At 70.9% G+C, this 57,671-nt stretch carries 47 protein-coding genes (1 of these 47 only partly in view); 30 read left to right on the forward strand and 17 right to left on the reverse strand.

What is annotated here, in order from left to right; all coding sequences use genetic code 11:
• Window positions 1–198: 198 nt before the first annotated feature.
• The gene (locus HNR40_RS15175; RefSeq protein ID WP_184961510.1) at window positions 199–1,395 is read right to left on the reverse strand and encodes a M20 metallopeptidase family protein; all 1,197 of its coding nucleotides are present in this window, start codon (window positions 1,393–1,395) and stop codon (window positions 199–201) included.
• A 61-nt stretch (window positions 1,396–1,456) separates the two neighbouring features.
• Here HNR40_RS15175 and HNR40_RS15180 point away from each other — a divergent pair, with 61 nt between their 5' ends.
• The 6 genes from HNR40_RS15180 (at window position 1,457) to HNR40_RS15205 (ending at window position 8,010) form a co-directional block, all read left to right on the forward strand.
• The gene (locus HNR40_RS15180; protein WP_184961512.1) at window positions 1,457–2,236 is read left to right on the forward strand and encodes an HAD-IIA family hydrolase; all 780 of its coding nucleotides are present in this window, start codon (window positions 1,457–1,459) and stop codon (window positions 2,234–2,236) included.
• Between the two features lie 36 nt (window positions 2,237–2,272).
• Window positions 2,273–2,899, forward strand: a complete 627-nt coding sequence (locus HNR40_RS15185) for a hypothetical protein (protein ID WP_184961514.1) — start codon at window positions 2,273–2,275, stop codon at window positions 2,897–2,899.
• A gap of 85 nt (window positions 2,900–2,984) precedes the next feature.
• Window positions 2,985–3,914, forward strand: a complete 930-nt coding sequence (locus tag HNR40_RS15190; protein ID WP_184961516.1) for an acyl-ACP desaturase — start codon at window positions 2,985–2,987, stop codon at window positions 3,912–3,914.
• Window positions 3,915–3,922: 8 nt separating this feature from the next.
• Window positions 3,923–5,884, forward strand: coding sequence for an ABC1 kinase family protein (locus HNR40_RS15195; protein WP_184961518.1), 1,962 nt, complete (start codon window positions 3,923–3,925; stop codon window positions 5,882–5,884).
• A gap of 185 nt (window positions 5,885–6,069) precedes the next feature.
• The gene (locus HNR40_RS15200) at window positions 6,070–7,104 is read left to right on the forward strand and encodes a S66 family peptidase (RefSeq protein ID WP_184961520.1); all 1,035 of its coding nucleotides are present in this window, start codon (window positions 6,070–6,072) and stop codon (window positions 7,102–7,104) included.
• A 99-nt stretch (window positions 7,105–7,203) separates the two neighbouring features.
• The gene (locus tag HNR40_RS15205; protein ID WP_184961521.1) at window positions 7,204–8,010 is read left to right on the forward strand and encodes an SMP-30/gluconolactonase/LRE family protein; all 807 of its coding nucleotides are present in this window, start codon (window positions 7,204–7,206) and stop codon (window positions 8,008–8,010) included.
• A gap of 72 nt (window positions 8,011–8,082) precedes the next feature.
• On the opposite strand, the gene arfB is transcribed toward HNR40_RS15205, so the two are convergent.
• Window positions 8,083–8,490 carry an alternative ribosome rescue aminoacyl-tRNA hydrolase ArfB gene (gene arfB / locus HNR40_RS15210; RefSeq protein ID WP_184961524.1) on the reverse strand — a complete coding sequence of 136 codons (408 nt, stop codon included), beginning with the start codon at window positions 8,488–8,490 and terminating at the stop codon, window positions 8,083–8,085.
• 135 nt (window positions 8,491–8,625) lie between these two features.
• On the opposite strand from arfB, the gene HNR40_RS15215 reads away from it, so the two are divergent.
• The 3 genes from HNR40_RS15215 (at window position 8,626) to HNR40_RS15225 (ending at window position 13,281) form a co-directional block, all read left to right on the forward strand.
• Window positions 8,626–9,402, forward strand: a complete 777-nt coding sequence (locus HNR40_RS15215) for a hypothetical protein (protein WP_184961526.1) — start codon at window positions 8,626–8,628, stop codon at window positions 9,400–9,402.
• Window positions 9,403–9,467: 65 nt separating this feature from the next.
• Window positions 9,468–9,860 (forward strand): Het-E N-terminal domain-containing protein, encoded by a 393-nt coding sequence (locus HNR40_RS15220; protein WP_184961528.1) that lies wholly within the window; start codon window positions 9,468–9,470, stop codon window positions 9,858–9,860.
• A 4-nt stretch (window positions 9,861–9,864) separates the two neighbouring features.
• A complete protein-coding gene (locus tag HNR40_RS15225; RefSeq protein ID WP_184961530.1) occupies window positions 9,865–13,281 on the forward strand; it encodes an NB-ARC domain-containing protein in 3,417 nt (1,138 codons plus the stop codon).
• On the opposite strand, the gene HNR40_RS15230 is transcribed toward HNR40_RS15225, so the two are convergent.
• On the reverse strand, window positions 13,278–13,526 hold the full coding sequence (locus HNR40_RS15230) for a helix-turn-helix domain-containing protein (RefSeq protein WP_184961532.1): 249 nt from the start codon (window positions 13,524–13,526) through the stop codon (window positions 13,278–13,280). The genes HNR40_RS15225 and HNR40_RS15230 overlap by 4 nt on opposite strands.
• 138 nt (window positions 13,527–13,664) lie before the next feature.
• Between HNR40_RS15230 and HNR40_RS15235 the strand changes: the two genes are divergently transcribed.
• The 4 genes from HNR40_RS15235 (at window position 13,665) to HNR40_RS15250 (ending at window position 18,213) form a co-directional block, all read left to right on the forward strand.
• Window positions 13,665–14,480: a hypothetical protein gene (locus HNR40_RS15235; RefSeq protein WP_184961534.1), complete on the forward strand. Its 816-nt coding sequence runs from the start codon at window positions 13,665–13,667 to the stop codon at window positions 14,478–14,480.
• On the forward strand, window positions 14,477–15,067 hold the full coding sequence (locus HNR40_RS15240; protein ID WP_184961536.1) for an HAD family hydrolase: 591 nt from the start codon (window positions 14,477–14,479) through the stop codon (window positions 15,065–15,067). Before HNR40_RS15235 ends, HNR40_RS15240 begins: the two co-directional genes overlap by 4 nt.
• A gap of 71 nt (window positions 15,068–15,138) precedes the next feature.
• Window positions 15,139–16,641 (forward strand): hypothetical protein, encoded by a 1,503-nt coding sequence (locus HNR40_RS15245; protein WP_184961538.1) that lies wholly within the window; start codon window positions 15,139–15,141, stop codon window positions 16,639–16,641.
• Between the two features lie 66 nt (window positions 16,642–16,707).
• Window positions 16,708–18,213: an alkaline phosphatase D family protein gene (locus HNR40_RS15250; protein WP_312896354.1), complete on the forward strand. Its 1,506-nt coding sequence runs from the start codon at window positions 16,708–16,710 to the stop codon at window positions 18,211–18,213.
• A gap of 11 nt (window positions 18,214–18,224) precedes the next feature.
• Here HNR40_RS15250 and HNR40_RS15255 read toward each other — a convergent pair whose 3' ends face one another.
• Window positions 18,225–19,613: an FG-GAP and VCBS repeat-containing protein gene (locus HNR40_RS15255; protein WP_184961540.1), complete on the reverse strand. Its 1,389-nt coding sequence runs from the start codon at window positions 19,611–19,613 to the stop codon at window positions 18,225–18,227.
• 67 nt (window positions 19,614–19,680) lie between these two features.
• Here HNR40_RS15255 and HNR40_RS15260 point away from each other — a divergent pair, with 67 nt between their 5' ends.
• Genes HNR40_RS15260 through HNR40_RS15270 form a run of 3 tightly spaced genes read left to right on the forward strand, consistent with a single transcriptional unit; the run spans window position 19,681 to window position 25,097 of the window.
• Complete coding sequence (locus HNR40_RS15260) at window positions 19,681–20,922, forward strand: cytochrome P450 (protein WP_312896355.1); 1,242 nt, start codon at window positions 19,681–19,683, stop codon at window positions 20,920–20,922.
• A gap of 42 nt (window positions 20,923–20,964) precedes the next feature.
• Window positions 20,965–22,731: an HSP90 family protein gene (locus HNR40_RS15265; RefSeq protein WP_184961542.1), complete on the forward strand. Its 1,767-nt coding sequence runs from the start codon at window positions 20,965–20,967 to the stop codon at window positions 22,729–22,731.
• Window positions 22,728–25,097: an SIR2 family protein gene (locus HNR40_RS15270; protein WP_184961545.1), complete on the forward strand. Its 2,370-nt coding sequence runs from the start codon at window positions 22,728–22,730 to the stop codon at window positions 25,095–25,097. Before HNR40_RS15265 ends, HNR40_RS15270 begins: the two co-directional genes overlap by 4 nt.
• On the opposite strand, the gene HNR40_RS15275 is transcribed toward HNR40_RS15270, so the two are convergent.
• The 4 genes from HNR40_RS15275 to HNR40_RS15290 form a co-directional block, all read right to left on the reverse strand.
• Window positions 25,088–26,497: an MFS transporter gene (locus HNR40_RS15275; protein WP_184961547.1), complete on the reverse strand. Its 1,410-nt coding sequence runs from the start codon at window positions 26,495–26,497 to the stop codon at window positions 25,088–25,090. The genes HNR40_RS15270 and HNR40_RS15275 overlap by 10 nt on opposite strands.
• A gap of 54 nt (window positions 26,498–26,551) precedes the next feature.
• Complete coding sequence (locus HNR40_RS15280) at window positions 26,552–27,136, reverse strand: TetR/AcrR family transcriptional regulator (protein ID WP_184961549.1); 585 nt, start codon at window positions 27,134–27,136, stop codon at window positions 26,552–26,554.
• Window positions 27,137–27,163: 27 nt separating this feature from the next.
• The gene (locus HNR40_RS15285) at window positions 27,164–27,805 is read right to left on the reverse strand and encodes a biliverdin-producing heme oxygenase (protein ID WP_184961550.1); all 642 of its coding nucleotides are present in this window, start codon (window positions 27,803–27,805) and stop codon (window positions 27,164–27,166) included.
• A 1,241-nt stretch (window positions 27,806–29,046) separates the two neighbouring features.
• Entirely contained in the window at window positions 29,047–30,399 is a 1,353-nt protein-coding gene (locus HNR40_RS15290; RefSeq protein ID WP_184961742.1) for a phenylacetate--CoA ligase family protein, read from the reverse strand.
• 140 nt (window positions 30,400–30,539) lie between these two features.
• Between HNR40_RS15290 and HNR40_RS15295 the strand changes: the two genes are divergently transcribed.
• The 6 genes from HNR40_RS15295 (at window position 30,540) to HNR40_RS15320 (ending at window position 38,263) form a co-directional block, all read left to right on the forward strand.
• A complete protein-coding gene (locus HNR40_RS15295; RefSeq protein ID WP_184961552.1) occupies window positions 30,540–31,871 on the forward strand; it encodes an ABC transporter substrate-binding protein in 1,332 nt (443 codons plus the stop codon).
• Window positions 31,868–32,743, forward strand: coding sequence for a carbohydrate ABC transporter permease (locus HNR40_RS15300; RefSeq protein ID WP_312896356.1), 876 nt, complete (start codon window positions 31,868–31,870; stop codon window positions 32,741–32,743). Before HNR40_RS15295 ends, HNR40_RS15300 begins: the two co-directional genes overlap by 4 nt.
• 10 nt (window positions 32,744–32,753) lie before the next feature.
• Window positions 32,754–33,563, forward strand: coding sequence for a carbohydrate ABC transporter permease (locus HNR40_RS15305; protein WP_184961554.1), 810 nt, complete (start codon window positions 32,754–32,756; stop codon window positions 33,561–33,563).
• Window positions 33,560–35,278: a glycoside hydrolase family 36 protein gene (locus tag HNR40_RS15310; protein WP_184961556.1), complete on the forward strand. Its 1,719-nt coding sequence runs from the start codon at window positions 33,560–33,562 to the stop codon at window positions 35,276–35,278. The genes HNR40_RS15305 and HNR40_RS15310 overlap by 4 nt, the downstream gene beginning before the upstream one ends.
• Entirely contained in the window at window positions 35,275–36,267 is a 993-nt protein-coding gene (locus HNR40_RS15315) for a LacI family DNA-binding transcriptional regulator (RefSeq protein ID WP_184961558.1), read from the forward strand. The genes HNR40_RS15310 and HNR40_RS15315 overlap by 4 nt, the downstream gene beginning before the upstream one ends.
• 67 nt (window positions 36,268–36,334) lie before the next feature.
• On the forward strand, window positions 36,335–38,263 hold the full coding sequence (locus HNR40_RS15320) for a CBM35 domain-containing protein (protein WP_184961560.1): 1,929 nt from the start codon (window positions 36,335–36,337) through the stop codon (window positions 38,261–38,263).
• A 99-nt stretch (window positions 38,264–38,362) separates the two neighbouring features.
• Here HNR40_RS15320 and HNR40_RS15325 read toward each other — a convergent pair whose 3' ends face one another.
• Window positions 38,363–39,022 (reverse strand): response regulator, encoded by a 660-nt coding sequence (locus HNR40_RS15325; RefSeq protein WP_312896357.1) that lies wholly within the window; start codon window positions 39,020–39,022, stop codon window positions 38,363–38,365.
• Window positions 39,019–40,281, reverse strand: a complete 1,263-nt coding sequence (locus HNR40_RS54565; protein ID WP_184961562.1) for a sensor histidine kinase — start codon at window positions 40,279–40,281, stop codon at window positions 39,019–39,021. Before HNR40_RS54565 ends, HNR40_RS15325 begins: the two co-directional genes overlap by 4 nt.
• A gap of 153 nt (window positions 40,282–40,434) precedes the next feature.
• Between HNR40_RS54565 and lon the strand changes: the two genes are divergently transcribed.
• The 8 genes from lon to HNR40_RS15370 all read left to right on the forward strand — a co-directional run bounded on the left by lon (window position 40,435) and on the right by HNR40_RS15370 (window position 50,840).
• Window positions 40,435–42,795, forward strand: coding sequence for an endopeptidase La (lon, locus tag HNR40_RS15335; RefSeq protein ID WP_184961563.1), 2,361 nt, complete (start codon window positions 40,435–40,437; stop codon window positions 42,793–42,795).
• A 428-nt stretch (window positions 42,796–43,223) separates the two neighbouring features.
• Window positions 43,224–44,168, forward strand: coding sequence for a methionine ABC transporter ATP-binding protein (locus tag HNR40_RS15340; protein WP_184961565.1), 945 nt, complete (start codon window positions 43,224–43,226; stop codon window positions 44,166–44,168).
• A 394-nt stretch (window positions 44,169–44,562) separates the two neighbouring features.
• Window positions 44,563–45,162: a methionine ABC transporter permease gene (locus HNR40_RS15345; RefSeq protein WP_184961747.1), complete on the forward strand. Its 600-nt coding sequence runs from the start codon at window positions 44,563–44,565 to the stop codon at window positions 45,160–45,162.
• Between the two features lie 29 nt (window positions 45,163–45,191).
• Complete coding sequence (locus HNR40_RS15350) at window positions 45,192–46,025, forward strand: MetQ/NlpA family ABC transporter substrate-binding protein (RefSeq protein ID WP_184961567.1); 834 nt, start codon at window positions 45,192–45,194, stop codon at window positions 46,023–46,025.
• Window positions 46,026–46,192: 167 nt separating this feature from the next.
• A complete protein-coding gene (locus tag HNR40_RS15355; RefSeq protein ID WP_184961568.1) occupies window positions 46,193–46,786 on the forward strand; it encodes a hypothetical protein in 594 nt (197 codons plus the stop codon).
• A 109-nt stretch (window positions 46,787–46,895) separates the two neighbouring features.
• Window positions 46,896–47,927 carry a C39 family peptidase gene (locus HNR40_RS15360; RefSeq protein WP_184961570.1) on the forward strand — a complete coding sequence of 344 codons (1,032 nt, stop codon included), beginning with the start codon at window positions 46,896–46,898 and terminating at the stop codon, window positions 47,925–47,927.
• Window positions 47,928–47,945: 18 nt separating this feature from the next.
• Complete coding sequence (locus HNR40_RS15365; RefSeq protein WP_184961572.1) at window positions 47,946–49,469, forward strand: acyl-CoA synthetase; 1,524 nt, start codon at window positions 47,946–47,948, stop codon at window positions 49,467–49,469.
• Window positions 49,470–49,619: 150 nt separating this feature from the next.
• A complete protein-coding gene (locus HNR40_RS15370) occupies window positions 49,620–50,840 on the forward strand; it encodes a S1C family serine protease (RefSeq protein WP_184961575.1) in 1,221 nt (406 codons plus the stop codon).
• 79 nt (window positions 50,841–50,919) lie between these two features.
• Here the strand turns inward: HNR40_RS15370 and HNR40_RS15375 are convergent, their stop codons facing one another.
• The 7 genes from HNR40_RS15375 to HNR40_RS15405 all read right to left on the reverse strand — a co-directional run.
• Entirely contained in the window at window positions 50,920–51,660 is a 741-nt protein-coding gene (locus HNR40_RS15375) for an ABC transporter permease (RefSeq protein ID WP_184961577.1), read from the reverse strand.
• A gap of 9 nt (window positions 51,661–51,669) precedes the next feature.
• Window positions 51,670–52,551 (reverse strand): ABC transporter ATP-binding protein, encoded by an 882-nt coding sequence (locus HNR40_RS15380; protein ID WP_184961579.1) that lies wholly within the window; start codon window positions 52,549–52,551, stop codon window positions 51,670–51,672.
• Window positions 52,548–52,856, reverse strand: a complete 309-nt coding sequence (locus tag HNR40_RS56270) for a winged helix-turn-helix domain-containing protein (protein ID WP_184961581.1) — start codon at window positions 52,854–52,856, stop codon at window positions 52,548–52,550. Before HNR40_RS56270 ends, HNR40_RS15380 begins: the two co-directional genes overlap by 4 nt.
• Complete coding sequence (locus HNR40_RS15390; RefSeq protein WP_184961583.1) at window positions 52,853–53,479, reverse strand: hypothetical protein; 627 nt, start codon at window positions 53,477–53,479, stop codon at window positions 52,853–52,855. The genes HNR40_RS56270 and HNR40_RS15390 overlap by 4 nt, the downstream gene beginning before the upstream one ends.
• A gap of 72 nt (window positions 53,480–53,551) precedes the next feature.
• The gene (cydC, locus tag HNR40_RS15395; protein WP_312896359.1) at window positions 53,552–55,231 is read right to left on the reverse strand and encodes a thiol reductant ABC exporter subunit CydC; all 1,680 of its coding nucleotides are present in this window, start codon (window positions 55,229–55,231) and stop codon (window positions 53,552–53,554) included.
• Window positions 55,228–56,937 (reverse strand): thiol reductant ABC exporter subunit CydD, encoded by a 1,710-nt coding sequence (cydD, locus tag HNR40_RS15400; RefSeq protein ID WP_184961585.1) that lies wholly within the window; start codon window positions 56,935–56,937, stop codon window positions 55,228–55,230. The genes cydC and cydD overlap by 4 nt, the downstream gene beginning before the upstream one ends.
• A gap of 6 nt (window positions 56,938–56,943) precedes the next feature.
• Window positions 56,944–57,671: the 3' portion of a cytochrome d ubiquinol oxidase subunit II gene (locus HNR40_RS15405; RefSeq protein ID WP_184961587.1), read on the reverse strand. 4 nt of this gene lie beyond the right edge of the window; 728 of the gene's 732 nt are visible here — the last part of the coding sequence; the start codon falls outside the window, past its right edge; the stop codon is at window positions 56,944–56,946.

Below are 57,671 nucleotides of genomic sequence, written 5' to 3' on the forward strand. Positions count from 1 at the left end.
GTCAGGCAGAGGCATGGCCGGTCAAATGGGCGCTTGGCCGGTCAGGCAGCGGCTTAGCCGGGCAGGTTGCCGCTTGGCCGGTCAAGGGGGGCCGTGACGGCGAGTGCCACGTCCGACGTGAGAAGCGACCCCCACGATCGACGCCCGCCCAGGGCGGCGGGTGGCGTGGGGGCGGCCTCGCCGTAATGTATAAACGCCCTAAAGAGAAGCGAGACGAGAGTGGGCAAGCGCGGCGTAGAGGGCGGCGCCGTCGGGGAGGACGGCGTCGTCGAAAGCCGCCTCGGGGGAGTGGTTGTACGGCGCGCTCGCCGGATCCCGGTCGGCCGGGCAGGCGCCCAGGAAGATGAAGGCGCCGGGCACCTGCTCCAGCACGTACGAGAAGTCCTCCGACCCCATCACCGGCTGCGGCGAGACGAAGAACCGGCCGGGCCCGAACAGCTCCTCCACCGTCTGCCCCGCGAACTCCGCCTCCGAGGCGTTGTTGACCGTTACGGGGTAGCCCATGCCGAATCCCGCCTCCACGGCCAGGCCGTTCGCGGCGGCGATGCCCTCGACCAGTTCGATCACGCGCCGCTTGACCAGCGCCCGGTTCTCCTTGCTGAAGGTCCGGATGGTGGCCTGGAAGTGTGCGTCGTCCGGGATGACGTTGTCGACGGTGCCCGCGTGGAAGCTGCCCACCGTGATGACGACCGGGTCGAAGACGTCGAACTGCCGTGTCACCAGCGTCTGCAGCGCGGTCACCATCTCGCACGCGGCCGGGATCGGGTCGAGCGCGCGGTGCGGCGACGAGCCGTGCCCGCCCTTGCCCTTCACCGTCACCAGGAACGTGTCGGCCGCCGCCATGAGCGGCCCCGGCCGGCTGGCGAACAGCGACGGCGGCAGCATCGCCGACACGACGTGCATGCCGTAGGCGGCGGCGACCCGCTGGCCGGCCGCGTCGAGCACACCCTCGTCGATCATGTACTTGGCGCCCTCGTAGCCCTCCTCGCCGGGCTGGAACATGAACACCACGTCCCCGGCCAGCTCCGTGCGCCGCGCGGCCAGCAGGTGGGCGGCGCCGGCGAGCATCGCGGTGTGCAGGTCGTGGCCGCAGGCGTGCATCTGGCCGTCGTTCTGCGAGATGTAGGGCAGGTCGTTGCGCTCGGCGACGGGCAGCGCGTCCATGTCGCCGCGCAGCAGTACGGCGGGGCCGGGCCGGCCCCCGCGCAGCACGGCGGTGACGGAGCTCAGCGACGAGCCGGTCGTGATCTCCAGGGGCAGGCCGTCGAGCGCGGCCAGGACCTTCTCCTGCGTACGCGGCAGGGTGAGGCCGATCTCGGGCGTGGTGTGCAGAGAGTGGCGGAGCCGGACGAGCTCGTCCCGCATGTCCTGGGCGGATTCCGTGAACGACGACATGCCGTCATTCTTCACATCCCTGTTGCCATGTTGACAAGCGGGGCTCGCTACGATTGTCCACGTGACTGAGCGTAAGCGCATCGACTCCTGGTTGTCCGACATGGATGGCGTTCTCGTGCACGAGGGGCTGCCGGTGCCGGGGGCCGATGAGTTCATCAAGCGGCTGGCCGAGTCCGGCAAGCCGTTCCGGGTGCTCACGAACAACTCGATCTACACCCCGCGCGACCTCTCCGTACGGCTGCGCGCCGCCGGCCTGAACGTGCCGCCCGAGTCGATCTGGACCTCGGCCCTGGCCACCGCCCAGTTCCTGCACGACCAGCGCCCCGGCGGCTCCGCCTACGTCATCGGCGAGGCCGGGCTCACCACCGCGCTGCACGAGGTCGGCTACATCCTGACCGACCTCGACCCGGACTACGTGGTGCTCGGCGAGACCCGCACCTACAGCTTCACCCAGCTCACCCGCGCCATCCGCCTCATCGAGTCCGGCGCCCGGTTCATCGCGACCAACCCCGACCCGGTCGGTCCGTCGAACGAGGGTTCGCTGCCCGCCTGTGGCGCGGTCGCCGCGATGATCACCAAGGCGACCGGCGTCGAGCCGTACTTCGTCGGCAAGCCCAACCCGCGCATGATGCGCAGCGCGCTCAACGAGATCGAGGGCCACAGCGAGACCACCGCGATGATCGGCGACCGGATGGACACCGACGTCGTCTCCGGCATGGAGGCCGGTCTCTACACGGTCCTCGTGCTGACCGGCGTGACCCAGCGCGACCAGGTGGACCGGTATCCGTACCGGCCGTCGCTGGTCGTGGAGTCGGTCGCCGATCTCATCGACCTAATCTGACAGTTCCCGACAGGTATGACTGCGAGGCTGGACGACATGACCCGCATCTACCTGGAAAGCGGCCTGAAGAGGGTTTTCGCCTGCTCGCTGGAGTGGCCCGGCTGGTGCCGTAGCGGCAAGTCGGAGGAGCAGGCGATCGAGAACCTCATGCACTACGTGCCGCGCTACGCCGTCGTGGCCGGACGGGCCGGTCTCGCCTTCGAGCCCGGCGAGCCCGAGGTCGTGGAGCGGCTGAAGGGCGGCGCCACCACCGACTTCGGGGCGCCGGAGAAGGAGCCGGTGGCCGACCACGCGGCGGTCGGCGCGGAGGCGGCCGCCCGTGACGTCGCGCTCATGCGCGCGGCCTGGCAGTTGTTCGACGAGACGGTGGCGCTCTCTCCGGAGGAGTTGCGCAAGGGGCCGCGCGGCGGGGGCCGTGACCGGACGAAGATGGTCGACCACGTCACCGAGGCCGAGCGCAACTACGCCCGGCAGGCCGGCGTGCGCCACCCGCCCTACAAGTCGGGGGCCGACCGGGACGCGATGCGCGACGAACTCGCCGCCGTGCTGGGGCGGCCGTGGCAGGGCGCCTGGGACTTCAAGTGGACGCCGCGCTACGTCGTGCGGCGCGTCACGTGGCACGTGCTCGACCATCTGTGGGAAATGGAGGACCGCTCGGCCTGATCCTTGTGGGTTTCGCACACAAAAGGCGGTTTTGCCCATCGGGTAGCCTAACCTACGGTGCCGTAACTTCAAGGAGACGATCTTTATGGCGATGACTCAGACGGAACTGCTGCACGCGCTGGAGCCCGTGGTCGCGGGCGAGCTCGACCGCCATCTCAAGGTGGCCAAAGAGTGGTTCCCGCACGAGTACGTTCCTTGGAGTCAGGGCCGCGACTTCGACGGCATCTACCAGGGCGAGGCCTGGCAGGACAGCGACTCCAAGATCCCCGAGTCGGCGCGGGTGTCGCTGATCGTGAACCTTCTCACGGAGGACAACCTCCCCAGCTACCACCACGAGATCGCCACCACGTTCGGCCGTGACGGCGCGTGGGGCACCTGGGTGCACCGCTGGACCGCGGAGGAGGACAAGCACGGCACCGCGATCCGCGACTACCTCACCGTCACCCGCGCCGTCGACCCTGTGGCGCTGGAGCGGGCCCGGATGATCCACATGGAGCAGGGTTTCCAGACCGAGTACGGCACCATGCTCCAGCAACTGGCCTACGTCTCCTTCCAGGAGCTGGCCACCCGCATCTCCCACCGCAACACCGGCAGGGCCACCGGCGACGAGGGCTGCGAGCGGCTGCTGGCCAGGATCGCCGCCGACGAGAACCTGCACATGCTCTTCTACCGCAACCTGCTCAAGGCCGCCTTCGAGCTGGACCCCAACCAGACCATGCGCGCCGTCACCGACGTGGTCACCACCTTCCAGATGCCCGGCTCCGGCATCCAGGGCTTCGCCCGCAAGGCGATGATCATCGCCAACGAGGGCATCTACGACCTGCGCCTGCACCTGGACGACGTGCTCATGCCGGTGCTGCGCCAGTGGGCCGTCTTCGACCAGACCGGGCTGGACGCCGAGGGCGAGAAGGCCCGCGACGAGCTGGCCGGGTTCCTGGAGAGGACCGAGGTCACGGCCTCACGCTTCGTCGCCCGCAGGGAAGAGCGCAGGGCCAGGGCCGCCAACATGGGATGATCTCCCGCATGGACGTCCAGACCTCCCTCTTTTTCTCGTTCTCCGTCCTGATCATGGTGCTGATCGTGGCCAGGCTGGCGCAACGGCTGCTGGGCGTCCATCTCGGCGGGTTCCGCGTGTTCATGGCCGCGGTGATCGGCTTCGCGTTGTCGGGGCCGATCTTCGCGCCGATCATCGGCGGCTTCCAGAACCTCCGGCCGGGGGAGGACCCCGGCTTCGGCGCCGTCTGGGTCGTGGTCGTGCTCGGCATGCTGGCCGTGCTGATCCCGATGGTGATCCTGGTGATGGCCGAGGCGCTGGTGCCGCCGGGCTCCATCCCCGGCCCCATCGAGGTGGTCAAGGGGCTGCGCGGCCGGATCTCCCGGGGCCGCCGCTACTCCCAGATCACCCGCATCGCGATCAGGCACGGCCTCGGCCCCTACCTGCGCGGCCGGGGCGAGAGCCTCAACGACCGCTCCGGCAAGGTACGGCTGGCCCGCTCGCTGCGCGAGGCCCTCGACGACGGCGGCGTCACCTTCGTCAAGCTCGGCCAGGTGCTCTCCACCCGGCGCGACCTGCTCCCGGCCGAGTTCGTCGACGAGCTCGGCCGGCTGCAGGACCAGGTGGCGCCGCTGCCGTGGGAGCGCGTCGAGCCGGTGCTCGCCGCCGAGCTCGGCGGGCCGGTCGACCAGGTGTTCGCCGCCTTCGACCGGGTCCCGCTGGCCGCCGCCTCCATCGCCCAGGCCTACACCGCCCGTCTGCACACCGGTGAGGAGGTCGTGGTCAAGGTCCAGCGGCCCGGCATCGGCGCCGTCGTGGCCAAGGACCTCGACATCGTGCGCAGGCTGGCCGTCACCCTGGAGTCACGCACCAAGTGGGGCCGCTCGCTCGGCATGCGTGACCTGGCCGAGGGGTTCGCGGTCGCGATCCGCGAGGAGCTCGACTTCCGCATCGAGGCGGCCAACATGGCCGCCGTCGCCGCCACCCCGAGCGACCAGGTCACCTACCCGGTGCCGTTCACGCGCATGTGCACCGACCGGGTGCTGGTCATGCAGCGGCTGAACGGCAAGCCGCTGGCGGGCGTACCGGGGGAGAGCGCGCGGCTGGCCCGCGACCTGCTCGACACGCTGCTGCGCCAGATCCTGCTGGAGGGCGTCTTCCACGCCGACCCGCACCCCGGCAACATCATGGTCCTGGACGACGGCAGCCTCGGCCTGCTCGACTTCGGCTCGGTCGGCCGACTGGACGCCTCCGTGCGCGCCGCCCTGCAGCGCTTCCTGATGGCGCTCAACCGGCAGGACCCGCTCGGCGTGACCGACGCCCTGCTGGAGGTCGTGCCCCGCCCCGAGGACATCGACGAGGCCGGGCTGGAACGCGCGCTCGGCCAGTTCATGGCCCGCCACCTCGGGCCCGGCATGGACAGCGCCGCCATGTTCACCGACCTGTTCAGGATCGTCTCCGAGTACGGCCTGTCGATCCCGCCCGAGGTCGCCGCCGTCTTCCGCGCCCTCGCCACACTCGAAGGCACGCTGGTACGGCTGGCGCCCGGCTTCAACCTCATCACCGAGGCCCGCTCCTTCGCCGGCCGCTACCTGGCCGAACAGCTGTCCGGAACCACCCTGAAGGAGGCCGTGGCCCAGGAGGCGGCCGCGTTGCTGCCGATGGTGCGCCGCCTGCCGCGCCGGATCGAACGCATCGCCAGCGCGGCCGAGCACGGGCGGTTCTCGGTGAACGTGCGATTGTTCGCCGACGAGCGTGACCGGCGCTATCTCACCGGGCTGCTGCACCAGGTCCTGCTGACCGTGCTGGGGGCCACCGCGGGGATCATGGCGGTGTTCCTGCTGGGGACCGAGGGCGGACCGGTGTCGGTCGCGGCCCTGAACCTGAGCCTGTTCGATCTGCTGGGCTACAACCTGCTGGTCATCGCGGCGATCCTGGTGCTGCGGGTGCTCGTGCTGATCTTCCGGCGCAGAGAGGACGCGCCGTCATAATGGCTCGCCCCGTCGTAATGGCTCGCCCCGTCGTAATGGCCCGCGCCGTCCGGATGGCTCGCGCCGTCCGGATGGCTCGCGCTGGCTGGTAGGCCCGCGCTGGCTGGTAGGCCCGCGCTGCCGGGTGGGCCGCGTCGTCGAGCTGGGTGGCCCGTCGTGATCGTGTGTTGAGAGGGAGACCGAAGATGATTTATCCGCCGAAACCGCAGGCAGGGGACAAGGTGGCGGTGCTCTCGCCCTCGGCCGGGCTGCCGGGGATCCTGCCGTTGCCGTTCGAGGCGGGGCTGACGGTGTTGCGTGAGGAGTTCGGGCTGATGCCGGTGGAGTTCCCGGCCACGCGGGTCATGGGGGCGAGCGCGCGCGAGCGGGCCGCCGACGTCAACGCCGCCTTCGCCGACCCGTCGATCAAGGCCATCATCGCCAGCATCGGCGGCGACGACCAGATCACGGTCACCCCGCACCTGGACGACGCGGTCATCCGGGCCAACCCCAAGCCGTTCTTCGGCTACAGCGACAACACCAACCTGCTGCTCCACCTGTGGAACCTCGGCATCGTCGCCTACCACGGCGGGTCGGTCATGTGCCAGTTCGGACGGTGCGGCGGCACGCACCCGGCCAGCGCCGAGTCGCTGCGTGCCGCCCTGTTCACCTCGGGTCCGTACACGCTGCCGGAGTCCTTCGAGTTCAGCGACGTGGACAAGCCGTGGGACGACCCCGCCTCCTTCGACGCGCCCCCGCCGATGCGCGCATGCGACGGCTGGCACTGGCACAACCCGGACCGGGTCGTCGAGGGCGCCACCTGGGGCGGGAACCTGGAGATCCTGTCCTGGCTCCTGATGGCGGATCGCGGCATCCGGCCCGCGGCGGCGTACGAGGGGATGGTTCTGATCGTCGAGACCAGCGAGGAGCTCCCCTCCGCCGAGGAGGTCTTCCGCATCCTCCGCAACATGGGCGAACGCGGCCTTCTCGCGAAATTTCCGGCTATCTTGATCGGCCGCCCCAAGGCCTGGTCCCTCAACCACCGCCTGACCCCGGCCGAGTCCGCCAAGTACGCCGACGACCAGCGTGAGGCGGTCCTGAAGGCCCTCACCCACTACGCCCCGGCCACGATGGCGGTCTTCGACGTCGACTTCGGCCACACCGACCCCCAGGTGGTCATCCCCTACGGCGGCCAGATCCGCGTGGACGGCCCCGCCCGCACCATCACCGTCACCTACTGACCTCCGCGCGGAAAAACTTTCGGCCCGGCATGTCGAGAACGTCGCCTCGGCTTCTACGTCCCGGATGAGAACAGAACCTCATCACAAGGAGGAAGTCAGATGGAGACTCTCATCGGCGGCGGCGCGTTCTTCGAGGGCGCGCGCTGGCACGAGGGGCGGCTGTGGGTGTCGGACTTCTGGCGTCGTCACGTGCTGGCGATCTCGATGGACGGCACCGCCGAGGTGGTGGCCGAGGTCCCGGGGTCGCCTTCCGGGCTGGGCTGGCTGCCCGACGGAAGCCCGCTGGTCGCCTCGATGATGGACCGCAAGGTGCTCCGGATCGACGACGGCAAGACGAGCGTGCACGCCGACCTGTCCGCACTGACCGACCTGCCGGTGAACGACCTGGTCATGCACCCGTCGGGCCGCGCCTACGTGGGCGCGTGCGACTTCAGCGGGGCGCCGACCAAGTTGTACCGGGTTGACCCGGACGGCGGCGTGCACGAGGCCGCCGACGACATGGCCTTCCCGAACGGCCCCGCCCTCACCCCTGATGGCCGCACCCTCATCATCGCCGAGTCCTACGCCAACCGGCTGACCGCCTTCGACCTCGCCCCCGACGGCGCCCTGGTGAACCGCCGCGTGTGGGCTGACCTGGGCTCCGCCAACCCCGACGGCATCGCGCTGGACAGCGAAGGCGCCGTCTGGGTGGCCGACGCGGGCGGCAACCGGGCGATCCGGGTGAAGGAGGGCGGCGAGATCCTGCAGGAGATCAGCACCGGTGACGACGGCGTCTTCGCCTGCGCGCTCGGCGGCCCCGACGGCCACACCCTGTTCCTGTGCACCGCCCCCACCTTCGACCCCGAGGAGGCGGCCCGCATCCTGAAGGCGGAGATCCGCACCGTCCGGGTCGACGTTCCCGCCTGACAGCAAGTCCCGCTTTACTGCAAGTCCCAGCCGGTACGGCGCGCCGTACCGGCTGGACGTGCGCCGTTACGGCTAGACGTCGCGGCGCAGGCGTTTCACGTCGGAGCGGGCCTTCTTGGCGGCCAGGCGGCGCTCGACCGAGCCCCTCGTGGGCTTGGTCGCGCGGCGGCGCTTCGGCGGCGGTGCGATGGCCTCGCGCAGGCGCTGGGCCAGGCGCTGGACGGCGGCTTCACGGTTGCGCAACTGCGAGCGGTACTCGGAGGCGGCGATGGTGATCAGCGGCCCGCCCAGCCGGGCGACGGCGCGTTCCTTCAGGGCGGGCGGGAGCGCGGTCGTGGCGGAGACGTCGAAGAGGAGTTCCACGCGGCTGTCGGTGGTGTTCACGCCCTGGCCGCCCGGCCCCGACGAGCGGGAGAAACGCCAGACGAGCTCGGCGTCGGGGATGACGACCGAGTCGTTGACGACCAGCGGGGCGGGCATGGGAGATCTCCTTCGGTGAGTGCTCTCCTACGGTATCTGCCCGGCATGTCCGGCCAGCAACGGATTTTTCCGGATGTGCCGAACAGGGCGCGCATGTGACTATGAGGGGAACGCTCTGCGGGAGAGGCGGATTCCATGGACGACCTTGCCGTGCGAATAGGCCTGACGGTGGTGCTGGCCGTGATCTCGGCGACGGCGTTCCTGCTGCTGCGCTGCCAGGGGAAGGGCCGGCCTTTCGGGCCGGAGGGCCGCTGGCTGGCGGTGTCGATCATTCTGCTGACCGGCCTGGTCTCGGCGGGGGTGGCCCTGCTGTTCGGCGCGATGCTCAACGACAACCTCGCCACCCTGCTCGGCGCGGTGGCGCCCAGCGGGTTGTGGCTCAGCCAGGTACGCGCCCATGAGGAGGGCCGCCGCTCGCTGGCGAAGGAGGCGGCGACGTTCTGGCTGGTCTCGCTGCTGGCCAGGCTCGACCAGGCGATGGCCGAGGACCAGCGCGCCTGGTGCGAGCGCAGGGTCGACGACGAGTGGAGCGTGTACGAGCTCAGCATGGCCGCCAACCGCTACCACGAGCGCATCGGCGAACGCCTGACCCCCGACGAACGGCGCCGCGAACGCATTCACGCCCGCCTGGACGCCATCGACAGGAAACTCGACGTGGCCGCGCTGATCGAGGACGGCGCCCCGCGCTCCAAGGTCGTCACCGCTCTGGGCGGCTCCCGCCACACCCGCCTGGCCCGCTACGACCGCTACCTCAACGACCTGACCCGCCTGCGCGGCATCCTGCGCCACGACGCGGAGAGCGAACTGCTGCGCCTGCTGTCTTCGGCCTATCGCGCTGGTTACCGTTCGCTACCCCTCTACACTCCGCCCTCACGTCTTGCCGCCGCCGGCCCGGTACGCCCGCATCCCTAGCGGGAACCGGCTGCCACGCGGGAGCAGGAGATGACACCATGGCCGCATCTCCCAGAGGAGGCGGGATGGATCCGGTCACCTTGGTTGTGACGGCGCTGGCCGCTGGCGCGGCGCTGGGGCTGAAGGACACCGCTTCGGCGGCGGTCAAGGACGCGTACGAGGCGTTGAAGGGGCTGGCCAAGCGGCGGCTCGACGGCCGTCCCGACGGTGAGCTGGCGCTGGATCGCCACGAACAGGCACCCGACACCTGGCGCAATCCCCTGCTGGCCGAGCTGGCTGCCGCCGGCGCCGAGGGCGACGGCGAACTGGTCACGGCGGCGCGGGCGCTGATGCAACTGGCCGACGCGGCGGGGTCGCGGGCGGGCAAGTACACGGTCGACGCGCGCGGCGCGCAAGGCGTCCAGGTGGGTGACAACAACCAGCAGGCCAACGTGTTCCACGCCCCGCCGGGCCGGTGACCCGGTGGACGCGCGCGCCGCCCAGGGCGTCCAGATCGGCGACGGCAACCAGCAGTTCAACACGTTCATGGTGGTGCCGGGGGCCGCCGCGCCGCCGTTCACGGCACCCGGCCTGCCGCGCCATTTCGTGTCACGGCCCAGGGAGCTCGAAGGCATCGTCGGGCGGCTGCTCGGCGGGGCCGTCGTGGTCGTGCACGGCGGCGGCGGGTTCGGCAAGTCGACGCTGGCGGCCGCCGCCTGCCACGACGACCGGGTCCGCGCCGCCTTCCGCGACGGCGTCCTATGGCTGCGCTTCGGGCAGGCGACCACGCGCGAGGGCGCGGTGGCGCTGCTGCACGACCAGATCCGGCTGCTGGACCCGCACACCCACGCGGCCAACGACCTCGGCGCCGCCTCGGCCCAGCTGCGATCCCTGCTCGCCGGCCGCGCCGTCCTGCTCGTGCTGGACGACGTCTGGTCAGCGGGCCTGCTGCCGTACTTCCTCTTCACCGGTACGCCCTGCCTGGTCACCACGCGGCTGGACGCGGTCCTGGGCCGGGCGGGCGGCCGTCCGGTGCCCGTCGGGGAGCTCACCGGGGAGCAGGCCGCCGAGCTGCTCATGAGGTGGCAGCCGGAGCCGCCGGACGCCGTGGCCTCGGCCCTGCTGACCGCTCTAGCCGGGCGGCTGGGGGAGTGGCCGCTCATGCTCGAACTCGTCGGCGCGGAGCTTCGCTCGCTCGTGGCGGCGGGCCGTACGACGGCCGAGGCGGTGGCGCACGTGGAGCGGCGTCTCGCGCTCGACGTCGGCTACCTCGACCGCCACAGCGACGAGGACCGCAACGCGGCGATCTCGTCGTCGCTGGACGCGAGCGTGGCGCTGCTCAGGCCGGAGCACCGGGCCCGCTTCGCCGAGCTCGCCGTCTTCCCGGCGGGCGCGGACGTCCCGTTCGGCACGATCTGGCGGCTGTGGCGGGCGACGGCGGGCTACGACGCGCTGGCCGCCGAGGACGCGGTGGAGGAGATGTACCGGCTGGCGCTGTTCACCCGCTACGACGTCCGGCGCCGCCTGCTGCGGCTGCACGACGTCGTCCAGCGGCTGATCGTGCGCCGGGCCGGTGACCTGGACCTTCTGCACCGACGCCTCCTGGAGTCGTGGGGCGACCCGCGCCACCCGCCCGACGCGTACGCCTGGACGTACCTGATCCACCACCTGCACCAGCTGGGCAAGGACAAGGAGATCAGGGAGCTGCTGTCCGACTTCGACTGGGTGTACCGCAGGCTCCAGGCGACGCCGGCGGCCGGGCTCATCGCCGACTTCGCCGAGCGCTGCCCGGATCGCGACGGCGAGTTCGTCACCGCCGCGCTGCGCATGGCGGGCCCGGCGCTGTCGGACCCGGCGCAGCTCGCCGCCCAGCTCGTAGGGCGCCTGGCCGGCGCGCCGCCGGGCCTGCCGATGGTCGAGCGGCTGCTGGAGGAGGCCCGCCGCTACGAGTCCGCGCCGTCACTGCTGCCCGAGCGGGTCCACCTCCTGCCCGCCGACCGCGGCGTGCACACCCGGGTGAACGTGGGCTCGCCGATCCTGTCCGCGGCGCTCAGCGAGGACGGCGCGTATCTGCTGACCGGCCAGAACGACGGGATTCTGAGCGTCTGGGACTGGCGCCGCCACGAGCGGGTCGCCGCCCTGGCCTGCGGGGTGGGGCAGCCATGGTCGGTGGCCGTCCAGGGCGAGCTGGTGGCCGTCGGCGGCGCCGGCAACGCGCGGTCCGACCCGCGGCCCGCGGCACCGATCCAGATCTGGAACTGGCGCACCGGCGAGCACGTCCGCGACCTCGGCGCCGACCTGCCGGGCCTTGAGGAGGGCTACTGCACCCACGTGTACGGCACGCTCGCCGCCGTCACGAACGGCGGGATGAACAACCGGATCGAGCTGCTGGACTGGATCCGGCACACGCGCCTGACGCTCGACCCCGACACCGGATCCACCGGCAACAGCCCCGACGAGGTCTTCCTGGCTCCGCCGTACCTGCTGCACCACCATGGGTCATCGCGCGTCACCAGCGTCTACGACCTGCGCCGGGGGGAGTGGCTCGGCAGCACGAACGGGCAGGTCGGCATCCGGACGATCCCGTTCGTGGTGGGCGAGGCGCTGTGCGTGGCGGCGCGCTGGATCGAGGTGCCCGACGTGCCGGGGCTGCTCTTCCGGCGGGAGGCGGAGGCCGAGGGGTCGCGGTCGGCCGACACCGCGTGCGACGTCTGGGGCTATGCGGCGATCGTGTCGGCGGTCGCCCGCGACGCGGCCCGCACGCTCGTCGGCGGCCACGTCGTGGACGTCTACGACCGGCTCGACCAGCCGCCCGTCGGCTGTCTCGAAGGCCACTCCGAGCTGATCACGAGCATCCACCCGGCGGGTGAGGCGCTGCTGACGACCTCCCACGACGCCACGATCAGGATCTGGGACCGGCGGCGGCCGCAGGCGCCGCCCGGCGGCGGGCGTTTCCACCGGCCGGCGATCTCGGCGCTGGAGGCGGAGGGCGAGTCCGTCTTCGCCGGGACGCTGTCGGGCACGATCGAGGAGTGGGACTGGCGCACGGCCACGCTCCGCGCGAGCGACTCCGCCGGTATGGCGGTGCGCGCCCTGGCCGTCAACGACCGGTGGCTCGTGCACAGCGCCTTCGAGCATCCGAAGCACAGCGAGTTCACCGTCCGCGACCGGCGCCGATGGGCCGACCCGGCGGCTGCCGCGCCCACGCGCGCCGAGGCGTCGGCGCGCGCGATCATCCTGCAGAAGCACCAGGCCGTGGTGCGCGCGCGGCTGTGCGGCGACTCCTGTGCCGTGGTCGTGCGGCCCTACTACACCCCGGCCAACTCCATCGGCGGCGGCCCGTTCACCGGCAACTGGGTGTGCGTGGCCGACCTCAACGCCGACACGGTCGAACTCATGGTGGGCGAGTGGGTCTCCGCCGTCGACCTGTCCGCGGACCTGGTCGTCGCGGGCACGGCCGGAGGCGAGGTCCACCTCTGGACCAGGAGCGGCGCGCCCGTGTGGGGATTTCCCGCGCACGACGGCCTCGTGCTCGACCTGCGGATCTGCGGGGAGTGGCTGTTCACCTGCGGCGTCGACCGCATGGTCAGGAGCTGGCAGCTGCGCACGGGCATCCCGCGCCGCGCGTTCGGCCCCTTCGCGGGCCCGGTGACCGGGCTGGACGTGCGCGGACGGCTGCTCGTCACGGCGGCGGAGGATCAGTGCGTCACGGTCTTCGACCGCTACGACGGGCGCGAGCTGGCCCGCTTCGACGACGACGTGGCGGTGACCAGGGCGGTGGCATTGGGGGATGACCTGGCCACGTTCGCGGCCGGCGGGATGTCGGGCTTCCTGCACGTGCTGCGGGCCAACGGGCCGCTGCGCGCGCGGTTCGGGGCGAGCCCCGGACCGGGTGCCTAGGTCCCCTGCTCCTCGGCGTCGGAGAGGGTGAAGTCGAGGCGGGCGCCGAGGGCCGTGACGACGGCGCCGAGCGTGCGCAGGGTGAGGTTCTCATCGCCCGAGAGAATCTGGCTGACGCGGCCGGCCGACACGCCCATGGAGGCGGCCAGGTCAGCGCGAGTGATCTTGTGTTCGCGCATGTACCAGGTGATCTCGTCCACGACTTCCTGCGCGAACGGCGACGTGTCCTCGCGTCTGCTGGCCATCTCCGGCTCACTCTCTGCTGACTGACTCCACTTTAGCTCTACCTAAACCTTTAGGCAAGCCTAAAGGTGGTCAATCCAACTGCAAGTCGGATATGCCACGATCTTGCCGACACCAACGGGGCCAAGTGGGGAGGCGCTGTGACGGCGATCGTCGGCGTGCACGGGATCGGCAAGTACAAGTACTACCTGGAGGCCGGCAACGACGTCGCCCGCGCGGCGGCGGCGATGCGCGCCAAGTGGGACAACTACCTCCACGCGTCGCTCGGGGGCGAGACGCGCGCGTACTTCGCCGAGGTGGCCTACTTCGCACACCTGCTCAACGAGCCGCGCCCGCCCGGCGTTCGCGAGGCCGAGGCGATGCGGGTGCGCGAGCAGATGGTGCTGGCCGCCTGGGCCAAGGAGCTCGGCGTCGGCGAGCACCTCACCGGGGCGCTCAAGACGTTCGCCGGCTGGCTCCTGGACCGGCTCGACGGGCGGGCGGTGGCCTTCGCCAAGCTGTTCTGCCCCGAGGTGGCCACCTACCTCGCCGACGCGGGCCGCCGCGAGAAGGTCCGCGGGCTGGTGGCCGCGTCGCTGCGCCGCCACCGGCCGAAGGTGGTGATCGCCCACTCGCTCGGCAGCGTGGTCACCTACGAGACGCTCTGGGCCAACCCGGACATCGAGGTCGAGCTGCTCATCACGCTCGGCAGCCCGCTCGGGATGCGCAACGTGATCTTCGAGAAGCTGCTGCCCGCCCCCATCGAGGGCCGCGGCGAGCGGCCCCGCGGCGTCGGGCGCTGGGTGAACATCGCCGACAAGGACGACATCGCCGCCATTCCTCCGGAGCTGCGCGAGAGCTTCGCCGGCGTCGACGAGGAGCAGTTGGTCAACCTCGACTGGATCGACTTCCACACCGCGGGCAAGTACCTCGGATGCGGCGCGCTCAACCCGTACCTGCGACCCTATCTGGCATGACCTGGATAGTTTTCGACTACGGCGAAGTCCTGTCCCTGCCGCAGCCCGCGGCCGACGTCGCGGCCATGGTGCGCGCCGCGGGCGCCGAGCCCGCCGCGTTCGAGCGCGGCTATTGGGCGCACCGGCTGGAGTTCGACCGGGGCGCGCTGAGCGATGAGCAATATTGGTCGAAGGTGGTCGGCCGGGAAGTCTCGGGCGGGGAGGTGTCGCGGCTGGTCGCGCTCGACGTGGCCAGCTGGACACACCCGCACGACGGTACGGTGGCCCTCCTGCGCGAACTCCTGGACCAGGGCCGGAACGTGGCGCTGCTGTCCAACGCCCCGGTCTCCATGGCCGACGGCGTGGACCTGCTGCCGTGGATCGCCGGGATCGGCCGCCGTTTCTACAGCGGCCGGCTCGGCCTGGTGAAACCCGACCGGGAGATCTTCGAGCTGATGGCCCGCGAGCTGGACGCGCCGCCGCGGGAGATCGTCTTCATCGACGACCGGCAGCTGAACGTGGCGGGCGCCGCGCGGGCGGGCCTGACCGGCCTGCACTTCCGCGACCCGGAGACCCTGCGGCAAGAGCTCGGCGCGCTGCTGAGCTGACATCCGGCGGCCTTCTGAACTCCCAAAAATTGTGGGCGGTCTGTCGGGGTTGGTGATCTATGGTGACCGGCATGGACGTGGAAAGCCTGCTCGGTGAGGCGAACGGCATGCCGTACGGCGAGGCCAGGACCGTCGTGACCGAGCGCGCGCTGCGTGCGGCGGAGGCGGCCCGCGACCCCGGGATGGTGGTGCTGACCCGCTTCGAGCTGACCGCCGCCTACCAGCTCGGCGGCGAGCCGGCCAAGTCGTTCGCGGTCTTCTCGCGCAACCTGGCCGACTACGACCGCGACCCGTCGCTGTTCGGCGAGCGAAGGTTGTGGCGGCTGCTGTGGCAGTACAAGTGGATCGTCGGCAGCCTGCGCAGGTTCCCGGAGATCCCGCTGCGCCGCGCCCTGGACGGCCTGGACGACATGGAGCGGCGCTACCGCGAGGCCGGCGAGGGCCTGCAGGCCGTGTACGCCCGGCGCTGCCACGTCGCCCAGCACCTCGGCGACCGGGCCGCCGCCGAGGAGTGGTTCCACCGGTGGCGCACCGCGCCGCGCGACGAGCTGTCCGACTGCGCCGCCTGCGATGTGCGCGGGGTGATCGCCTACCTGTCGTGGACGGGCCGGGACGAGGAGGCCATCGTGGCGGCGGCCCCGGTCCTGTCCGGGGCCATGACGTGCAGTTCTCAGCCGCAGGGCATCCTGGAGGCGCTGCTGCTGCCGTACGTGCGCACGGGCCGGCTGGAGGAGGCCGCCTCGGCGCACCGGCGGGCGTACCGGATCGTCCAGGGGCGGCTGTCCGACCTCGACGACATGGGCACGCACCTGCGGTTCCTGGCCTTGACCGGCAACGAGAGCCGCGGGCTCGAGATTTTCCAGCGCGAGCTGCACCTGCTGGAACGGCCGCCCTCGCCCAGCGCCGCCCGCGCCTTCATGACCGGGGCCGCCGTGCTGCTGCGCCGCCTGGAGGAGCTGGGGCACGGTGACACGCCGGTACGGCGCGGTGGCGCCGACATCCCTGTCGCCCGGCTGCGGGCCGAGATGGAGGCGGGCGCGCGCGAGGTCGCGGCGGCCTTCGACGCCCGCAACGGCACCGGCGAACACCTGCGCGACCTGGAGGAGGTGCTGGCGGCGGCGCCGTACCTCACGCGGCTGGTCCTGGCGCCGGCGGCCGGGGAGAGCGACCCCGCCAGGCTGCTCGCGCGGGCCGGAAAGCTGCGCGGCGACGGCGAGGACGCCGAGGCGGCGGCGCTGTTCGAGCGCGCGGCGGGCCTCTACCGGCAGGTCGGCGACCGGGTGGGGGAGGCGCGGGCCATGATCGCCTACGCCAAGTCCGTCTACTACGCGGCCGACGAGGAGGAGGAGATCCGCGCCGCCTACGCGCGGGCCCGCCCCGTCGTCGAGGCGGCGCAGGAGCAGTCGCCCCAGGATCTCGCCGAGCTGGCCTACGACGAGGCGGTCGCGCTCGACTGGCTGGAGCTCCACGACGACGCCCTGCGCGCCTGCCGCGAGGCCGTCGACCGCTACAGCGCGCTGGGAATCACCCACGACGGGGCGATTTCCCTGCTTGAGGTGCTTGAGCATGACTGACGCTGTTCATCTGCCCTTGACTCCAGTGTCACGACCGGGTCAGCGGAGCCGGACATATCTGGAATCGTGGACCGCAGATCCTTCCTCGCAGCGGCAGCCGCCACCTTCGTGCTTCCCGCCCCCGCCACTACCTCCTCCCGGACCCTCGCCCGCGACCCCTTCACGCTCGGCATAGCCTCGGGAGACCCCTCCACCGACGGCTTCGTGCTCTGGACCCGCCTCGCGCTCGACCCCCTCGGCGCCAACGGGCGCGGCGCCATGCCCTCCCGCGACGTCGAGGTGGACTGGCAACTGTCCACCGACGAGCGCTTCGGCAAAATCCTCCGATCCGGTACGGCCACCGCCCGCTGGAAGGACGCCCACAGCGTCCACGTGGAGCTGGACGGCCTGGAGCCGGGCAGGGAGTACTTCTACCGCTTCCGGGCCGAAGGCCGCCTCTCGCCCACCGGCCGCACCAGGACGGCGCCGTCCGGCGCCACCCAGCCGCTGGCCTTCGCCGTGGCCGCCTGCGCCCACTACGAGCACGGCTTCTACACCGCCTACCGCCGCCTGGCCGAGCAGGAGCCCGACCTGGTGCTCTTCCTGGGCGACTACCTCTACGAGTACGGCCCCTCCGGCTACACCGCCCTGGCCGGCCGGGTGCGTACGCACACGCCGGGCAAGTGCGCCACGCTGGCCGACTACCGGCTGCGGCACGCCCAGTACAAGAGCGACGCCGACCTGCAGCGCGCCCACGCCGTCGCGCCCTGGCTGGTCTCCTTCGACGACCACGAGCTGGAGAACAACTGGGCCGGCCCCGTCTCCAGCACCGGCGCCCCCGCCTTCGCCCACCGGCGCGCCAGCGCCTTCCGCGCCTACTACGAGAACATGCCGCTGCGCCGGGCCAGCCTGCAGGGCGCCGTCCTGCGGGTCAACCGCCGCGTCACCTGGGGCACGCTGGCCCGGTTCCACCTGCTCGACACCCGCCAGTTCCGCGACGACCAGGCCTGCCTGGACGGCGTGCGGGCCGGCTGCGACGAGCGGCTGTCCGAGCGGCGCACGCTGCTGGGCGGCGACCAGTGGCGCTGGCTGTCCGAGGGCCTGCGCGCCTCCACGACCCAGTGGAACCTGCTCGGCCAGCAGATCCTCATGATGCAGCGCGACTACAAGCGCGGCCCCGGCCGCGAGGTCAACCTCGACGCCTGGGACGGCTACGCCGCCGAGCGCCACCGCCTGCTGGAACTGATGTCCACCACGTCCAACCCGGTCGTGCTGACCGGCGACGCCCACATGCACCACGCCGCGTCGCTGAAGCTGGACTTCGACGACCCCGACAGCCCGGTCATCGCCCCCGAGCTGGTGGCCTCCTCGATCGCCAGCGACGGCGACGGCTACCGCGACAAGGTGTGGATCGAGGAAGGTCTGGCGGAGAACCCGCACATCTCCTACATCGACCAGCGGCGCGGCTACATCATGGCCCGCCTGAACTCCACGGAGCTGTCGGCGGAGTTCCGCACGCTGGAGTACATCTCCCGCAGGGGCGCCCCGGCCAAGACCACCCACCGCGTCACGGTCCCGGTCTCCGCCCCCTGACGAGGCCGGGGTCAGCTGAAGGCGTAGCCGTACAGGCCGGAGCCGGTGCTCAGCTTGGTGGCCTTGTTCGCCCGCAGGCCCGGGTAGGCGCCCGGGCGGCGGGCGCCGGGCAGCAGGGTGAGGACGCCGTCGCCGGGGGCCGCGACCACCAGGCCGTAGATCGGGCGGGAACGGCCCAGCAGCCTGTAGCGCGGAGTGGAGGCCAGGGCGGTCATCGAGGCGCCGAAGTCGCGGCCCTTGCCCTTGATGAGCAGGTCTCCGTGGCGGGTGAGGCCGCCGGAACGGGTTCCGGCCAGCACCTGCACCGCGCGCTCGCCGGGCACGCCGATGGCCAGTTCCGCGTCGCCGTCGCCGTTGAAGTCGGCCGCGGCCAGCGACGCGCCGAAGCGGTCGTAGTAGCGGGGCTCGCCGTTCAGGACCCGCTGCGTCCACGCCTCGCTGTGCGTGGTGCGCAGGCCGGAGCGCGAGCCGTAGATCACGTGGACCATGCCGTCGCCGTAGTCCATGGCGCGCTGGTTGGCGCTCAGGCCCTCGCCGGGGGCGCCGATCGCGAGGTCGGCGCGGCCGTCGGCGTTGAAGTCGCCGGTGGTCAGCGAGGCGCCGAAGGAGTCCCACTTCTCCGCGGAGCCCTTGATGCCGCGGCTGTCCTGGGTGATCTGGGTCGCGTGCCGGCGTACCGGGTCGAGGACCGTGGCCGAGCCCTGCCCGTCCGTGGTCACGCTGTCGGCGGGCGCGCCCACGACGAGCTCGGCGCGGCCGTCGCCGTCGAAGTCGCCGGTGGTCAGCGCCGCGCCCCACTGGTCGGTGACGCGCCCCTGCTGACCGACCCAGCGGGTCTGCTGGGTGATCTGATACGGCTTGCGCTTCTTGAGGAAGTGCACGACCACGCCGCCGCCCGCCCCGAGGCCGGGGGCGCCGACGGCCAGCTCGTCGTCCCCGTCGCCGTCGAGGTCACCGGCGGCCAGCGCCGCGCCGTACCTGTCGCCGCGCGGCTTGCCCAGGGCCAGCTGCCGCCAGGCGACCAGCCCGCGCGGGCCGCCGCGGAACACCTGCACGACCCCGTCGCCGTCGGCGCCCGGCCGGGCCTTGCCGGTGAACTCCTCCGACACCCCAACGGCGAGGTCGGCGCACCGGTCGCCGTCGAAGTCGCCCACGGCCAGCGCGGAGCCGAAGGAGTCGCCGGTCTCCGCGCCGTCCTGGCGCAGCGACGCCTTGCGGCCGGAGCCGTAGAGGACGTTCACGGATCCGGCTCTGGAGCCGGTGTACGGCGCCGCCACCGCGAGGTCGGCGCGGCCGTCGTCGTCGAAGTCGGCGAGCCGCCCGCCGCACCCGGCGGAGGCGCCCGCCGAGGCGGGGGAGAGCAGGGGCACGACCAGGCAGGCGGCCAGCAAAGCTTTCATGTCTCAAGTGATGTCCGCACCGGCCGAACCCGGCATGAACACGGCGGGAACGTGCCACGATAGGCGGGTGAGCATCGACCTCGCGGATCTGGATTTCTGGCGCAGACCCCTCAAAGAACGGCACGAAGCCTTCGCCCGGCTCCGCCAGCTCGACCGGCCGATGTTCTTCCCGGAGAAGAAGATCCCCTTCTTACGCTCCGGCGCGGGTTTCTACGCCCTGGTCCGCCACGCCGACGTCGTGGAGGCCAGCCGCAACGCCAAGGTGTTCTCCAGCGAGCCCGCGGTCACGAACCCGGAGCCGCCCGGCTGGGTCAAGCACGTGTTCGGCGAGTCCATGGTCAACCTGGACGATCCGCGGCACGCCCGGCTGCGCCGTATCGTCACCCGCTCCTTCAGCCCCCGCATGCTGGGCAACCTCCAGAACGACATCGACGCGGCCTGCACGCGCATCGTCGACGACGTCGTGGCCAAGGGGCCCGGCGACTTCGTCGGCCAGGTGGCCGCCCGCCTGCCCATCCACGTCATCTGCGACATGATGGGCATCCCCCCGCAATATCGGGCGAAGGTCCACGAGCACGTCGACGTCTCCACCGCCTACACCGGCGTGCGCCCGAGCCTGCTGCGCAGCGTCGCGCTCGCCGGGCAGAACATGCTGGCCCTGCTCGCCCTGCAGCGCCTGGTCATCAAGCTCGGCCACGAGCGCCAGCGCGAGCCCGCGGGCGACCTGGTCTCGCTGCTGGTCAACGCCAACCCCGACGGCGAGCGGCTGACCGACAAGGAGCTCGGCTCGTTCTTCGCGCTGCTGCTGGTCGCCGGGAACGAGACCGCCCGCAACACGATGGCCCACGGCATCAAGCTCCTCACCGACCACCCCGCCCAGCGCGAGCTGCTGCTGGGCGACTTCGACGCGCACATCGGCGGCGCGATCGAGGAGATGGTCCGGCACGTCTCGCCGATCATCCAGTTCCGCCGCACGGTGACCGAGGACTACGAGCTGCGCGGCCTGCACCTGAAGAAGGGCGACAAGGTGGTGCTCTTCTACGGCTCCGCCAACCGCGACGAGAGCGTCTTCCCCGACCCGGACGCCTTCGACATCACCCGCGACACCAAGCCGCACGTGGGCTTCGGCGGTCCCGGGCCGCACTTCTGCCTCGGCGCCAACCTGGCCAGGCAGGAGATGCGCTCGATGTTCCGCGAGCTGTTCACGCGGCTGCCGGAGATCAGGACGGTGGGCGAGCCGGAGCTCCTGCTGTCCAACTTCGACAACAGTGTGCGCACGCAGCGTTTCACAAGCGGCTTCACATCCTAATAATTCGGCTTATGTCACCTTGGGGAACTAGGGTGACTCGGCGTGGAGAACGCCTTTCAAGTTGACCTGCGCGGTGTCGTCGATCTCCTGAGCCGGCACCTGTATTCCAGCCCGCGTGTCTACGTGCGTGAGCTGCTGCAGAACGCCGCCGACGCGATCACGGCCCGCCGTACCGGCGACCCTGACGCCCCCGCGGCGGTGACGATCGAGGTCGGCGACGGCCGGATCGAGGTCAGCGACAGCGGCGTCGGGCTCACCGAGGACGAGGTGCACCTGCTGCTGGCCACCATCGGCCGCTCCTCCAAGCGCGACGAACTGGGCTTCGCCCGCCACGAGTTCCTCGGCCAGTTCGGCATCGGGCTGCTGTCCGGCTTCCTCGTCGCCGACGAGATCCGGGTCGAGACCAGGTCCGTCACCGGCGCGCCCACGGTCGTGTGGACCGGCCGTTCCGACGGCCGCTACAGCGTCGAAGCCGCCCAGAGCGAACGCGCCGAGCCGGGCACCACCGTCACCCTGGCCGTGCGCGCCGACGCCGCCGAATGGGTCACCGAGCGCACCGTCACCGAACTGGCCGGGCTCTACGGCTCGCTGCTGCCGATCGAGGTCACCGTCAACGGCCACGCCACCACCGTCGGCGGCCCGCCCTGGCAGGCCCGCCACGACGGCCCCGAGGACCGGCGCGCCGCCCTCATCGCCTACGGGCGCGAGCTGTTCGGCTTCACCCCGTTCGACGTGCTCGACCTGAACGTCCCCGAAGCCGGGCTGACTGGCGCCGCGTTCATCCTGCCCAGCCAGGCCAACCCCGCCGTCAAGGGCGCCCACCGCGTCTACCTCAAGCGCATGCTCCTCACCGAGCACGCCGAAGGGCTGCTGCCCGGCTGGGCGTTCTTCGCCCGCTGCGTCGTCGACGCCGGCGAACTGCGCCCCACCGCCTCCCGCGAGGCGCTCTACGAGGACGACCTGCTGGAGCACGTGCGCGAGCAGCTCGGCGCCCAGCTCCGCGCCTGGCTGGTACGGCTGGCCGAGACCAACCCGGAGGGCCTGCGCGCCTTCCTGCGCCTGCACCACCTCGGCGTCAAGGCCCTGGCCCTGCACGACGACGACATGCTCCGCCTGGTCGACCGCTGGCTCGAGTACGAGACCAGCTCCGGACCCATGACCCTCGCCCAGTTCCGCGCCCTGCACCCGCGCGGCCGCTACACCGCGAGCGTCGACGAGTTCCGCCAGCTCGCCGGCGTCTCCGGCGCCCAGGGTGTCGGCCTGCTCAACGGCGGCTACGTCTACGACGGCGACATCCTGCGCGGCCTGTCCCGCATCGACCCCGAGGCCCGCCTCGAACCCCTCGACCCCGCCGAGCTGGCCACCCACCTCGCCCCCGTGGACCCGGCCGCCGAGCTGGCCGCCCGCCCCTTCCTCAACGCCGCCGCCCGCGCCCTCGACCCGCTGGGCTGCGAGGTCGTGCTGCGCGACTTCGACCCCGCCTCGCTGTCGGCCCTGTACCTGACCAGCCGCGCCGCCGAGCACCAAGCCCAGCTGCGCGAGGCCAAGGACGCCAGCGACGAGCTGTGGGCCGACGTGCTCGGCGCGATGGAGCGGTCCCTGGCCGCCGACCGGCCCCGCCTCGTGCTCAACCACCGCAACCCGCTCGTCCGCAAGGTGCTGTCGCTCACCGACATGAACCTCGCCGGAACCGCCGTCGAAGCCCTCTACGGCATGGCGCTCCTCCACGGCCACCACCCGCTGCGCCCGGCCGACAGCGCCGCACTCAACCGCTCCTTCCTCGGACTCCTTGATTGGGCCACTTCGTGATCGACATCGACGACCTCATCGACGAAGCCTCCGACCTGCCCTACGGCGAGGCCAGAACCCTGCTTCTGGAGCAGGCGCTGCGCCACGCCGAGTCCGGCGGCGACCGCGAACAGATCCTCGCGGTGCGGATGGAGCTCACCGAGGCCTACCAGTTCGGGTCGGAACCGGCCAAGTCGTTCGCCACCTTCTCCCGCTGCGTGGCCGACTTCGACGCCGACCCCGAACTGTTCGACGACTGGCAGACGCACACGCTGCTGTGGCAGTACAAGTGGATCGTCGACTCCATGCGCGACTTCCCGCAGGTCCCGCTCGGCCGGGCGCACGACGCGCTGGCCGAGATGGAGCGCCGCTACCGCGAGGCGGGCGCCGGCCTGCACGCCGTGCACGCCCAGCGCTGCATGGTCGCCGGGCACGTCGGCGACCGCGCCGCCGCCGAGGAGCACTTCCACCACTGGACCATCACGCCGCGCGATGAGATGTCCGACTGCGAAGGCTGCGACCCCGACGGCAAGATCATGCACCTGGCCGCGCTCGGCCGCGACGAGGAAGCGGCCGCGCTCGCGGCCCCGGTCGTCGCCGGGCACTTGACCTGCGAGAACCAGCCACAGAGCATCCTCAGCTGCCTCCTGCTGCCCTACGTCAGGACCGGCAGGCACGCCGAAGCCGCCCAGGCCCACCTCAAGGCGTACCGGCTGATCCAGGCCCTTCCGCACTACACCAGCAACCTCGACCTCCACCTGGAGTTCCTGGCCCGCACCGGCAACGAGAACCGCGGGCTCGAGATCCTGCAGCGCGAGCTGCCGCGCCTGGAGGAGCGGGCCTCACCGCACACGCTCATGAGCTTCCTGGCCGCGGCCGGGCTGCTGCTGCGCCGCCTGGAGGAGCTCGGTCACGGCGACCTCGCCGTCGCCGTGGGCGCCGCCGAGACGTCCGTCGCGGCGCTGCGGGCCGACGTGACCGGGCGGGCGCGCGAGCTCGCCGTCGCCTTCGACACCCGCAACGGCACCCTGGAGCAGAGCTCCAGGATCGAGGCCTGTCTGACGGCGCAACCGCTGGTCGACTACCTTCCCCTGGTGCCCCACGCGCGCCGCGTCACCCTTTCCGGTACGGCGCCGCAAGCGGGCCAGACAGCCGCACCGGAGGCTCTGTCCACGGCGGACACCCTCCCCTCGGTCGAGAGGCTTTCCCCTTCCTCGGCGGAGGCTTCTCCTGCCGACCCGGTCGTGGCCGAGCTCGGCCGGTTGGCCCAGGAGCACGCCGAGGCCGGACGCCGTCAGGAGGCGCTCGACCTGCTCGCCGGCACGCGCGACGGCTCGCTGCTGTTCCTGCGCGCCCGCCTGGAAGAGCCCGTCGTGGCCGCCCACACCCTGCGCGCCGCCCGCGTGGCCCTGCGCGCGCAGGGCGACCTCGCCCTGCTGGCCACCGCCGCCCTGACCCACGGCGAACTCCTGCGCCACCTGGCCACGAACCCTCAGGACGTTCAGGACGTCGCGCCGGACACCACCCCGGACGAGCTGGCGGAGGAGCCGGGCTCGCTGGAGGAACTGCTGGCCGCCTACGGCGAGGCCGCCGCGGTCAGCCGGAACCCGGAGCAGCGGGCCGTCGCGCACGCGGTGCGCGGTGAGGTGCTGGTCGCGGTCGACCGGCCGGAGGAGGCGGCGGAGGACCTGATCGAGGCGGTGGCCCTGTTCACCGCGCTGGGCAGCACCGCCAACGCCGCGCTGGCCCGCGTCGACCTGGCCGCCGCGTACCTGTCCACGGAGCGGGTGGTCGAGGCCGCCATCGCCGCGGAGGAGGCCCTCGGCCTGCTGGAGCCCGGCGACTACGACAACCGCGTCAACGCCCAGTGGACCAGGGCGCACGCCCGCCGCCTGCTCGACGAACGGGAGGCGGCGCTCGCCGACTTCACCGAGCTGGCCGGGCAGTACACCGAGCCGATCCGCGCCGCCCGCGCCTGGGAGGCCGCCGGCATGCTGCTGGGCGAGCTCGACCGGGACGAGGAGTCGGCCGGCGCGTTCTCCCAGGCCGTCCAGAACTACGTGGACGCCGGCGCCCGCGACGAGGCCGGCACCGCGATGCGCAAGCAGCTGTCCGCCCTGTACTGGGCCGACCAGGCCAAGGCCGCGCTGGACGCGGTGGCGCCGGTCAGGGAATTCCTGCGTACGCTCGACGGCGAGCAGGCGGCGTTCGAGCTGGCCGCGCTCGACTACGACGAGGCCAGGATGCTGCTCTCGCTCGACCGCCACGAGGAGGCGGCGATCCGCGCCCGCGCGGCCGTCGCCGCCTTCACCGCGCTCGACCTGGAAGACCTCGCGGAGGCCGCCGCCGACCTCCTCGAGCACCTCGAACAGCCGGATCAGGACTGAACGGGCTCGTCCTCCTCGTCGGGGGCGAGCACGTTCTGCCGGATCGTGACCACCGTGATCAGGGCGGCCACCAGCATCATCCCCGCGCTGATCAGCATCGCCATCTCGTAGCCCGCGTCGAACACCCCCGGCTTCTTGAAGGCGTCGCCCACCAGCCCCACCACCGGCGGGATGGCGGCCACCGCGAACAGGCTGCCGGTCCTGGCCACCGCGTTGTTGACGCCGCTGGCCGTACCGGCGTAACGCTCTTCCGCGCTGGCCAGGACGGTGGCGGTGAGCGGCGCGACCACGGCCGACAGGCCCAGGCCGAACAGCGTGACCGACGGCATGACGTGCAGCCAGTACGAGGAGCCTTCGCCGATCGTGCGCATCCACAGGAACGCGGCCCCGGCCACCAGGATGCCGATCGTCATGGGCCAGCGTGGTCCGACCCGCTTGGCCAGCTCACCCGCCCGTGACGACAGCAGCAGCATGAGGATCGTCACCGGCAGCATGGCCGAGCCCGCGGCGATCGGGCCGAACCCGGACACCACCTGCAACTGCACCACAAGCAGGAAGAAGACGACGCCCATGGCCGCGTACATGATGAACGTGACCACGTTGATCGCGCTGAACACGTGGTTGCGGAAGATCCCGACCGGCACGAGGGCGTCGGGCGACCGCCGTACCTGCACCCAGACGAACGCGGCGCCCAGCAGGAGTCCGGCGTCGAGCGGTATGGGCGTGCCCGTCTCGATGAGGCCGTAGGTGATGCCGGCCAGCGCGAGCGCGGCGAGCACGGCGCCGAGCACGTCGAAGCGGCCGGTGGCCTGCTCGTCGCGCGTCTCGGGCACGTGCTTGATCGTCACCCACACCACGAGCGCGGCGAACGGCAGGTTGATGAGGAACGCCCACCGCCAGCCGACCGACTGCACCAGCCAGCCGCCGAGCAGCGGGCCGATCGCGCTGGCGACGCCGCCGAGCCCGGACCAGGCGCCCACCGCGCGCGGACGTTCGCCGCGCACGAACGACGCCTGGATGATCGCCAGGGAGCCCGGCGTGAGCAGCGCGCCGCCGATGCCCTGCAGGGCGCGGGCGGCGATGAGCATCTCGATGTTCTGGGCCGCCCCGCAGAGCGCTGAGGCGATGGCGAACCAGACGGTTCCGATGAGGAAGACCTTGCGCCTGCCGTAGCGGTCGCCGAGCGAGCCGCCGAGCAGGATGAGGCCGGCCAGTGTGAGGGTGTAGGCGTTCACCGTCCACTGCAGCCCGGCCATTCCGGCCTTCAACTCCTCGCCGAGGGCCGGCAGCGCGACGTTGACCACGGTGCTGTCGAGCATGGCAAGCCCGGAGCCCAGCACGGTCGCCGCGAGGATCCACCGCCCCTGTGCGGATTTAAGAGTGATGTGGCCGTTGTCCATGGGGCAATCTTGTCACCGGGCCGTAAGTGCTCTCGGCCGCCCCCGGATTCGGCGTCAGCCGTGACCGAGCGCGCGCAGGACGAAACCGGAGACCAGCTTCTCCGCCTCCTCCGGCGTCAGCGTGCCGCTGAGCAGCGGCACCCGCTCGGCGCCGATCACCGCGAGGATCATCCGCGCGGTCGCCTCCACGTCGGTGACCTGGAAGGCCCCGCTCTCCAGGATGCCGACGAGCACCCGCTGCATCGGCGCCACGTGCTCGGCCAGCTGCTGGTAGGCGTCGGGGCCGAGGGTCGCGCTCAGGTCGGCGGCGCCGGGGTGCGGGTGGGCCAGCAGCCCGTCCAGCTGCAGGCGGATGAACGCGCGCAGCCGGTCGGCCGGAGAGGCGTCCGCGGGCAGGTCACGCTCGTAGCTGTCGAGGAAGTATTGGGTGACCCGCTCGGTGAAGGCCAGCAGCAGCGCCGCCTTGTCCGGGTAGTAGTTGTAGAGCACCGTGCGGGTGATGCCGGCCTCGCTGGCCACGTCGGTCATCGAGATCGTGTCGATCCCGTGCACGCGCGACAGCCGCGAGACCGCCTGCAGGATGCGGTCCTGCGTCTGGGCGCGGTGCTCGCCTATGGTCGCGGCGCTGATCCGGGGCATGACCTCATGTTAGGCGTACGGCGCCGCCTAAGCCGCTGCCTTGACTGTGTGAAGGAGTTCGGCCAGGACCTCGGTGTTGAGCTGGTAGGCCAGTTTGACCTCGCGGATGACCCGCCGCTGCTCGCGTTCGTCCAGGTTGAGCGCGTCCAGGCGGGTCCGGTACTCGTTCTTGAACCGGGGCAGACTGCCCACCTGGTCGAAGATGTAGAAGTCGACGCCGCCGCCCTTGGCGTAGCCGTAGATCTTCTGCAGCTCCATGCGGATGAACTGGCCGCCTGACAGGTCGCCCATGTACCTCGTGTAGTGGTGGGCGATGTAGCCGCAGGGCCAGTCGGCGACCTGGTTGATCCTGGCCACGAGGGTGTGGGTGGCCTTGGAGGGGGCGATCCGGTCGCGCCAGGCGGGGCCGTAGACGGTGTGGAGGTCGCGTTCCAGGGCTTCCTGGCGGTAGAGCTCGGGGAAGACGAAACGGCCGGCGACCGGGTCCCCGGCCAGCGCCTTGGACACGCCGTCGAGGGCCAGGTAGGCGAAGTAGTGCTGGGCGATCATCTCGCCATACTCCTCCGCGCTCAGGCGGCCGCCCATGAGCTCCTTGAGGTAGCTCTCGTCCTCGGCCGACTCGTGATCGGCCCAGGTGGCGGTCTTCAGGATCTCGGAGAACGACGTCACGGCTCACCCCGTACTGGACTGGTGTTTCACGACACAGTGTCACAAAGCGTGGGGCGGGCGTCAAGCTGACACTGTGTCATCAACCTTTTTGGAACCATATTCGAAACGCATAACCGCGAAGATCACTCCTTACTTTTGTGAGGCGAGTGATGTGCGTGATATTTGTTGGCTGGCGGGGTGATGTGTCCGATAAGCGGAGCGTCGGGAACTCCGATACTCTCTAGCTTCAAGCCCGGCGGACGCGAGGAAACTTCGCGTCTGGGCTGCGCTTCCCCACCTGAAATCACCCCGGGAACGGTCCTTGGGGTGATTTCTCGATTTCGCCATTCCTGGGCCCTATAAGGCCCCTTTGGGGACGAGAGGGATTTATCGCGGTTTCCTGTTGCAGCAGGGCGCCGCGTCCCTCCCGTCCCTTCGACTCACCAAGGTGAAGGTAAGGAGTCGAGTGATGACCAAACATCATCTGCTGATGTTCATCATCGCGAGCAGGCGGCCCGTTACACCCGGCCCCCAGGCAGACCCGGGGCGCCTGTGCTGCCCTCGGGGCGCCCGGTTCCGGCTGGGGAGCCGACCGGTTACCCGGTGAACCCGTTGACCGGTGCTGGGAAGGTCTCCCGCCCATCAGTAGACGCCGGAGCGGTCCCGGCGGTTGCCACCCCACGCCCAACCCACCTCCCCACCCCCGCACCCCCACCGACCCCCGCACCCCCACCCACCCCCGCACCCCCACCCACCCCCGCGCCCACGGTCCGGCTCCCTCCCGTGGGCACCGCGCCGCCGACGCCCGTGCCCACCGGCCCGCCGCCCCGGCCGACCCGTCCCGCTCCCCGCACCACCCCTGGCCCGCTCCCGGTCCGCCCTTGCCCTGCCCGCCTCCCGTGTTCGTCACGTGCCGCCGGTCGGCTTGGTCTGACCGGCGTGCCCCGGGTGGCTGGGCGCCCGTGCGCTTTGCGCCGGGCTCCGGGCGTGGGGGGGCTCGCCGTACCGGCGCTGAAGAGCGTGGGGGAGGGGTGCGTGTGCTCGCGTGGGAGTCGCTCGTGCGGGCTTCGCCGTGCGCGTTGCGCCGGGCTCCGGGCGTGGGGGGCTCGCCGTACCGGCGCTGAAGAGCGTGGGGGAGGGGTGCGTGTGCTCGCGTGGGCGTCGGCCGTGCGGGCTTCGCCGTGCGTGTTGCGGCGGGGTTCGGGCGTGATGGTGCTTGCCGGACCGGCGCTCAAGAGCGGGAGGCTCGCGTGGGGTGGGAGTTATCGGGGTGGGCGGGTGTAGCGGTGTTTGGTGCCGGGTGGGAAGTAGGTGGGGTCGGCGGTTTCTCGGAGGCGGATCAGGGGGGTTTGGTGGGGTTCGGGGACGTAGGCGGTGAACTCGCTGTTCAGGCGGCGTAGCTGGGTGAGGATTGAGGTGGCCGCCGCGCTGGACAGGGACGGGGTCGGTGGGGTGCCGGGGGAGAGTTCTATGGTGATGGCCAGGTGGCGGTCGTGGGTGGGATCCTCTTCCACCTCCATCACGAACTTGCCGGTGACCGAGCCGGCTATCTCCGGCTGCTCCAGGCCGATGGCGATGTTCTCCGGGTAGATGTTGGCGCCGTAGTACGACACGGTGAAGTGACTGCGGCCGAACACGTACGCGAACGGGTGCTCGGGGCCGGGCGCCGAGGGGGTCAGGCCGTGGGACTTGGCGAAGGTGAGCATGTCCGTGTGAGGGATCAGGCCGCCTTCGTCGGCTATGTGGTAGCGGATCAGCGGGATGCCGTTGTCGCCGGTGAACACCAGCGTGCCCTCGTGCTCCTCGAAGTAGCGCACGCCCGGGTCGTACTGGACCAAGGTGGGCAGCCGGGACTCGCCGAACAGGCTCCTGGCCAGGTCGGGGCGGGCTGAAAGGAAGCGGCGCAGTTCGATGGAGAGCGGGGTCTCGTTGCCGAGGACGCCCGCGTCGGCGGTGCCGTACAGGCTGGCGGTGGATCTGACGGGGTCGGCGATGCCGGCGCGCTCGCACACCAGCGTGCGCCACTCCTCGCTGAAGACCTCGCCCGCCGTGACCAGCTTCAGGTTGTACGCGGGCCAGCCGGACCCGGCGTCGATCACGTCCTTCAGGAACGGCGGGTAGCCGAGCAGGACGACCTGGTCGAAGTGGGGCGCCAGGGGCGGGATCACCCGCAGGATCTCGCGTTTGTCAGTGCCGGGCGCGATCGCGGTGATGCGGTGGCCGCGCTCGGCCAGGTGGCGCACGCAGTTGAGCGTGAACAGGCCGCCCACCCAGGTGCCGAGGGCGAAGCAGACGACGGCGAGCGTACGGCGGGAGCGGCTCTCGAAGGTGTCGAACACCTCCTCGAAGCGGTCGGCGATGACCCGCTCGTCGGCGGCGGAGCGGGGCCAGAAGGACGGTTCGCCGGTCGAGCCGGAGGAGACGGCGATCATGTCGCCGATCACGCCGCCTCTGCACAGGTCGGGCAGGGGGTAGCGGCGCGTGTAGGTGTCCTTGGTGGTCAGCGGGAGGTCGTGGAACGGCGTGCCGCGGGGGTCGGCGCCGTGCGCGGCGAGGAAGGCGCGGTAGGCGGGCACGCTGTCCGCCACGTCGTGGAAGAGCTGGACCGGATCCACGGTGAGACTGTACGCCACGCCAGACTTGCTGCGCAGCAGTCACAGAATCACGAAAGTTTTCATCGAAGGATTGCAAGGAAGGAAATGCCCCGGTAACGTCCCCGGCAATCCTCGCGAACCCCCCACAGGAGAGACCGCCCATGGACCGTCGCCGTTTCCTCCAGCTCAGCGCCCTGGCCGCCGGAGGCACCCTGCTCAGCGCCTGCGGCGGAGGAGGCGCCCAACCGGTCAAGGCGGGCCCCACCGGCACCGCGGCGACCGGCGAGATCACCGTCTGGAGCTGGCAGGGGCCGGCCGCGATGATGAAGGAGCTGGTCCCGGCCTTCACCAAGGAGTTCCCGGGCGTCAAGGTCGACGTCCAGGACATCGGCAACCCGGCCATCTGGGACAAGATCACGACCGGGCTCGCCGCCGGTGGGCAGGGGCTGGGCGACGTGCTGCACATCGGCGTCGACTACCTGCCCGCCTATATCGAGAAATTTCCGGACGGGCTCGCCGACCTCGTCCCCCTCGGCGCCGACAAGCACAAGGCCAGCTTCGCCCAGGGCATGTGGGAGACCGTCAGCCGCGACGGCAAGGTCTACGCCCTGCCCTGGGAGGCCAACTCCGCCGGCTTCTACTACCGCGCCGACCTGTTCGAGAAGGCCGGTGTCGACGTCGAGGCCGTCCAGACCTGGGACGAGATGATCGAAGCCGGGATCAAGCTCAAGGAGAAGACCGGCGTCCAGCTCCTCGGCATCGACAAGGCCGCCACCCAGGCCGACTCGGCCAACCTCTTCCAGGCGCTCATGCAGCTCCAGGACGCCTTCTACTTCGACATGCAGGGCAACATCACCCTCGACTCGCCCGCCGGCGTCACCGCGCTGACCATCATCAAGAAGCTCAACGACGCCGGCCTGGTCGCCGACTACGGCGGCGGCTGGGAGGCGATGATCGGCTCGATCAAGAAGGGCGGCGTGGCCGTCCAGCCGATGCCCACCTGGTTCGGCGGCATCATCGAGGAGACCGTCCCGGCCGAGAAGGGCAAGTGGAAGGTACGGCTCCCGCCCGCCGTCACCCAGGGCGGCAAGACCTCGGCCGTCGTCAACTCCACCCACCTGGCCGTGACCGGCACCAGCAAGCATCGCGAGGCGGCGTTCGCCTTCGCCGAGTTCGTGCTGACCCGGCCGGAGAACCAGGTCGCGATCTACAAGGGCAAGGGCATCGCGCCGGCGCTCATGTCCGCCTACGAGGACCCGGCCTTCCACCAGGCGTCGCCGTTCTTCAGCGGCCAGAAGAAGGGCGAGATCTTCCTCGACTCGCTCAAGCAGCCCTCCTACGTCACCAACTACTCCGCCGACTACCCGCGCGCGCTCAAGGCGGTCACCGACGCGCAGACGAAGGTGCTGCTCAAGGGCGCCGACCCGGCCGCGGTGCTCAAGGAGGCGGCCGACCTGATCGCCGGTCAGACCGGCCGCAAGGTGCTGCGGTGACGGTAAGCGCACTCAGGTCGCCGATGCGGCTGGCGCCGTACCTGTTCGTGCTGCCCGCCGTCGCGCTGTTCGCGATCTTCAAGCTGTACCCGATCGCCTGGTCGTTCGTGCTGAGCCTGTTCAGGACCGACGGGGCGCTGCAGACGTTCGCCGGCACCGCCAACTACGAACGCCTGGCAGGCGACCCGCTGTTCTGGACGGCGCTGCGCAACACCGCGCTCATCATGGTCGTGCAGGTGCCGCTGATGCTGGGGATCGCGATCGCGCTGGCGGTGGCGTTCAACTCGCCGCTGCTGAAGCTGAAGGCGTTCTTCCGGCTGGGCTTCTTCCTGCCGATGGTGACCGGGCTGGTGGCGTACGGCATCCTGTTCGGGGTCCTGCTCAACCCGCAGGGCGGGCTGGTCAACTGGTTCCTCGGGCTGTTCGGCGTGCCGGAGATCCCCTGGCTCACCGACACCCTGTGGGCGCGCATCGCCGTCGGCCTGGCGCTGACCTGGCACTACACCGGCTACAACGCGGTCATCTACCTGGCCAGGCTGCAGGCGCTGCCCCAGGACCACTACGACGCGGCCTCGGTCGACGGCGCGGGCGCTTGGCGCCGGTTCTGGCACGTGACGCTGCCGGGGCTGCGGCCGGTGCTGCTGCTCACGGTGGTCATGTCGACGATAGGCACGCTGCAGCTGTTCGACGAGCCGTACGTGCTGACCGGCGGCGGCCCCGACAACGCCACGCTGACGCTCGGCATGTACCTCTACATGAACGGCTTCCGCTACTTCGACTTCGGCTACGCCTCGGCCATCGCCTACGCGCTGGCGGTCATCATCGCGATCCTCGGCATCGTGCAGTTCAAGTTCCTGGGTGACAAATCTTGAAAGACAAATCATGAAAAAGGTGATGCTGACCTCGACGCTGCTCATCACCGTCACCGTCGTCCTGGTGCCGTTCTACTGGCTGGCCATCGCCGGCACGCACAGCACCGGCGACATCTTCGGCAGCCCGCCGCCCCTTCTCCCCGGCGGCCACCTCCTGGAGAACCTCGCCAACCTCGAAGAGGGCATCGGCTTCAGCAGGACCGTGCTCAACTCCCTGCTGATCTCGCTGATCTACACGATCCTGTCCGGCGCGGTCTGCACGCTGGCCGGGTACGGCTTCGCCAAGTACTCCTTCAAGGGCAGGGAACTCCTGTTCGGCCTGCTCATGCTGGGCCTGGTCATCCCGAGCCAGGTGACGCTGGTGCCGTTGTTCAAGATGATGCTGGCGCTCGACTGGCTCAACACCTACCAGGCCATCGTCCTGCCGAACCTGGCGCTGCCGTTCGGGATCTTCCTGATGCGCCAGAGCATGTCCGCGCTGCCGGACGAGCTCCTCGCGGCCGGTCGCGCCGACGGCTGCGGCGAACTGCGGCTGTTCATCCGCATCGTCCTGCCCCCGATGCGCCCGGCCCTGGCCGCGCTGGGCATCTACCTGTTCCTCTACCAGTGGAACGACTTCGTCTGGCCCCTCATCGCGCTCCGTACCAAGGACGCCTACACCATCCCGCTGGCCATCGCCTCCCTGCAGGGCGCCACGGAGACCGACTACGGCCAGATCCTCGCCGGAACCGCCGTCGCCGCCCTCCCGATGGCCGTGCTGTTCCTGTTGCTGCAACGACACTTCGTGTCCGGACTTCTCGCTGGAGCTGTGAAAGAGTGAGCGTCACGACGGCGGGGCTGGTGCCCGTGCCCACCGCGCCCCTGCTCGACGATGTACGGCTGGCGGTGCTGCCCGCCTCCGCGCGCCGGGAGCTGAAGCGGCTGCCCGGCGGCGCCGCGGTGCTGGAGATCCACTCCGGGGAGGAGCTGGAGATCCGGTTGTCGGTGGCGCTCGGGGACGCGGTGGGGTTCTGGCATCCCGACTGCCGCTGGAGCCGCACGATCGTCGCCGACTGGGCGGGGCGGGCCGACGTCTCGCTGGTCAAGGGGGCCGCGGCCGGGTGTCTCTATGACAGCTCCGGCCGGACGATGCTGGCCTTCGCCGCCGCCGATCCGGTGCCCGAATGTTCGATGCGGTTCGGGGTGTCGGAGGAGAACAAGGCGTTCGTGGTGCATCTGCGGGCGCCCGCCGGGACCTACCGGCTCTTCCTCGCGCCCCGGTCGGCGAGTGTCGCGGTGGCGATGCGGCTGCTGCGGGTGGAACTGGGGCGGGGGCTGGCGCCGGTGCCGGCCGCGGCCCGGGAGCCGGTCTACTCCACCTGGTACGGCTTCAGCCAGAACGTCGAGGCGGCGGCCGTCGAAGAGGAGGCCCGGCTGGCGGCGGAGCTGGGTTGCGGTGTGGTCATCGTGGACGACGGCTGGCAGGAGAAGGGGAACGGGCGCGGGTATCCGGGCGTAGGCGACTGGCAACCCGATGTCACGAAATTTCCGGATCTTAGGGGTCATGTCGCTCGCGTGCGGGCGCTTGGCCTCAAGTACCTGCTCTGGGTCGCGCCGCTCCTGCTCGGCGCCGAGGCGGACTGCTTCGACGCCCTGGCCCAGTACGCCCCCGCCTCCGGCGGCCCGCCCGGCGCCCGCGTGCTCGACCCCCGCCACCCCGAGGTCCGGCGGCACGTCGTGGACACCTGCGCCCGCCTGGTCCACGACTACGGCCTCGACGGGCTGAAGATCGACTTCCTGGACGACGCCATGGTCTACGCGGGCAAGCCCACCCACGGCGACGTCGCCGACGTGGGCGAGGCCATGCGCCTCCTGCTGACCGAGGTACGGGCGGCGCTGGGGGCCGAGGCGCTGGTCGAGCTGCGCCAGCCGTACGTGGGGCCGGGCATGGCGGGCTTCGGGAACATGCTGCGGGCCGACGACTGCCCCGCCGACGCCGTGGCCAACCGGGTGCGCACGATCGACGTCGGGCTGCTGGCCGTGCGCGGGGCCGTGCACTCCGACATGCTCATGTGGGATCCGGCCGCGCCGCCCGCGAGCGCCGCCAGGCAGCTGATCGGGGCGCTGCACGCCGTACCGCAGATCTCCGCGCGGCTGGCCGCTCTCGGCGGAGAGCAGCGCGAGATGCTGCGCTTCTGGCTCGCGCAGTGGCGGCGGCTGCGGCCCCTGCTGCTCGACGGCGAGGCGGAGCCGGGCCGCCCGGACGAGCTCTACCCCGTCGTGCGGGCCGAGCGCGGCGACGCCTGCGTCGTCACCGTCACGGCCGAGCGGGTGGCGGTCCTGGACACCGCCAGGCACCATAAGATCACCTTGGTCAACGGTACGGCTTCGCCGCGCCTCGTCCTCGACGTGGCCGGGCCTGGAGGGGTGTTCGCCACCGTGGTCCACGACGCCGCCGGCCGTATCATCGAGCGGGCGCGGCGGCGGCTGGAGCCCGGCCTGAGCGTGCTGTCCGTGCCGCCCTCCGGGCTGGCGACTCTGGAGGGGACCCCGTGAAGATCGGCATCACCGAGCTGGCCGCCCGCGCGGGCGTGAGCGAGGCCACGGTCAGCAGGGTCATCAACCGGCGCTCCGGGGTCGCGGCCAAGACGCGCGAGGCCGTCGAGCGCGCCATGAACGAGCTCGGCTACGAACGCTCCACCCGCGGCCAGATCGTCGCGGTGATCACTCCGTGGCTGTCGAACCCGTTCTTCTCCGAGGCCAGCGAGCTGATCGAGGCGGCGCTGGCGCCTCACGGGCTCAAGGGCGTGCTCTGCCCGGCGCTGCCCGGCGGCATACAGGAGCGCGAGTTCGTCACGTCGCTGGCCGACCACGGCGTGGCCGCTGTGGTGTTCCTGTCGGCCAGCAACACCGTCGAGGGCGCCGACCCCGAGACTTTCAACGTGCTGGCGGCGCGCCGCATCCCGTTCGTCGGCGTCAACGGCGGCTTCGAGGGCCACGACGCGCCCGTCTACTCCACCGACGACTTCCAGTCGGCCGAATTGGCCGTCGACCACCTGTGGGCGCTGGGGCACCGCGCGATCGGCATCGCCTCCGGCCCGGTCGGCAACCAGCCCGCCGACCGGCGGGTCAAGGGCTTCCGCGCGGCGCTGGCCAGGCGCGGCGCGACCGATACCGAGCGGTGGATCGTCCGCCAGCACTACACCATCGAGGGCGGCCAGTCCGCCGCGCTGAGCCTGCTCAAGCAGGGCGTGACCGCGATCGTCGCGGCCAGCGACTTCATGGCGCTCGGCGTGATCCGCGGCGCCCGCCGCGAGGGCCTGTCGGTGCCCGCCGACCTGTCCGTGGTCGGGCACGACGGCTCCATGATCATGGAGTTCGCCGACCCGCCGCTGACCACCGTCCGCCAGCCGGTGGACCGGCTGGCCAAGGAGGTCGCCCGGGGCGTGGTCGCGCTGGTGAGCGGCCGCGAGGTGCCCACGGGCGAGCTGCTGTTCAACCCCGAGATGGTCGTGCGCGGCTCCACGGCTGCGCCGCGCGCCTGACTTCTTGAGTCCCGGCTCCTTTTCCTTCCGCAATGCCACACGATTCATCCGATCATCGGGAGACCCCATGAAACGCATCGTGTTAACCTCCGCCCTGCTCGCCGCCGCGCTCGTCACCCCCGCGGAGGCCGCCTCCGCCGCCGCGCCGCTCGTCATCGTCAACCCCGGCTTCGAGAAGGGCCCCGAGGGCTGGACGTTCACCGCCGGCTCCGGCGTCGCCACCAACAACCCCCACGGCGGCGCGCGGCTCATCTACCTGGACTCCGGCCCCGGCAAGAGCGTCAGCCAGTCGATCACGGTGCCGGCCGCCGGCCGGTACTCGATCTCCGCCTGGATCGCCACCGGCGGCGCGGGCGGCACGTTCTCCGCCAAGGTCAACGGCACCGAGGCGGCGAGCGTCACGCTGCCCGCCCGCAGCATTTACAGCCGTTACACTCTCTCGCGCCTGAACCTGAACGCCGGCGACACCCTGGAGATCGCGTTCGGCTCAGGATCCGGCTGGGTCAACGCCGACGACCTCATGATCTCCCCGGCCGCCCCCGCCGACCCGCAGGTGAGCTCCGGCAACCCCAAGGTCGTCGCGATGTTCGACTGGGCGAAGGCCAAGGCCGCCGGATGGGTCCACCAGGACGGCGTCGTCGGGCCCATCAACATCGGAGCCAGCAACCCGGTCGACCCGGGCGAAGCCCCGTACACCCCGACCTATTGGGGTGGTTACGCCCACCGCACCGCGTACTACTCGCGTGACTTCGCCCACCAGCTCGCCGGCGCGCACATCCTCGGCTTCGACGCCGAGAACAAGAACATGCTGCGCTCGTTCGCCGAGAGCGCCACGCCCGAGCACAAGTTCTATCCGGTGTGGGCGATCAACTTCGACGCCAAGACCTGGCACACCATCGACTACAAGTCGCCGACGAACTTCGTGCGCGAGGTGCCCGCCACGTTCGAGCTGGTCGAGAAGGCCAACCAGGCCTTCCGCTGGACCGGCGACCGCGCCTACCTCGACGACCCGGTCTTCTGGAACTACTACCGCAACGCCACCACCGGCTTCGTCGAGCAGCACGACGGCGCCAAGCCGAACGGCGTCGCCGAGGGCACCGGCAGGGGCATCTTCCAGGGCGTGGCCAGCTACAACGAGGTCAGCCGCGAGCCGCTGGCCGAGGCCGGCGACGGCATCGGCGCCCAGTACCAGGCCTACCGCGCGCTGGCCGACATGGCCCTGGACAAGCTGGAGGTACGCCTGTCGGTGGAGACCGGGGCCCGCGCCCGCGACCTCAAGCGCTACTTCAACCAGACGTGGAGCGTGAAGCCCGGCACGGACGAGTTCGTCCGCGCCTACACGATCGACGGCGCCCCGCTGACCGGCTTCGGCAAGGAGAACAGCTGGTTCATGCCGATGAAGGGCATCATCGACGCGGGCCCGCGCAACGACGCCTACCTCGACTTCGTCGACACGCAGGCCTCAGGCCCGGACAAGCCCACGAACATCGAGGCGATCACCTACCTGCCCGACACCTTCTTCCGCCACAACCGCAACGACACCGCCTGGAAGTGGATGCAGCACGTCTACGACCAGCGCGACACCCGCCACGTCAGCAACCGCCAGGGCCTGAACGGCGACTACCCGGAGGTTCCGTTCACCCTGGTCAGCCAGACCGTCGAGGGCCTGATGGGCGTTCAGCCCGACGCCCCGAGGCGCACGGTCGCCACCCAGTCGCGCCTGCCCGGCGACATCCCCTGGCTGCGCGTGGACGCCGTCCCGGTCGGCGGCGGCACCGTCGACGTCCGCCACGACGGCCAGACCTCGACCACCTTCACCAACCGGACCGGCGGGCTCACGTTCTGGGAGGCCCGCTTCCCGGCCGGGCACCGCAAGCTGACGGTCGCCGGACACCGGGTGCCGGGCATCCAGAAGACGATCGACGGCGTCCGCTACACCGTCGCCGTCGTGCCCGTCCGCAACGGCCAGACCGTCACCGCGTCGGTCGCGAGCTGATGTCGTCGGGTTGACGTGCTCGGAGGCCGGTCCCGTGAAGCTGTTCGCGGGACCGGCCCAGCGTTTCCGACCCGGTGGAGCGTTTTGGACCCCTGGAACTCAGTCTCCCGGGCGGACGAGGCCGGTCTCGTAGGCGTAGACGATGGCCTGGGCGCGGTCGCGGAGGCCGAGTTTGGTCAGCACGCGGCCCACGTGCGTCTTGACCGTCTGCTCCGACACGACCAGCTTGCCGGCGACCTCCTGGTTGGACAGACCACGCGAGACCAGGACGAGAACCTCCGTCTCGCGCTCGGTCAGCTGGCCCAGCCGGCGGGTGGACGGGGCACGCGGGCCGCCGAGGCGGGCGAACTCGCGGATGAGCCGCCGGGTCACGGCGGGAGCCAGGAGCGCGTCGCCACCGGCGACCACCCGGACGGCCTCGGCGAGCTGGACGGCCGAGGCGTCCTTGAGCAGGAACCCGCTGGCACCGGACCGCAGGGCCTCGTAGACGTAGTCGTCCAGGTCAAAGGTGGTCAGGATCAGGATTCTTGCCGAAATATCCTCGCGCTGGGCGATGATTCGGGTTGCTTCGAGGCCGTCCATCACCGGCATGCGCACGTCCATCAGGATCACGTCCGGGCGCAGCTCCGCCGCCCGCTCGACCGCCTGCGCGCCGTCGGCCGCCTCGCCCACCACCTCGATGTCGCTCTGGGCGCCGAGGAAGACGGTGAACCCGGTGCGTACCATGCCCTGGTCGTCGGCGATCATGACCCTGATCACGCCGCCTCCAGGGGCAGCCGGGCGACCACTTCGAAGCCGTCGTCGATCGGCCCGGCCGCCAGCGTGCCGCCGAGCAGCGCCGCCCGCTCCCGCATGCCCACCAGCCCGTGCCCGGCTCCGGCCGAGGGTTCGGCGGGTTCGGCCCCGGGGCCGTTGGCGACCCGTACGACCAGTTCGCCCTGCTCTTGCGAGACCTCCAGGGAGACGGTCGCCCCCGGCGCGTGCCGCATGACGTTGCTCAGCGACTCCTGCACGATCCTGTACGCCGACAGTCCCACGGCCTGCGGCACCTCCTCCACCTGCGACGATCTTCTGAACAGCACGGCCAGCCCGGCCGCCCGCGCGTTGGCCACGAGCGCGTCGATCCGCTCCAGGTCCGGCTGCGGCGTGGTCTCCTTGCGCCCTTCGGCGTCGCGCAGCACGCCGAGCACCTGCCGGAGCTGGGCGATCGCGTCCAGCGACAGCGAGCGGATCACCGCCAGCCCCTCCTCCAGCTGCTTGGCGTCCCCGGCCGCCTTGAGCGGCACCGCCTCGGCCTGGATGGCGATCACCGACATGTGGTGCGCGACCACGTCGTGCAGCTCGCGCGCGATGCGCGCCCTTTCGGCCAGTACGGCCTGCGCCCCCTCGGCCACCACCTTGAGCTGCGACTCCTCGGCCAGCTTGACCGAGGCCCGGCGCCGGGCCCGCACGTTGTAGCCGAGCACCAGCGGCACCGCGAAGACGGCCCCGCCGACCGGCAGCACGTTGGAGTTGACCACCCCGAGGAAGAGCACTGAGACGACCCAGACCACGATGGACACGGCTTCGGAGTTGCGCGAGGCCACGGTGTAGAGCACCAGCAGGTACATCACGACCAGCGTCCACGGGTAGGTGATGCCCTGCTCGGGGAACCCTTCGAGCATCCGGTCGAGGTACACGAACGCGGGCAGCGTCACCAGCGCCGTCCGCCACGCGCCCAAGGGCCAGCGGTCACGCATGGCCACGGGCAGCGACAGGGACACGAGCGCGAGCTGGAGCAGCAGCGGCGAGGGCGGCGTCATGTTCTTGTAGTCGAGGCGCGCCCACATGTCCGCGCCGGCCGTGATGTAGAGGTAGAGCGCGAGGGCCAGGTCGGCCAGCCGTACCCCGTCAAAGGCGGTGACGAGCGTCAGCCAGCGCGGCGCGGGCAGGCGCACCCGGCGGGTCTCGAGAGGAGGCGGCTCGGCTTTGCCCGTGAACAGTGCGAACTTCAGCGGCCGCACCAGGGCGGAAATCACCTGAGTGACCCTATGTCCGGCACCAGGTAGTCGGCGTCACTCTCAAGGGCTACTTACATGATTACGATCGCCGTGAGCGAACATCGGCAACCTTGGGAACAATCCGAGGCTCCGATGAATTGAGTCGGTATAACTCAACCCTTTGGAGTTCGCATGAGTGAGAAGCTGATCCTCCCGGTGCTGCCGCTGGACGACGAGGTCGTCCTGCCCGGAATGGTGGTGCCGCTCGACCTGTCCGACTCCGAGGTGCGTGCTGCGATAGACGCCGCCCAGGCATCCGGTGGCAACAAGCCACGGGTGCTTCTCGTTCCCCGGATCGACGGCAGATATGGCGCGATCGGCGTGCAGGCCGTGGTGGAGCAGGTCGGAAGACTGCCGGGCGGTGAGCCGGCGGCGGTCGTGCGCGGCGTCAACCGCGTGCGCGTGGGCACCGGCACCACCGGGCCCGGCGCGGCCCTGTGGGTCGAGGCCGACAGCGTGGACCGCGTGGAGCCCGGCGAGCAGGCGCATGAGCTGGCCCGCGAGTACAAGGCGCTGGCCACGACCATCTTGCAGAAGCGCGGCGCGTGGCAGGTGGTCGACCAGGTCAACCAGATCGACGACCCTTCCGTGCTGGCCGACAGCTCCGGCTACACGCCGTGGCTGACCACCACGCAGAAGGTGGAGCTGCTGGAGTCGCCCGACCCGGCCGACCGGCTGGCCAAGCTCGTCGACTGGTCGCGTGAGCACCTCGCCGAGCTCGACGTCGCCGAGACGATCCGCAAGGACGTCCAGGAGGGCATGGAGAAGCAGCAGCGCGAGTTCCTGCTCCGCCAGCAGCTCTCCGCGGTCCAGAAGGAGCTCAGGGAGCTCAAGGGCGACTCGGCCGAGACCGAGGAAGAGGACTACCGCGTCCGCGTCGAGGCCGCCGACCTGCCCGAGAAGGTGCGCGAGGCCGCGCTCAAGGAGGTCGACAAGCTGGAGCGGACCTCCGACCAGTCTCCCGAGACCGGCTGGATCCGCACGTGGCTCGACACCGTCCTCGACATCCCCTGGAACACCAGGACCGACGACACCTACGACATCAACGGCGCCCGTGAGGTGCTGGACTCCGACCACACCGGCCTCGACGACGTCAAGGACCGCATCATCGAGCACCTGGCCGTGCGCAAGCGCCGCCAGGACAAGGGACTCGGCGTGGTGGGCGGCCGCCGCAGCGGAGCCGTACTCGCCCTCGCCGGACCTCCCGGAGTCGGCAAGACCTCGCTCGGCGAGTCCGTCGCGCGCTCGATGGGCCGCAAGTTCGTCCGCGTCGCGCTCGGCGGCGTGCGCGACGAGGCCGAGATCCGCGGCCACCGGCGCACCTACGTGGGCGCGCTGCCCGGCCGCATCGTCCGCGCGATCAGGGAGGCGGGCTCGATGAACCCCGTCGTCCTGCTCGACGAGGTCGACAAGGTCGGCGCCGACTACCGGGGCGACCCGACCGCGGCGCTGCTCGAAGTGCTCGACCCGGCCCAGAACCACACCTTCCGCGACCACTACCTCGAGGTCGAGCTCGACCTGTCGGACGTGCTCTTCCTGGCCACGGCCAACGTCCTGGAGGCCATCCCCGGGCCGCTGCTCGACCGTATGGAGGTCGTCACCCTCGACGGCTACACCGAGGACGAGAAGCTCGCCATCGCCCGCGACCACCTGCTGCCCAAGCAGCTCAAGCAGGCCGGTTTCGAGGCGTCGGAGATCTCCTTCGAGGACGGCGCGCTGCGCCGCCTGGCCACCGAGTACACCCGCGAGGCGGGCGTGCGCTCCCTGGAGCGGGCGGTCGGCCGGGTGATCCGCAAGATCGCGGCGAAGGACGAGGTCCCCGTCACGGTCAGCGCGGACGCGCTCGTCGACTACCTCGGCCGGCCGAGGTTCGTGCCCGAGTCGTCGCTGCCGGAGTCCAAGCAGCGCACCTCGGTGCCCGGCGTGGCCACCGGCCTGGCGGTCACCGGAGCGGGCGGCGACGTCCTCTACGTCGAGGCGTCGCTGGCCGATCCCGAGACCGGCGACACCGGGCTCACACTGACCGGCCAGCTCGGCGACGTGATGAAGGAGTCGGCCAGGATCGCCCTGTCCTACCTGCGCAGCCATGGCGCGGAGCTGGAGCTGCCGGTCACCGCGCTGAAGGACCGGTCGGTGCACGTGCACTTCCCGGCCGGCGCCGTCCCCAAGGACGGTCCGTCGGCGGGCGTCACGCTCACCACGGCCCTGGCCTCGCTGCTGTCCGGCCGCCTCGTCCGCAACGACGTCGCGATGACCGGCGAGATCTCGCTCACCGGGCGGGTCCTGCCGATCGGCGGCGTCAAGCAGAAGCTGCTCGCGGCGCACCGGGCGGGCATCACCACGGTGCTCATCCCGGCCCGCAACGAGCCCGACCTGGACGATCTGCCCAAGGAGATCCGCGACGAGCTGACCATCCACGCGGTCGGCGACGTGCGCGAGGTCCTGGACATCGCCCTCGCCCCGGCCAAGGTCGCCGCCTCCGCGGCCGCCTGACGCCTCCCGCGCCTGCCCCGCCGTACCAGCTGGATCTGGTACGGCGGGGCAGCTTTGTTTTCCGCGCCGTTTCGGGCGGGTGAGGCAGCTCACAGCGCGCCGGGGGAATAGCGCACGGTAAAGAGGTCGTTGGCACCAGCGTGAACGAGGCATACGCGAAAGACATGAGCGCCATGGGCGACGTCATGTGTCGTGGCATGCGCCGAATGCGCGCGATGGCCTGTCAGGCCCGCTGAGCGACCGCCCGCCCGTTCTCCTCGAAGGTACTTCCTCATGATCGCACCACCCAGCTACGTGCTGCGCAGGCTCAGCCACCTGCCCTTCCACCCCGGCACGCGCTAGTCCTTCCCCCTCACCAGCCTGTTCCAGCTTGAGTTCGTCTCAGCGGCCCGCTCGCGCGTGGTCGCCATCCGTGATGGGGAAATTTCGTGATCCAGGCTTCTGGCCTGCGCAAGCAGTACGGGGAGACCGCCGCGCTCGACGGCGTCGACCTGCACGTGCGCAAGGGCGAGATCTTCGGCGTGCTCGGCCAGAGCGGCGCCGGCAAGAGCACGCTGCTGCGCTGCGTCAACCTCCTCGAACGCCCCGACGCCGGCACCGTCACCGTCGACGGCCAGGACCTGACCCGGCTCGGCAACCGCGAGCTCAACCAGGCCCGCCAGCGCATCGGCATGATCCACCAGCACTTCGCCCTGCTGTCGTCGCGAACCGTCGCGGGCAACGTCGCGTTCCCGCTGGAGGTCATGGGCGTGCCCAGGGCCGAACGCGAACGCCGCGTCGCCGAACTCCTCGACCTCGTCGGTCTCGGCGGCCGAGGCAACGACCGTCCGAGGCAACTGTCCGGCGGACAGAAGCAGCGGGTCGGCATCGCCAGAGCCCTCGCCGGCAACCCGGCGGTACTGCTGTCCGACGAAGCCACCTCCGCCCTGGACCCCGCCACCACCGACTCCATCCTGGCGCTCCTGAAGCGCCTCAACACGGAACTCGGCCTCACCATCCTGCTGATCACCCACGAGATGAACGTCGTCAAGGCGGTCTGCGACTCGGTGGCCATCATGTCCGGCGGCCGCATCGAGGAATCCGGCACCATCGCCGGCCTCATCCGCACGCCGGGCTCGCGCCTGACCCGCGAGATCTTCCCCCTGCCGGCGCCGTCACCGGGCGACATCACCCTGACCTTCACCGGCCACGCCGACGAGCCGGTCATCTCCGAGGTCGTCCGCAAGTTCGACGCCGACATCAACGTGCTGGGCGGCGCCATCGAAGACCTCGCCGGCTCCCGTGTCGGCCGCCTCCGCGTCACCCTCTCCGGCGACCCGGCCGCGCTCACCTACCTGCGGGACAAGGGCCTCCTCGTCGAGGTGGCGTCATGATCTCCTCTCTGCTTCACCACCACCCCGCCGTCTCGGCGCAGGAACCCGGGCTGGGGTGGGTGCGTGTTGCGCCGGTCTCCGCCGCACCACGTCCCGCCGACGCGGCGCCGGAGGGGGCCGGGGCCGGGCGGCCACGGGCTGTCTCGGGTCGCCCCGCTCCGGCTCGCGTCCCCGCTCCGGCTCGCGTCCCCGCTCCGGCTCACACCTCCGCTCCGGTCTGCGACGTCGCCTTGGCGCGCATCCCCGCTGCGGTGTCGGTGGGGGCTGGGACCTGGTGGTCTGGGGCTGGTTCGGGGGCCGGGGCTCGGTGGGCTGGGGTTCTGGGGGAGGGGGTTTTGTGAGTTGGGATGAGATTGTTCCGCTGCTCTGGGAAGGTGCCGGGCAGACGGCGGCCATGGTGGGGCTGGCCACGTTGTTCACCGTGGTGCTCGGGTTGCCGCTCGGTGTCGCCCTGGTCGTGTTCGATCGGGGTGGGCTGCGGCCGGTTCCGGCGGTCAAGGCGGTGCTGGGGGCGGTCGTCAACGTTGGGCGGTCTCTGCCGTTCATCGTGTTGATGATCGCGATCATCCCGTTCACCCGCCTGGTGGTCGGGACGACGATCGGGACCATCGCCGTGGTCGTGCCGCTGACCGTGGGCGCGGTGCCGTTCTTCGCACGGCTCGTGGAGACGGCGCTGCGGGAGGTCGGCGGGGATGTGGTCCAGGCGGCCCAGGCCATGGGCGCGAGCCGTACCGCGATCGTGCGGAAGGTTTTGCTGCCTGAGGCGCTGCCCGGGATCGTCGCGGGGATCACCGTCACCGTGGTCGCCCTGGTCGGGTATTCGGCCATGGCGGGGACCGTCGGCGGCGGGGGGCTGGGGGACCTGGCCGTTCGGTATGGGTATCTGAGGTTCGAGGGGCAGGTCATGGTCGCCACGGTCGTGGTGCTCATCGTGATCGTGCAGCTGATCCAGAGCCTCGGGGACCTCGTCGCGCGACGGATGTCGCACAAGTAGTTCTCTTTCACATCAAAAGGAAGATCAATATGAAGATTCGCGCTTTCGTGGGTGTCGCTGCCCTTTCGCTGTTGCTCGCCGCATGCGGTACGTCGCAGTCCGCCACCAGTTCGGCCAAGCCGGCCGCCGAGTCGGCTGACACGGTGCTCAAGGTGGGCGCCAGCCCGGTGCCGCACGGGGAGATCCTCACCTTCGTCAAGGACAACCTGGCCAAGCAGGCCGGGCTGAACCTCGAGGTGGTCGAGTTCACCGACTACGTGCAGCCGAACGTCCAGCTCAGCGAGGGCCAGCTGGGTGCCAACTTCTTCCAGCACAAGCCGTACCTGGACGACTTCAACAAGTCCAAGGGCACCAAGCTCAGCTTCGTCACCCCGGTGCACCTGGAGCCGCTGGGCCTGTACTCGAAGAAGATCACCAACGTCTCCGCGCTGGCGAACGAGGCGACCGTCGCGGTGCCGAACGACGCCACGAACCTCGGCCGCGCCCTCAAGCTGCTGGCCGACAACGGCCTGATCACGCTGAAGGACGGCGTCGGCACCGCCGCCACCGAGCGCGACGTCACCGGCAACCCGAAGAAGCTGACCTTCAAGCCGCTGGAGGCGCCGCTGCTGCCCCGTTCGCTGGAGGACGTCGACGCGGCGGTCATCAACGGCAACTACGCCATCGAGGCGGGCCTCAAGCCGGCTTCGGAGGCGCTGGTGCTGGAGAAGACCGAGGGCAACCCGTACGTCAACGGCCTGGTCGTGCAGGAGGGCCACGAGAAGGACGCGGGCGTGGTGACCCTGGGCAAGCTGCTCCAGGACCCGAAGGTCAAGGAGTTCATCAAGACCAAGTACGCGGGCGCGGTCATCCCGTCCGAGTGACCGGAAAAAAAATGGAGATCCCCCGCCGGAGCGATTTTCGGCGGGGGATCTTTATTATTTGTCAAAGATCGGGAAAAGAGCCTTATCAAGTAATTTGAAAGTATTCGGCAATCCCGGCGGCGTACGAATGACGAGTCAGCACTACCTCTCCCGAGGAGGACCTCGAAGTGCGATTCGTCTCACGAATCCTGATCGGCGCCGCGGCGGCCACCATGGTCGCCGTAGCCGCCCCGGCCGTCGCGAGCGCGGCGACCGCGACCGCTCCGGCCACCAGTTCGACCGCGTCGCCCTACTTTGACGCGGACTGGGGGCCCTACTTCTCCAGCGACCACAAGTCCAAGGCCGAGGGTCACGTCAGCGTCGACAAGAAGGCCTACAAGTTCTGGTACTGGAAGACCTTCCACGTCAAGAAGCAGGTCTGCTGGAAGGACAAGCACGGCAACAAGCACTGCAAGTGGGTCGTCGAGAAGGTCAAGAAGAAGGTGTGGAAGTGGAAGCACGACTACTTCTACACAGTCGACAGCACGCTCACCAACACCAAGTGGTGGGGCGGCAAGAAGTGCGCGTGGGAGACGTTCAAGGTCGTCGGCATGGACGGCTCGACCTCCTTCAAGAACTTCCGGAACTGCACCAAGAACCCGAAGCACTACTCGTTCTCCGGTAAAAACGCCGCGCACATCTACGTGGACGTGAGCCGGGGCGGCTTCTTCGGGCCGAAGAGCCACCACTCGGGCTGGCAGCCCGTGTACCACTTCTCCTGATCCCCGCGGTTGGGTGACGAAGCCGCGATCTCTCCCCGTCGAGATCGCGGCTTCGCCGTACCTGGAAGAAATTTTGGGGTGGGATATGCGCGAATGCGGCCATTTAACAATGGTGCGCATTCTGATGGCGATATTGATGGTGATGCCGGGGCAGGCGGGGGACGGGCGGGTCGTCTACCGGCGGGAGGCGGGGCTCTCGGCCGAGGCCTTCGTGCGGGCGGGCGGCTGGGAGGTGGCCCGCTGGACCGGGCCGATGCGGCGGATCGGGTTCGCCGCCACCGAGATCGTGCCGTCGTGGACCGCCACGACGCCGCCGGGCAGCTGGGTCAGGGTGGAGCTGCAGGTGCCCGGATCGGGGTGGTACGTGATGGGCCGCTGGTCCTATGACGGCGTGCGGACCACCGTTAAAGGGCAGGCCGACGCCCAGGGGCAGGTCGCCGCCGACGTGTTCGAGGCCAGGCGGGCGGTGAGCGCCTACCGGCTGCGCGTGTCGCTGTATCGGCGGCCGGGCTCCGCCGTACTGCCGGAGATCCGCACGCTCGGCGCGGTGGCCTCGCGCGCGGGCGGGACGCGGGCCCGCGGCGGGCGCGCGTGGGGGCGGGAGCTCGCGGTGCCGCGCAAGTCGCAGCTCGCGCACGCCGATCACGGCGGCGCGGCGTGGTGCAGCCCGACCGCCACCGCGATGGTGCTGGCCTACTGGAAGAAGGGGCCGCGGCCGGGGGAGATGTCCTGGGTGCCGCGTTCCGACCCGGACCCGGCGGTCGACCACGCGGCCAGGCACACCTTCGACAAGGCCTACGGCGGCACCGGCAACTGGGCCTTCAACACCGCCTATGCCGGAAATTTCGGGCTCGACGCGTCGGTGACCAGGATGCGCTCGCTGGCCGAGGTCGAGGACCTGGTGGCGGCGGGGGTGCCGGTCGTGACCTCGCTCGCCTTCACCCGTGAGGAGCTCGGGTACGCCTCCGCCGGCCACCTCATGGTCGTCACCGGCTTCACCGCAGACGGCGACGTCATCGCCAACGACCCGGCGGCGCGCGGCGTACGGGCGACATATCCCCGCAGAGCCTTCGAACGAGCCTGGCAACGTTCCAGTACGGGCACCGTCTACGTCATCAAGCCCTTCCGGGCGGACGCTTAACCGAATATCGTTCGGTTCATGTATCCGGGAGCCATCGCAGCAGTCACCCCCGACAAGCCCGCTGTGATCATGGCGGGCTCCGGGGAGGTCGTCACCTATCGCCGGCTGGACGAGGAGTCGAACCGGCTGGCCCACCTGTTCCGCTCGGCCGGGCTGCGGCCGGGCGACCACATCGCGTTCATGCTGCCCAACCATCCGCTCTTCCTGGCCGTGGCCTGGGCCGCGCACCGATCGGGCCTGTACTACACCGCGGTCAGCTCCCGCCTGCAGGCCGGCGAACTGGCCTACATCGTGGACAACTGCGAGGCCCAGGTCTTCATCACCAGCGCGGAACTGGCCGATGTGGCCCAGGCCGTGACCGGCGTACGGCTGCGCCTGATGCTGGACGGCGTGGCCGACGGCTTCGACTCCTACGAGCAGGCGGTGGCCGGGCAGCCGGTCACGCCGATCGAGGACGAGTCGCAGGGCGCCGACATGCTCTACTCCTCGGGCACCACCGGGCGGCCGAAAGGCGTCAAGCCGAAGCTGTCGCACGCGGCGCTGGACGAGCCGGGGGCGTTGTTCAACCTGGTGTCGTTCCTGTTCGCGCCGGAGCAGGACAGCGTCTACCTCTCGCCCGCGCCGCTCTACCACGCCGCGCCGCTGCGCTACTGCATGACCTTCCAGCGGCTGGGCGCGACGGTGGTGGTGATGGAGAAGTTCGACCCGGTCCGCTACCTGGAACTTGTCGAGAAATATCACGTCACGCACTCGCAGCTCGTGCCCACCATGTTCGTCAAAATGCTCAAACTTCCTGAAGAAGAGCGGACAAAGCGCGATATTTCCAGCCTCAAGTTCGCGATCCACGCGGCCGCCCCCTGCCCCGCCCCCGTCAAGGAGCAGATGATCGACTGGTGGGGCCCGATCGTCCACGAGTACTACGCGGGCACCGAGGGCAACGGCTTCCTCTACGCCGGCCCCCAGGACTGGCTCGCGCACAAGGGCACCGTCGGCCGCTCCCTGCTGGGCAAGGTGCACATCCTCGACGAGGAGGGCAACGACCTGCCGCCCGGCGAGCACGGCACGATCTACTTCTCCGACGGCCTCACCTTCGAGTACCACGGCGACCCCGGCAAGACCCGCGCCGCCCAGGACCCGGGGGGCCGAGGCTGGACCACCCTCGGCGACATCGGCTACCTGGACGAGGAGGGCTTCCTCTACCTCACCGACCGCCGCTCCTACATGATCATCTCCGGCGGGGTGAACATCTACCCTCAGGAGTCGGAGAACGTCCTGGTCATCCATCCTAAGGTGGCCGACGTGGCGGTCTTCGGCGTACCGGATGAGGAGATGGGCGAGCAGGTCAAGGCCGTGGTGCAACCGGCCGACATGAACGAGGCCGGACCCGCGCTGGAGGCCGAGCTCATCGCCTACTGCAGGGAACGGCTGGCGCACTTCAAATGCCCCAAATCCGTGGACTTCCGGGAGGAGTTGCCGCGCCATCCCACCGGCAAACTCTACAAACGGTTGCTCCGTGACGAGTACTGGCCGAAGCCAGCCTGAGAATCGCATGAGAATCCCACCGCCCCGGACTCATCCGACCAGGGCGGATAAGGCCCGCGTCAGCCCGTTCAGAAGCCTCTGATCACCGGCTTAAGCTGCCTTAACAGCGACATTGGCACCCTTGAGGCATCGGGACTTGAGGAGATGACGATGGACGCGAACGAGCCTCGCGAGCAGGGCTGGACCCAGTTCGGCGCCAAGCCGCCGGCCGCCGGGGGCTTCCCCAGCCAGGACACGGCGATCCTGACCCCGCCGCCCCCGCCGCCGCCCGCGGCCAAGAAGCCGGGCTTCACCGGGGGACAGAAGGCGATCGCCGGCCTCGCGCTGGCGGCCATGGCGATCGGCGGCGGCGTCGCGGGGGCGGCCATCACGAGCGCCTTCCAGACGCCGCAGATCGTCCAGTCGGCGCCGAGCCCGGCCTTCAAGCCGGCCTCCAACCAGATGACGATCAGTGAGGTGGCGACCAAGGTACAGCCGTCGGTCGTCATGATCCAGGGCCAGAACGCCGGCGGGTCCGGCGTCGTGCTCTCCGAGGACGGCCTCATCCTCACCAACAACCACGTCGTCGCCGCCAACGGGCAGGGGAGCCAGCTGTCGGTCAAGTTCAGCGACGGCAAGACCGCCAAGGCCACCGTCGTCGGCACCGACCCGTCCACGGACCTGGCCGTCATCAAGGCCGAGGGCGTCTCCGGGCTGACCAAGGCCGAACTCGGCGACAGCGACCAGCTGAAGGTCGGCGACGCCGTCCTGGCCATCGGCAGCCCGCTCGGCCTGGAGGGGACGGTCACCTCCGGCATCGTCAGCGCGCTCGACCGCACGCTCAACGTCGGCGGCGAGCAGGAGCAGCAGGTTCCGCCCGGCTGGGGCCGCGGCAATCAGGACTCCGCCCCGCCCACCAGCATCGGCGGCGCCATCCAGACCGACGCCTCGATCAACTCCGGCAACTCGGGCGGCGCGCTCGTCAACGCCGCCGGCCAGGTGGTGGGCATCAACACCGCGATCGCCACGAACGGCAGCAACGGCAGCATCGGCCTGGGCTTCGCCATCCCGGTGAACACCGCCAAGCAGGTGGCCGACCAGCTGGCCGCCACGGGCACCGTGAAGCACGCCTTCCTCGGCGTGAGCGTGACCGACGCCAGCGGCGACGTGCCGGGGGCACTGGTCCGCCAGATCACCGAGAACAGCCCTGCCGCCAAGGCCGGACTGAAGGAAGGCGACCTCATCACGCGAATCGGCGACAAGCCGGTCGATGGTGGGGATACGGTGGTCGGACAGGTCAGAGGTTTCAAACCAGGCCAACAGGTCAAGATCATATACATGAGGGACGGTAAGCAGAGCGAAGTGACCGTTACCCTCGAAGAGAAGAAATAGGACCCCCTCACGGACGGGTGCGCCGTCGAGATCGCTGCGGACTCGGCGGCGCACCCCCGTTCGTGGCCCGGGGCCGCGGCTAGGCGAAGCGGCGCCCCTCGTCACGGCGGTAGGCCCAGGCGGCCAGCGCGGCTATCACCGCGATCCAGGCGGCCAGCGTCACCAGGGCGGTCACGTTCGGAGCCACGCCCGTGACGGCCCACCACACGAGCTCACCGGCGCCCCTGCTGGGCAGGAACAGCGACAGCGTCTGGACGAACGACGGCATCATCTGCAGCGGCAGCAAGAGCCCGCCCAGGATGGCCAGCGGGAAGAACACCACCTGCGACACCGCGATCGCCCCCTTCGACGGCATGCTGTAGCCGATGAACAGGCCCAGCAGCAGGAACGGGGTCGTCGCGGCGACCAGCGCGCCCAGGCCGAGCACCAGCCGGACCGGAGTGACCTGCGCCGTGGTGAACGCGGCGGCGATGATCAGCACGGGGATCACCGAGATGAGCATGGCGACCAGCGTCGTCAGGATCCGCCCGGCGAACGCGGGCAGCGGCCCGGCGGGCAGCGTGCGCAGGTAGGGGTTCCAGGGCTGCTCGCGATCCTGGGACACCGAGACGGCCAGCGAGATCAGCGCGGCCGAGATGGCGCCGAAGAGCATCATGGAGCCGGTGGCCCGGGTGGCCGCGACCGGGTTGTCGCCGACGAACGGCACCACGAACGCCAGCATCGCGGCGGCGGGGAAGAAGGAACTGGCCACGAGGCCGATCGGCACCCGTAGTTGCTCGATCATCAGGTAGCGGGTGTGGGCCAGGATCAAGCTGGACATGGGCACTCCTCAGGCGGTGACGGGCTCGGGGGCGGTCAGGTGGAGGAAGGCCTCCTCCAGGGAGGTCGGCCGGATCTCCAGGCCGGTGAACGGCGTCCCGCTGCTGACCAGCGCCACCACCAGGTGGTCGGCGTCGGCGGTCATCAGGTGGGTGCGCTCGCCGTCGCGCTCGCTGGACAGCACGCCGGGCAGTTCCGGCAGGGCGGCCGCGGTCAGTGAGACACGCTGCACGCCGACCATGTCCCGCACCGCGCGCACGGTGTCGTCGGCCAGCACGCGGCCCTGGGCGACGACGATGACCCGCTGGGCCAGGGCCTCGATCTCCTCCAGGTAGTGGCTGGTCAGCAGCACGGTGCCGCCGTCCTCGTGGAAGGCGCGGATGCCGTCCCAGAGGGTGCGCCTGGCCTCGACGTCGAGGCCGGTGGTGGGCTCGTCGAGGAAGACCAGCCGAGGCTCGCCGGCGAAGGCGAGCGCCACGGCCAGGCGGCGCTTCTGGCCGCCGGACAGCCCGCCGATCTGGCGCCGGTCCAGGTCGGCCAGGCCGAAGCGCTCCAGGAGCTCGCCCTTGGGACGGGCCTTCGGGTAGTGGCTGGTGACGAAGCCGACGACCTCGCCCACGCGCAGCGCCTCCGGCAGGCCGGTCTCCTGCGGGGTGACGCCGATGCCGCGCCGTACCAGAGGGTCGGAGGGGGAGCCGCCGAGCAGCTCGACCGTGCCTGAGGTGGGACGGCGCAGGCCGACGAACAGGTTGATGAGGGTGGACTTGCCGGCGCCGTTGGGGCCGAGCAGGCCGACGAGCTCACCGGCGCGGATCTCCAGCGAGACGCGGTCGAGGGCGAGCACGCCGCCGTAGCGCCGGGTGACGTCGATGGTTCGCGCGAGAACGCTCATGGGGTGCCTCCAGCGGTGTCGAGCAGGGCGCGGATCGCTTTGGTGTACTCGTCGAAGGCCGCCCTGCCGCGCTTGGTCAGCGCGACGTAGGTGACGGGGGTGCGGCCCTTGTGCGTCTTGGTGATCTCCACGTAGCCGGCCTCTTCGAGTTTGGACAGGTGGACGGACAGGTTGCCGGCGGTCATGCCGAGCAGGTCCTTCAGGCCGGGGAAGGCGAGCCGGTCGCCCTGGGGCAGCGTGTTGAGCGTCGCCACCACCTTGAGCCTGGCCTGGGCGTGGATGACGGGGTCGAGCTCGGTGTTCACCGGTGCCTCCGCAGCCACAGGCCGGTGGTGACGGCGCCGCCACCTCCGAGTACCGCCAGCAGCAGGTAGATCCAGCCGCCGCCCAGCACGGTGCCGACCACGTCGACGACCACGACCCAGACGCCGAGCAGGAACTGCGGCCACAGCCGGTAGACCGCGCCGCCGGCCATGTAGAGCAGCCCGGCGACCAGCATGAACAGAGAGGTGTAGAACGGCCCGATGGTGTCTTGCGGGAGAAGCGGGACGAAGCGCGTGGCGAGGATGCCCATGGCGTTGAAGCCGATGAACCAGGCCAGCCCGTACATCGCGCCGCGGGCCTCGGACTCGCCCTTGATGTGGCCGCCGGCGCGGAGCAGGGCGATGATCATGAAGACGAAGGCGATGATCTGGGTGGCCCAGAGGACCGCGAGCCCGACCTGCCAGGTGATGGGCAGAAGCCCGTTCCCGTCCCCGGCCAGGCCCTGGCCGAGGAAGAGTGTGCCGAAGCCGACGAACCAGGCCACGCCCCACGGCACGTACATGAGCAGCGGGTCCGGGATGAACCTGCGCATGGCCGCCGTCTGCTGCTCCTCGATGAGACGGAGCATCTCCGCGGGGGTCGGGGGTGCCTCATCGTCTGTCATCGCCAAACTCCTCGCTCACTCAAACTGGTTTGAACTATAAACCAGAGGAGTTTGCGATGCAAACCTGAGAGCTCAGCGGCGGGTGAGCGCCTCCGACTGCCAGAGGTCGCGGTAGTAGCCGGGCACGGCGAGCAGGTCGTCGTGGGTGCCGCGCTGGATCGCCCGGCCGTGCTCCATGACGATGATCTCGTCCACCTGCTCCAGGCCCTTGAGACGGTGGGTGACCAGCAGCGTCGTGCGGTCGTGGGTGACGTCCAGCAGGTCGGCCATCAGGGCGTCGGCCGTCTCCTCGTCCAGCGCCTCCGCGGGCTCGTCGAGGAGCAGCACCTGCGGGTCGTACAGGAGCGCGCGGGCCAGCGACAGGCGCTGCAGCTGGCCGCCGGAGACGGTCCTGCCGTCCTCGCCGAGCTCGGCGTCCCAGCCGGTCCTGCTCACCCACTGGTCGAGACGGGCATCGCGTACGGCACGCGCCAGATCGTCGTCCGTCGCCTCGGGACCGGCCAGCCGGAGGTTGTCGCGCAACGTCGTCCGGAAGATGTACGGATCCTGGGTGAGGCCGGTCATCAGCGTCCTCACCTGGCCGGAGTCGAGCTCCGCCGTGTTCACGCCGTTGACGCGGACGCTGCCGCACTCCGGCTCCAGCAGGCGCATGAGGGCCGCCAGGACCGTGCTCTTGCCCGCGCCGCTCGGGCCCACCAGGGCCACCCGCTTGCCGGGTTCCAGCGTGAACGAGATGCCGTCGACGGCCGGAGGCGCGCCGGGCGCGTGCCGTACGACGAGGTCGTCGACCTGGACCGTCACCGGCCCCTCGGGCGGCGCGGCCGGAGCCTGCGGCTCGGTGACGGCGGGGGAGGCCGAGCGCACCTCGCGCAGGCGGCGCAGCGCGGCCGTGATGCCCGCCATCCGCTCGCCCGCCGCGGCCAGCGGCAGCACCGGCTCGAACGACACCAGTGCGGTCAGCGCCAGCACCGCCGTCGCCACCGTGTCCGCGCCCGCAGCACGGGCGGCCAGCACGATCCCGGCCACCGTCAGGCCCTGCACCAGCGTGCCCACGCCGAGCGAGGCCGCGTGCACGCGGGACTGGCGGCGTTCCAGCGCGGCCAGTTCGGCGTCGGCCTCCATGGCCTTGGCCAGCGCACGCTCACCGGCCCCGTACGCGGCCAGGTCGGCCGAGCCGTGCACCAGGTCGGCGACCCGCTCGGCCAGCGCGGCCCTGGCCGGAGCCAGGCGGGCCGACCAGCGGCGGGCGGCCGCGGCGGTGCCCACGGGCAGCAGCACGCCCGCCACCACCAGGCCCGCCAGCAGCACCAGCGCGGCGAACGGTGCCAGCGTCAGCGCGATCACGACCGCCGCCGCGCCGGTGATCAGGGCGGCCGTGGCGGGCAGCAGGACGCGCACCAGCAGGTCCTGGACCGCCTCGGTGTCGTCGACCATGCGGCTGAGCAGGTCGGCGCCGCCGTGCCTGGGCTGCTGCGGCGGGATGAGCGCGCCGTAGAGCCGTTCGCGGGTCTCGGCCTGGGCGCGCAGGGCGACGTCGTGGCCGGTCAGGCGTTCGGCGTAGCGGAAGACGCCGCGGCTGGTGGCGAAGGCGCGGGTGGCCACGATCGCCACGCTCAGCGCGGCCAGCTCCGGCTGCTCGGCGGCCCGCGTGATCAGCCACGCGGCGGCGGCGATCAGCCCGAGCCCGGCCAGATCGGCGGCGGCCCCGGCCAGCACGGCCCAGACGATCCGCAGGCCCATGCGCCGCTTCACCGGATCTCCCTCAGGTCGTCGCCGGAGCCCGCCGCGGTGGTGGCGTCCCGGCGGGTGTCGGACAGGACCCGGCCGGCGTGGATGCGGATCACCCGGTCGGCCAGGTCGATCATGGCGGGCCGGTGGGCGACGATGACCGCCGTGCGCCCCTCGGCCAGGGTGGCGGTCGCCTCCACGACGGCGGCCTCGCTGCGGCCGTCGAGACGGGCCGTGGGCTCGTCCAGGAGCAGGACTGTCGCGTCGGGGCGGCAGAACGCCCTGGCCAGGGCGATGCGCTGGCGCTGGCCTGCCGAGAAGTTGGCGCCCCGCTCGCCGACCACGGTGTCGTAGCCGTCGGGCAGGGCCTCGACGAAGGCGTCGGCGTGGGCGGCCTTGGCGGCCTGCCGTACCTCGGGAAGGGTGGCGTCAGGGGCGCCGAGGCGGATGTTGTCGGCGACGGAGGTCGCGAACAGGTGCGGGCGCTGCGGCACGAACGCCAGCTCGTCGGGGGTGTCCGGCGGGCGCCCGCCGACCAGCACGCGCCCGGAGGCGGGGGAGACGAAGCCGAGCAGCAGATGCAGCAGCGTGCTCTTGCCGCCGCCGCTCTCGCCGACCAGCGCGACCCGCTCGCCGGGCGCGATCACCAGCGAGACGTCCTCCAGCGCCGCGTCCTCGCGGCCGGGGTAGCGGACGGTGACGTTCTCCAGCCGGATCTCCGGCGGCCCCTCGCCGCGCTCCCGCTGCGCCGCCGCGGGCGCGGCCTTGACCTCTTCATCCACTGCGGCGTCATCCACTGCGGCGTCATCCAGTACGGCGAAGGCCGCGTCGGCGGCCGCCACGCCCTCCATCGAGGCGTGGAAGCGGGTGCCCATCATCCGCAGCGGCAGGTAGGCCTCGGGCGCCAGCAGCAGGACGAGCAGCGCGGTGGTGAGGTCGAGGTTGCCGCCCAGCAGCCGGAGCCCGATCGGCACCGCCACGAGCGCCAGCGACAACGACGCGCACAGCTCCAGCACCAGCGACGACAGGAACGCCACCCGCAGCGTGCGCATCGTGGCGCCCCGGTGCGCGTCGGCGACCTGCTGGATGACGGTGGCCTGGTGGCGGGCCCGGCCGAAGGCGCGCAGCGTGGGCAGCCCGCGCACGACGTCGAGGAAGTGCCCGCCGAGCCTGGCCAGCGCGTGGAACTGCCGCTCGGTGGTCGCCTTGGTGTGCATGCCGACCAGCGCGCCGAAGATGGGGATGAGCGGCAGCGTGACCAGCACGATGACCGCGCTGGCCAGGTCCCCGGCGAACAACCGGATGAGTACCGCCAGCGGCACCACAGCGGCGACCGCCATGGCCGGAAGGTAACCGGCCAGGTACGGGTCGAGCCGGTCGAGCCCGCGTCCGGCCAGCGTGACGAGCTCACCGGAGCGGTGGCCGGCCAGGCGCGCGGGTCCCATCTCCTGCAGGCGGCCGAGCAGCCGCTCGCGCAGCGCCGACTTCACCCCGGTCGCGGTACGGCCCGCGAACACGCCCTGGCTCCACCCGAGCAGCGCCCGCAACCCGACGACCAGCGCCAGCACGCCCAGCGCCGCCAGCGTGAACCTGCCGGACAGCACCCCGGCCAGAAGCTCGGCCTGGACGAGCACGAGCAGCCCCGCCAGCGTGGCGGCGGCCAGGGTGACGGCCAGATGCCTGCGCACCGACTGCTCGGCCCGCATGAGCCGCAGGAGATCTTTGTGCACGAGTCCTCAGAAGAACGACGGAGTACGGATGGCGCCCCGGAAGGTCCGCCAGACCCATACTTGCGCGCCGACCATGATGGGCGCGAACGGCAACACCATGAAACTGAGCACACTCAGGCTGGAATCGGCCGCCGAGGAGGCCATGAGGAAGCTTGCCGAGCCGATGAGCAGAGCGATCACGGGCGCCGCCGAGGCCAGGCCGGTGAGCAGGAGCCGCGCCGCCTTCCCGCCCTCGCGCCAGTTCAGGAACGCCTGCCCGTGCACCGCGAACAACACGGCCAGCAGCGCCCCGAGTCCCAGCCCGAACGGGTGCAGCAGCGAGGCGGTGAACCCGGTGGCCGCCGCGTACAGCGCCACACCCCAGCCGACCGACAGGCCGAGCGAGCCCAGCGTGATCATGAGATCCCAGAACGAGCGCCACCCGGACCCGTCCATGCGGCGGCGGAACCACAGCCCCGCGTCGCGCAGCACCCACGACAGCAGCATCGCCACGACGACGGGATAGAGCCCGAACAGGACGGGCCCCTCCAGCATCGGGTAGACCCCGAACAGCGCCCCGGCCACCGCGACCAGCCACACCTCGTTGGCCAGCACGTACGGCGCCACGGCGGCCACCATCCGGTCCCTGCGCTCCTGGGGGCGGCCCAGCATCAGCAGGCCGACGCCCAGGTCGAAGCCCTCCAGGGCGAAGTAGCCGGCCAGCAGCACGGCGAAGACGACGAACCAGATCAGTT

Origin of the sequence: Nonomuraea endophytica (genome assembly GCF_014203235.1) — a bacterium.
Taxonomy (GTDB): domain Bacteria; phylum Actinomycetota; class Actinomycetes; order Streptosporangiales; family Streptosporangiaceae; genus Nonomuraea; species Nonomuraea endophytica.

What these genes read in the sequence shown, in the direction of transcription:
- HNR40_RS15245 (WP_184961538.1), top strand. Translation starts at nt 15,139, where the DNA reads ATGGACGTGGAAAGCCTGCTCGGTGAGGCGAACGGCATGCCGTACGGC.
- HNR40_RS15240 (WP_184961536.1), top strand. Translation starts at nt 14,477, where the DNA reads ATGACCTGGATAGTTTTCGACTACGGCGAAGTCCTGTCCCTGCCGCAG.
- HNR40_RS15190 (WP_184961516.1), top strand. Translation starts at nt 2,985, where the DNA reads ATGGCGATGACTCAGACGGAACTGCTGCACGCGCTGGAGCCCGTGGTC.
- HNR40_RS15365 (WP_184961572.1), top strand. Translation starts at nt 47,946, where the DNA reads ATGTATCCGGGAGCCATCGCAGCAGTCACCCCCGACAAGCCCGCTGTG.
- HNR40_RS15230 (WP_184961532.1), bottom strand. Translation starts at nt 13,526, where the DNA reads ATGGCCAGCAGACGCGAGGACACGTCGCCGTTCGCGCAGGAAGTCGTG.
- HNR40_RS15275 (WP_184961547.1), bottom strand. Translation starts at nt 26,497, where the DNA reads ATGGACAACGGCCACATCACTCTTAAATCCGCACAGGGGCGGTGGATC.
- HNR40_RS15205 (WP_184961521.1), top strand. Translation starts at nt 7,204, where the DNA reads ATGGAGACTCTCATCGGCGGCGGCGCGTTCTTCGAGGGCGCGCGCTGG.
- HNR40_RS15220 (WP_184961528.1), top strand. Translation starts at nt 9,468, where the DNA reads ATGGATCCGGTCACCTTGGTTGTGACGGCGCTGGCCGCTGGCGCGGCG.
- HNR40_RS15200 (WP_184961520.1), top strand. Translation starts at nt 6,070, where the DNA reads ATGATTTATCCGCCGAAACCGCAGGCAGGGGACAAGGTGGCGGTGCTC.
- HNR40_RS15185 (WP_184961514.1), top strand. Translation starts at nt 2,273, where the DNA reads ATGACCCGCATCTACCTGGAAAGCGGCCTGAAGAGGGTTTTCGCCTGC.
- lon (WP_184961563.1), top strand. Translation starts at nt 40,435, where the DNA reads ATGAGTGAGAAGCTGATCCTCCCGGTGCTGCCGCTGGACGACGAGGTC.
- HNR40_RS15175 (WP_184961510.1), bottom strand. Translation starts at nt 1,395, where the DNA reads ATGTCGTCGTTCACGGAATCCGCCCAGGACATGCGGGACGAGCTCGTC.
- HNR40_RS15390 (WP_184961583.1), bottom strand. Translation starts at nt 53,479, where the DNA reads ATGACAGACGATGAGGCACCCCCGACCCCCGCGGAGATGCTCCGTCTC.
- HNR40_RS15375 (WP_184961577.1), bottom strand. Translation starts at nt 51,660, where the DNA reads ATGTCCAGCTTGATCCTGGCCCACACCCGCTACCTGATGATCGAGCAA.
- HNR40_RS15350 (WP_184961567.1), top strand. Translation starts at nt 45,192, where the DNA reads ATGAAGATTCGCGCTTTCGTGGGTGTCGCTGCCCTTTCGCTGTTGCTC.
- HNR40_RS15370 (WP_184961575.1), top strand. Translation starts at nt 49,620, where the DNA reads ATGGACGCGAACGAGCCTCGCGAGCAGGGCTGGACCCAGTTCGGCGCC.
- HNR40_RS15320 (WP_184961560.1), top strand. Translation starts at nt 36,335, where the DNA reads ATGAAACGCATCGTGTTAACCTCCGCCCTGCTCGCCGCCGCGCTCGTC.
- HNR40_RS15215 (WP_184961526.1), top strand. Translation starts at nt 8,626, where the DNA reads ATGGACGACCTTGCCGTGCGAATAGGCCTGACGGTGGTGCTGGCCGTG.
- HNR40_RS15195 (WP_184961518.1), top strand. Translation starts at nt 3,923, where the DNA reads ATGGACGTCCAGACCTCCCTCTTTTTCTCGTTCTCCGTCCTGATCATG.
- HNR40_RS15255 (WP_184961540.1), bottom strand. Translation starts at nt 19,613, where the DNA reads ATGAAAGCTTTGCTGGCCGCCTGCCTGGTCGTGCCCCTGCTCTCCCCC.
- arfB (WP_184961524.1), bottom strand. Translation starts at nt 8,490, where the DNA reads ATGCCCGCCCCGCTGGTCGTCAACGACTCGGTCGTCATCCCCGACGCC.
- HNR40_RS15380 (WP_184961579.1), bottom strand. Translation starts at nt 52,551, where the DNA reads ATGAGCGTTCTCGCGCGAACCATCGACGTCACCCGGCGCTACGGCGGC.
- HNR40_RS15345 (WP_184961747.1), top strand. Translation starts at nt 44,563, where the DNA reads ATGGTGGGGCTGGCCACGTTGTTCACCGTGGTGCTCGGGTTGCCGCTC.
- HNR40_RS15280 (WP_184961549.1), bottom strand. Translation starts at nt 27,136, where the DNA reads ATGCCCCGGATCAGCGCCGCGACCATAGGCGAGCACCGCGCCCAGACG.
- HNR40_RS15305 (WP_184961554.1), top strand. Translation starts at nt 32,754, where the DNA reads ATGAAAAAGGTGATGCTGACCTCGACGCTGCTCATCACCGTCACCGTC.
- HNR40_RS15295 (WP_184961552.1), top strand. Translation starts at nt 30,540, where the DNA reads ATGGACCGTCGCCGTTTCCTCCAGCTCAGCGCCCTGGCCGCCGGAGGC.
- HNR40_RS15360 (WP_184961570.1), top strand. Translation starts at nt 46,896, where the DNA reads ATGGTGCGCATTCTGATGGCGATATTGATGGTGATGCCGGGGCAGGCG.